The following is a 55,816-nucleotide window of genomic DNA, read 5'->3' as shown; positions in this document are numbered from 1 at the left end:
AAGGTAAACGGAAGAGTTCGCTCACCGTTCATGTTGCGGTCAATCCAAGTCGATTGTTCGCCGGTATACAGCCGGTACCCTCGAAACGGGAATGGAAAATACGGGCGACTAGGAGCGTGGCTGTGCAGTCCTCGGTGGGAATACGCGAGCGCATCGACCACGTGTATCCGTCGCTGCGTCCGGCGGAGCGCGCCGTGGCCCAGTATATTCGGGATCATATCGAGGAGGCGGCCGACCTGACCGTCGGTCAGATGGCCGACATCGCCCACGTCAGCCAGCCGACGGTGATTCGGTTCGCCCGCAAGCTCGGCTTCGGCGGTTACCGTGAACTGCGGTACGTGTTGCGCCATCCGGCCGCCGAGCACAAAGTGACCTTCAATCCGTTGGATGGATTCGATCTGAATCCGTGGGATGGCGAGGATGAGATTCCCAGCAAAGCGGCCGATGGTGCGAAGGCGCTGATCGATGAGCTGCACAGTGCGTTGGACCCCAAGGCCTATCGCAAGGCGGTCGCCCTACTCGCCGAATCGGAGTTCATCGACATTTTCGGCGTGGAGAACTCGTTGACACCGGCGATGGATCTGTTCACCAAGCTCGGCTACCTGGGACTGACGTGCCGTCTCAATACTGACGCTTACCTGCAGCAGATCGGTGCCGGGCACCTGACCCACGGCGCTGTGGCCGTTGCCTTCTCTCATTCGGGCAGTTCGGCGGATACTGTCAAAGCGTTGCGATTGGCGAAATCGCATGGTGCGAAAACCATCGCCATTACCAATGCCATCGGCGCACCGCTGGCCAGCTGGGCCGACGTGACGTTGTTGACGGGTCGTGACTCGCATACGATTTATGGCAATGCGATTTTTTCGTGCGTGGCCGATACCGTGCTCGTGGACATGCTGTACATGGGCGTGATTCTGTCCGACTACGGCCGGTTCTCCACCGCGCTCGACGAATCCGGTCGCATGATTCGCGATCGCGTATTCGAGAACTGAGCTGCTGCTTTATCGAGCCTTGGGCTGTATTGCTCTGGTCGTTGCTGCTTGGGTTGTTGACGATTTGGTCGTTGTCGCCCTGGTCGCTACCGTCCTGAGGCATGTGCCAGCGAATACGTAGTGGACTTGGCGTGTGTATGACGTTCGATCTTGCCGCTCAACTCCAGCTGGTCCAAGAGCTGCGTCATCTGATCCTTGTTCAGACCAAGCGCTTTCTGCATGGTTTTACGGCTGAGCTTCACGCCGCGGAACGCGAGGAAATTGAGCGTGAACTGCTCCAACGTTTGAGGCGACGGTTCCAGCGTTGCCGTATCGAGCGGGCGGGTACTGACCTGATCGTCACCGTCCGGGCGCTCGCCGAATCCGCTGCCGAGAATCAGTGTCTGCAATGGCGCGCAGCCGATGATGCGTGCGCCGGCCAAAGCATCTGCGGCGTTATCCGTCATGCGCTGAATCGTGGGGAATGAGTACATTTTGGCGCGCTGCGCCTCGTCAGTGGTGCTGGGCGCGGCGGAAGCATCGGTATCGGTTCGATGCGAGGATGTGGCCTCGGCCGATACCGGGATGGGCAGCACCATTGCCACCGAAGTGGGGCCCACTCGCAGTTGCGGACTGACCGCGCTCTGCGCGTAGGCGTCCATAATGCGTTGAATGCCGGTACCGCAGTTCTCGCAGAGGCCCAGATCGGCGAACAATTCAGCCAAACGCGGGGTGCGTGGCTGGCATACGCCGTTGAGCAGATCGTTGATCTCCAAACCATCGGTCAGGCCGCCGAGCGACACGATCTCCAAGCGGGAATCGAAGATATTGATCAGTGTGGGGCCGGAGTACGTGTAATCGCGATGTTCCAGTGCGTTGACCAATGCTTCGCGCAGTGCTATGGCCGGGTGTTGGCCGGATTCGTTGATGCCGTTCAGCAGGGCGCTGGCTTGGTCGAGCTGGCGCAGCACCGAGCCGGTGAATGTGTGACGTTCGCGAATGGCGTTTTTGCCATTGCCCTCGAAAATGGTGGCCTTGATAACGAACGGGCATTGGTCGGACAGCAGGGTGGCAAGCGACGATTCGGTGGTGCTGGTGAAAGTGTTGTTGGAGCCGGTGTTGATGATGCTGCCGGCGAGGGCATTACCGGCATCGGCAGAGACGGATGCAGTCATGTTGGTCACAACCGGGCTTTCCCAATCCCTGCCTTCACTGGCAAAACGACCCTGTGCGTATGTGAAAGTGAGCTCACCACTATCGCCTGCGACGGTCTGGCCCGATGCGGCGTGATCTATGTTGCTCTCCGTTGTCCCCATATCGCCGATGGTACCGGTGCAAGCCGACGTTACGCCGAGGTGTTTTACACCCCTACGGCTAGACTTACATGAGTTTGGCCCCGTAGCTCAGCTGGATAGAGCATGTGACTTCTAATCTCAAGGTCGACGGTTCGAGCCCGTCCGGGGTCACGATGTAATAAGCCCTTGGTTCCTCATCGTTTGTGGGGGCCAGGGGCTTTTGGGCATTATGCCGGTCTGGGTCCGTCTGGAGCCTGAACCGTCGACCTCGAGATCAGCGGTTATATGCTTATCACTGCCATCCGGGAACACCCTTAAGGGGTGCGGCTCCTGCATAACGGCTATACTCTGATTTGAGATGTGCTGGATAATAACCAGCTATCGCGCGTCCGCCAATGGCGACGAACGAAGGAAGAAGGGCCCGTGCCGCGAGCAATCATCGAGGTAAGAAACCTACGCAAGGAATACCCCGTCGAGGATGAGACGGTGGTGGCGCTTGACCGTGTCAATCTCAGTATCCCGCAAGGCCAGATCTGCTGCATTTTCGGCGAATCCGGCTCCGGCAAATCCACGCTGCTCAACCAGTTGGCCGGCATGGAAAGACCGACGCGCGGCGGCGTGAGAATCGGCGGCGTACCCGTCAGCAAACTCGATGAGCGTGAGCTGGCGGCCTTCCGCCAGAAGCATCTCGGCTTCGTATTCCAGTCGTACAACCTGCTACCCAATCTGACCGCGCTCGAAAACGTGGCAATGCCGCTGATGTTCCGCGGCGTGCCTAAGGAACAGCGCGAACGTGCGGCGCGTGGCGTACTCAAACGAGTCGGGCTCGGCCATCGTCTCAGCCATTACCCGCGCCAGATGTCGGGCGGCCAACAGCAGCGCGTCGGCATCGCCCGGGCGTTTGTGACCAAGCCCGAGGTGGTGTTCGCCGATGAGCCGACCGGCAACCTCGACTCCAAAACCAAAACCGAGGTCATGACGATGATCTGCGCATTCGCCCGCGACTTCAACCAGACCATCGTGCTGGTCACCCATGATCCGCAGATGGCCTCATACGCCGATCGCATCGTCACCCTGCTCGATGGGCGCATCATCGGCGACCGGCTCCTCGGCGCCGGATCCCCTACTCCCCGCCCATCCGCATCATCCACACCATCCAGCCAAGGCATGCAAGGAGCAGACCGATGAAGCATCTCACCCGCCGCACCATCGCCATCATCGTGGCGTTGCTGTCCTCACTCGCGCTGACGCTCACCGTCGTCTCCCTGCCGCGCCAGGCGTATGCGGTCGATGGCGCGGACGCGGGAGGCGCCGCGCAGGGAAGCGACGGCGGCGCCACGCCGCTCGCCGGACCGGTGCCCAACATCATCATCACCAACTTCGCGTATGGCGGTGATTCCGTGGCCGCCGGATCCAAATTCAACCTCGACTTCACCTTCCAGAACAAGGGACAGGTGGCGGTGACGAACATGGTCGTCACCGTGGACGGCGCGGAGGGATTCGCCATCGCGGGCGGCACGAACACGTTCTACGTCGACGCGCTGTGGGCCGGGTACGCGATGACGCAGAGCGTGCCCATGCAGGCGCTCGCCTCCGCGAAAAGCGGCGCGCAGCCCGTGACCGTGAACTTCCGATACGAGTATGTGGACGCCGGCGCCCGCTCCTCAAGCCAGTCCGACGTCAAGATTTCCGTGCCGATCAGTCAGCCTGACCGGTTCGAAATCAGTGATCCCGTAGTGCCCGACCAGGTGATCGCCGGCCAGGAAAACACGGTCACGATGGAATATGTGAACAAGGGCAAAGGCGATATCGCCAACGTCGAGGCCACGATGGAGGGCGAAGGTTTCGATGCCACGATGAAAACCCAGTACGTGGGCAATGTGGCTTCCGGCGCCACCGGCACGATCGGGTACGCCTTCACGCCGCACGCGTCAGGCGAGCTGAAGACCACGCTCAAAGTCACGTACGAGGATTCCGACGGACAGACCAAAACCAAGGAATTCCCGCTCACCATGTCCGTGGCCGACGCGCCAGCGGCGGACCAGCCCGGCGCGTCCGATTCGGTCGAAGGCCGCGGCGGCGATCGGGGTCTGCCGGTGCCGGCGTATGTGGCCATCGCCGTGGGCGTCGTGGCGGTGATCGCGGCGATCGTGCTGCTCGTGCGTCGCAGACGCAAGCAGAAGGCCAAGAAGAACGATATTGATGAGGACTGGGATGATTGGTCCGAAGGCAAGGATGATAAGACAGATACCGGCGTGACGGATGGTGCTGCGGCAGACACCGCTCCTATCGCACCAGTCTCACCGGCCTCACCGGCCGGCCCGTCCCACAAGGCCTGAAAGGCCCGACCATGCGATTCGGCGACATACTGCGGCTTTGCAGACAAAACCTATGGCGGCGTAAATCCCGTACGATTCTGACCGTGCTGGGCGTTATCGTCGGCTGCTGCTCGATTGTGCTCATGGTCTCTTTGGGTCAGGGCATTAACGAGCAGAACGAGAAGATGCTCAAATCGATGGGCGATCTGTCCATCGTCACCGTGTACACCAACGGTTATGCCGGTCCGATGGGCGGTGGCGGTTCGTCCGAGATGGGCGATACCAAGCTCGACGACAAGGCCGTGGAATCCTTCCGCGCGATGAGCGGCGTATCCGGCGTGACGCCGATGATGAACTTCCCTTATAACGTGACGGCCAGAGCAGGCGCGGGCGGCCGTTACATCTATGATTACGTGCAGATCATGGGCATCGACATGACCCAGCTCGACCAGATGGGCTACAAGCTCGTCGGTGGCGAGAAACCGGTCAAAAAAGACCAGGTGCTTGCCGGCGAATGGTTCGCCTATGGTTTCATGGACACCCTGAAGAACGGCGAACAACGCACCAGCACACGTGGCGGTCAGTATTCCTCATGCACGTTTAACCAGGCCACCGGCCAGTGCGAGGAAGATCAGGACGAAGATCCGTTCTTCGACCCGCTCGCCACGCAAATCAGTCTGACCACCGGCACCAATTATCAGGGCGACCAGTACACCATGAACATGCCCGGCGGCGGTGGCGGCACAGGCGGTGCGGGCGGCAGCGCCGCGGGTCAGTCGGAAAACGTCACCCTCGATGTGCGGGCTTCCGGCATTGTGGCGGGCGACTACAACAAGGGCTATGCCACCTCCGACGGTCTGGTCATGGATTTGCAGGCGTTGAAGGAACTGGCCGCCAAAGTCGATCCAGCCGCCGCCAAAAAAGCCACCGCCTATGATCAAGTGCTGGTCAAGGCCGCCGACCTCAAGTCCGTGCCCGAAGTCGAATCACAGATCAAAGCGTTGGGCTACGAGACCTCCTCCTATGAAGACATGCGTAAGTCGTTGGAAGAACAGTCGCGCGCGATTCAGCTGATTCTGGGCGGTATCGGTGCGGTTTCGCTGTTGGTTGCGGCCATCGGCATCGCCAACACAATGGTTATGTCCGTAACCGAGCGCACGCGCGAGATCGGCATTATGAAGGCGCTTGGCTGCTACGTTCGTGACATTCGCGTCATGTTTCTTGCGGAGGCCGGCGCGATCGGATTCTTCGGCGGATTGATCGGCTGCGTGCTGAGCGGACTGATATCGCTGGGCATCAACGTTGTCGGCGCGTTGTATGCGGGCGGCATGAGCGGCGGCATGTCTGGCGGTATGGTCAGCGGTGCAGGCGGGGGCTCCGGCGACGGTACCGGTGGCGGAACATCTATCTGGACCATACTCTGGCAGGCGATAGTTGGTGGCGAGAATGTGACCCGTTATTCGGTGATTCCGTGGTGGCTGTTCCTGTTCGCCGTACTGTTTTCCACGCTGATCGGCTTGCTGTTCGGCTTCGGCCCGGCCAATAAAGCCGTTAAAATCCCGGCCCTAGACGCCATCAAAAACAACGAGTGACCGATTCGACCACCTGATGTACCGTCAGGCCATACCGCTCGTCCAAGACGTCCAGCGGCACGCGGTCGGTGAATTCCTTGTCCGCGCCGAAGTTCAGCACGCGCGGATTGCGATCGTGGCCGGCCGCACCGCATTCGGACACGTGATGATTCGCGTAGTATGCGGTCACCTTCTCGCCCCAGCCGCCTTCGCGCTGACCGTCCTCGAGGGTGACGACCAGCGCGTGGCCGTCACGCAATGATTCCAGGGTGGCGCAGTCCAGTGATGAGCATTGGCGCGGGTCGATGACCGTCGCCGTGATGCCGTGGTCCGCGCACAGCGCGGCGGCCGTTTGCTCGGCCAGCGGATAGGCGTTGCCCAGGCCTATGAGCGCGACCGCCGACCCGGCCTGGTTGACGCGCCAGTCCAGCACGCGGTCTCCGTCGTCGCCGTGGGACCTTGCGGCCGGCCGGGGGTGCGCCGCGAACCGACCGCCGGTCAGCGGCAGCAGACTCGGGTCTCGCTCGGCCGACAGCAGCGGCTCTCCGGGCACGCGGATCACCACCGGCCCGTCGGGGGCGTGCGTGGCGCCGGAAGGCGCGGTGGCCCACGCGAGATCGGCCAGATACTCGTCGGCCGAGGTCGGCGCCAGCATCGTGACCCCGGGGATGTTGGCGAACATCGCCACGTCATATGCGCCCGAATGCGTATTGTCCGAGGCAGACACGCCGCCCAGGAAATCAAGCACCGTGACCCGCGAACGATTCAGGCTCATCTCCTGGAAGAACTGGTCGTAGGCGCGTTGGAAGAAGGACGCCGTGGTGGCCACCACGGGGGTGCCGCCCGCCCGCGCGATGCCGGCGGCATACGCCACGGCATGCGATTCGGTGATGCCCGTGTCCACGTAATGCGAGCCCGCGCGTTCGCGGAATTCATGGGTGATGCCGTTGGAGCCCGGCGTGGCGGGGGAGATGACCACCAGCCCCGGTTCGTCGGCGAATCGGGGCTCGAGGGCCGCCATCGCCATCTTGCCGTAATGCTTGCGCGGATTGTCCGCCTTGCCGATGGCCGAATCCGGGTTCTGCCAGTGCGAGGCCTCGCACTGGCCCTCATGCGGTTCGTGATCGGACAGGTTGCAGTGATCCGAATGCCACGGTTCGCTGTGCAGCACGTTGCTCGTGGGGCGCACGCCGGTGTCGGAGACTGCCGGATCCGGCTCATGGACGTTCCCGACCGAGGCCGAGGATGCGCCGGCCACGTGACCGGCGCCGTCATATCCCGCGCCCTTCAGCGTGTGGATATGGACCACCACCGGATGATCGATGCCGCGCACCTCTTCGAAGGCCGAGACCAGCGCGGCGACGTCGTTGCCGGATTCCACGTACCGGTAATCCAGGCCGAACGCGTTGAACAGGTTCGGCTGGGCGGTGCCGCCGGATGCGCGCAGACGGGCGAGCGGGCCGTACATGCCGCCGAAATCGCCGGCGATCGACATCTCGTTGTCGTTGAACACGATGATGAGGTTGCCGCCTTGCTCGGCCGCGTTGTTCAGTCCCTCGAACGCCACGCCCGAACTGAGCGAACCGTCCCCGATCACGGCGACCACATTGCCGATGCCGCTGCCCGGCCCCTCCATGTCGCGGGTCTTCGCCAGGCCGCAGGCCAAGGAGATCGAAGTGCCGGTGTGCCCGAGCACGAACTGGTCGTGTTCGCTTTCGTCGGGGTTGGTGAAGCCGGTCACCTCGCCGAAACGGTTCGGATCCATATACGCGCCGGCCCGCCCCGTGAGCATCTTATGGACGTAGCTTTGGTGGGACACGTCGAACACGATGCGGTCGCGCGGCGAGTCGAAGACGCGATGCAGGGCCACCGTGGCCTCCACCATGCCCAGATTGGAGCCGATATGGCCGCCGTGCCGATGGCCGTACGCCAACAGCGTGGCGCGAATCTCGCGGCATAGTTCGGCGAGCTCGTTTGGGGCAAGGGCCTTGACATCGGCCGGGCTGGCAATGCGGCTCAGCAGATGGGAGTCGTCGCCATGGGAAGGGGTAATGCTCGGGGGGATGTCGTGAAGGCGCGCGGTCCCCTCGGCGGCGCCGGAGACGGCGAAGGAATCGCTTGAATCAAATCCGTTTCCTGACGCGTTGCGCATACCCTCGAATCTCCCTTCGCTAATCTTTCCGAAGTTGAATGCTAACGCCCGGCATTGTCCGAGGTCCACATGACGAAGCAATGCCCCCAACATCTCCGTAAATGGGTGATTCGTTCGCTGCGCGATGTGGGACAATGAATGCGGTAATTCCCTTGATACCAAGGAGCGCGCAATGAAGGCCGTATACGCATCCACCGTCAACCATGCCGATCCGCTTGCCGCGTTGGCGGTGGGCGAGCAGCCCGAACCCCAGGCCCGCCCGTTCTGGTCGACCGTCTCGGTGCGTGCGGTGAGCGTGAACCATCACGACGTCTGGTCGTTACAGGGTGTGGGTCTCGCCGCCGAACAGACGCCGATGATCCTGGGCACCGATGCCGTGGGCATTCTGGACGAGGACATCCCCGGCAAGCATGGGCTCAAGGCCGGCAGCGAAGTGGTGCTGTACACGTTCGTCGGCACCGATGGCGCGGGCGTGGCCCCGGGCGAGCGCCGCACGATCCTCTCCGAGAAATACCCCGGCACGATGGCCGAGAAGACTGCCGTGCCGTCCGCCAACGTGTTCGCCAAGCCCGCAAACCTCACCACGGCTGAGGCGGCCGCACTCGGCACCAGCTGGCTGACCGCCTACTCGCTGTTGTTCGATGCCGCCGGCATCAAGCCGGGCGACTCCGTGCTCATTCAGGGCGCGGGCGGCGGCGTGTCCACTGCGGCCATCCAGCTCGCCCATGCCGCGGGTCTGGAGGTGTTCGTCACCTCGCGCGACGTGGACAAGCGCGCCAAAGCGCTGAAACTCGGCGCGCAGGCCGCGCTGGAGACCGGTGCGCGGTTGCCGCGCAAGGTCGATGCGGTGATCGAGTCCGTGGGGGCGGCCACATGGGGTCATTCGGTGCGGTCGGTGCGTCCCGGCGGCACCATCGCCATCTGCGGCGCCACCACCGGCGACCAGCCCGGTGCGGAGCTCACGCGACTGTTCTTCCAGGACATCCGCGTGCAGGGCTGCACCATGGGTTCGCGCGAGGATTTCGCCCGGCTGCTGCGCTTCGTGGAGCACGCCGACCTGCATCCGGTGATCGATTCCGTGGTCGACGGATTGGACTGCGCCCCCGAGGCGTTCGCCAGAATGATCGCCGGCGACATGTTCGGCAAGATCGTCATCGCATTGTAGGAGCCCGGCTTCACGGGCCGGGGGAGCGGGTCGGCGGGGCGGACCCGGGGAAAACCGCAAGGCGTTGCCGAAGTAAGCGCCCAAGCGTACAGTGGGCCTTATTCTCAATAACTAGGGAGTAAATGATAATGGCAAATGAATCCAAGCCCGAAGTCGCAGTGGTCATGGGATCGGCCAGCGACTGGGAGACCATGAAGCGCGCCTGCGATATTCTCGACCAGTTCGGCGTCGCCTACCACAAGCAGGTCATCTCCGCGCACCGCACGCCCGAGCTCATGGCCGAGTTCGCGCACAACGCCCGCGCCAATGGCCTGAAGGTCATTATCGCCGGTGCCGGCGGTGCCGCCCACCTGCCGGGCATGATCGCCGCGCAGACCACACTGCCCGTAATCGGCGTGCCCGTGCGCTCCCACGCCCTGTCCGGCTGGGATTCGCTGCTGTCCATCGTGCAGATGCCCGGCGGCATTCCGGTGGCCACCACCGCCGTCGGCAACTCCGGTGCCACCAACGCCGGCCTGCTCGCCGTGCAGATGCTCTCCGCCTTCGAGCCCGAACTGGCCGACAAGCTTGAGGATTACCGTAACGAACTGAAAGAAAAGGTGGCTGAATCCAATGCCCAGCTTGTCTGAGGAAACAGGCGGTCGTGTTTCGATGCTGATGCCGGGATCGACCATCGGCATCATCGGCGGCGGCCAGCTCGGCCGCATGATGGCTTTGTCCGCCCGCTACATGGGCTTCCGCGTCGGCGTGCTTGACCCGACGCCGAACTGCCCGACCGGTCAGGTGGCCGACTTCCAAATCACCGCCGAATACGATGACAAAACCGCCATCCATGATCTGGCCGTGCAGTCCGACGTGCTCACCTACGAGTTCGAGAACGTGGACGCCGACGCCATCGACGAGGTGCGCGGCATCACCGCCACCCCGCAGGGCACCGACTTGCTGCGCGTGACCCAGCACCGCGTGCACGAGAAGCAGTTCATCAACGACCACGGCACCGCCACCGCACCGTGGCGCGCTGTCAACAACTTCGATGAGCTTGACGCCGCATTGGATGATATTCATTATCCGGCCGTGCTGAAGACCGTGTCCGGCGGCTACGACGGCCACGGTCAGCTCGTGCTGCGTTCCGACGCCGACTTGGAGAAGATCCGCTCCCGTTCCGACCGTGGTGGCGGCTTCCCGCCGAGCATCCTGGAAGGCTTCGTCGACTTCGCATTCGAGGCTTCGATCCTGGTCTCCGGCAACGGCAAGGACTTCGTCACCTTCCCCATCGTGCGTAACGAGCACCGCAACAACATCCTGCACATGACCATCGCCCCCGCTGAAGTGTCCGAACATGTGGCTCGCGAAGCGCATGAACTGGCGATTCGCTTGGCCAAGGGCTTCGAACTGGCTGGCACGCTGGCCATCGAACTGTTCATCACCAAGGACGATCAGGTCATCGTCAACGAGCTCGCCCCGCGCCCGCACAACTCCGGCCACTACACCATCGAGGCCTGCTCGATGGACCAGTTCGACGCCCACATCCGCGGCATCGCCGGCTGGCCCATGCCCAAGCCCAAGCTGCTCTCGCCGGCCGTGATGGTCAACGTACTCGGCCAGCATGTGGAGCCGACGCGCGCGCTGATCGCCACCCACCCGGAGTGGAATGTGCACGACTACGGCAAGGCCGAAGTGCGCCACGACCGCAAGATGGGCCACATCACCGTGCTCACCGACAACCCTGATGCCACGGTTGCTGACCTTGAGGCCACCGGCTGCTGGGACGACCTGAAAAAGAAGGCGTGACCTTATCGATGGTTGAACATATCGAACGCCAGACCAAGCAGAAGGACGCGATTCGCGCCGCCTTGGCCGACTGTGAGGAGTTCATCTCCGCTCAGGACCTGCACCGCAGGCTGGAGGACGAAGGCTCGAAAATCGGCTTGGCCACCGTGTACCGCCAGCTCAACGCCTTGGCCGATGCCGGTGCCGCCGACACGATCCGCCTGGACGGCCAGCAGCTGTTCCGCCTATGCGGCGACGACGGACATCACCACCACTTGGTGTGCAAGCGGTGCGGCAAAACCGTGGAAATCGACCCGCCCAGCGAGGCTTGGCTGCGCAAAGTGGCCGACGGCCACGGCTTCACCGTCGAATCCCACACCCTGGAGGTCTTCGGACTATGCCCTGATTGCCAAAAGGAGCAGAAAGCGCAGAAGGCTCAGAAAGCAGTGAGCGAATAATTGGAATAACAAATGGGATCGGCTTCAAAGCCGATCCCATTTGTTATTCCGCTGCTATTCCACCGACTTCAGGGCGCCGAGCATGTCGACCGTCTTCAACCGCCGGTAGACCAGCACGCCGAGTCCGTCGAGCACCTTGATGGTCGGCAGTTCGCGGATGCGTTCGGAGACGTTGAGATTCGTCAGATTGTAGAGGATCACCACGGCCAGCAGCTCAGCCGCGAGAATCAGCACTTCCATGATCTGATCCGGCAAGTCGACGATTGTGGCCACCTGTTTCTTCGAAGTCGTGTTCTGCACAATGCCCTTCGCGCCGTCCAACTTTATGAGCTTGGCGCTACGCGACTCCACATTGGAGGTCTCATGGTTCTTTGAGCCTCACCATATAGGCGTTCGACTGGTACTGTTCGCCGAACACGTGCTTATAGCCACTCGAAGTCATGAACATGAAATGCCCGATATGCATTTCGGTGATGCCGTCCACGCGCACCTTGCGCTCGATGCCGCTCGAATCGGTGACGGTAATCGTGTCGCCTACCTTGGCGTCCATCATCTCCGCCATACGTTCGGAGATGATCGCACCACGGTCGGTGAGCACCTGCGGCTTGTGCCCGGTGCGCGAACGCAGGGTGATGTAGTCGCCGAAATTGTAGGCGTCATCAGTGGCGATCAGGGTAATCGACTGTTTGTCGTTCTCCGTGCCGGCCACTTTCGACATCTCCTCGTAGTAGATCGGCGCGGACTCGGAGACGGCCCCGCCCTTCATCGCCTTGGCCACTTCGGCGCGCTGCGAATAATGTTTTCGTCAGCTTTGGTCAGGCCATAATCGCTGATGACGGTTATGTCAGCGAGATTGTTCTGATTAAAGAAGTCGGTGCCGGTTATTTGCATGTCCGGGCCGGTGACGAACAGGCCTACGAGCGCAAAGGAGCCAAGCGTCATCAGGCTCACGATGGAGGCGAATCGACCCTTGGATTTGGCCATGGTGACGCGGGTGTCTTTCCATAGCATGCGCTTATGGAATGACCCGTTGCGTCGGCGGTTGCGCTTGGCCTTGTGCGCGTGGGGCGTTCTGCCGGGCGCGGTATAGGAGTCGTTTGCTGAATTTGCGGCGGAATCGGCTGCGGAGTCGGTCGCGGGCGTAAGGTTGGTCGTTTCGGTGAAATCGTTGAGATCGGTCATACTGCTTACCACTCCAGATCCTTGATATCCATCGGGTGCTCGTTCACTTCGATCGATTTGACGCGCGCGTCATGCATGTGGATCACGCGGTCGGCAATCGGCGCGATGGCGGAATTGTGCGTCACAATGACCACGGTCGCACCCTTCTTACGGCTCTGATCCTGCAGAATCTGCAGCACCTGCTTGCCGGTGTTGTAGTCCAGAGCGCCAGTCGGCTCGTCGCACAGCAGAATCTTCGGGTTCGTGGCCACCGCTCGGGCGATGGCCGCGCGCCGCTGTCCGCCGCCCGAAAGCTGCGCGGGGAAGTTGTTGATACGGTCCTGAAGCCCCACGTCGATAAGCGCTTGGGTCGGTTCCTGCGCGTCTTTCATGATTTCGGAGGCGGGCTCCACGTTCTCCTTGGCCGTGAGGTTGGCCACCAGATTGTAGAACTGGAACACGAAGCCGAGGCGTTGCGCTATGTCAAGCGTGAGTATGCGTTCTTCGACGCACTGTCCCGTTCGGGCAACGATATGCAGATGTATGACCGGGTCAAGGATGTGTTGAAGCAGATGCTGCTTGGGCAGGCGGCCCGTGTGGGTGCCGAGCTGAGCTACAGCGGCATTCCATGCGACTATGCGCTGGAAATTTTGGTCTCCGCCGTCTCATCGATTATCTGGCTATGGATCCGGCGCGGCTGCAAGGAGGCGCCCGAGCAAATCTGCGCCATCATCGAGAAAAACAAAACCACCGCGCCCGTAGACATCATACGGTAAGCGCGGTGGTTCGTGTCGGAATTTGGCTCCCCTCCCTGAGAGGAGCCAATCCGCAGGAGAAATCGGAAACCTAAAACTCAGACAGCCAGCTCGGCCTTGAGTTCCTTGAGGTCGGCCAGGATCTCATCGTGGCACTTCTCGTTGGTGTCGAAGGCAAGGTGGCAGAAGGCGCACTCGTGGCCTTCGCGGTTCTCGTGGCAAGCGTGCAGGCAAGCCTTGCCCCCGCACTCTTCGGTGTGGTTGTGCTCGCAGCCGGTGTCGTCGCAGCAGTCGCCGGTGAAGCAGCAGCCGCAGCGGCCACAGGCGGCCACGCCGTGCTCGTGCTTGGTGGCGTCGAACTTGGCCAGCGTGTCCTTGCAGACGGCGAAGGTGCCCTCTTCGGTAACGATCTCGTAAGCATGCTCATCGATGGTCTTGATAGTCATTGTTGTTCCTTTCAGCGTTTGTTCGTCTGCGACTGTAGGGCGGCAGACGGCAGCGGCGAAAGTTGGTGAAAGTGATTATCAGGCCCATTGCTGCTATTAAGAGCAATGAGACCTCATGCAGTTTTGTGTCGGTAACGGGTCGATTGTTGGCCGAGTGCCGACGCCTGGTATAGGTGGTGGCGGTACCAATCCAAATATTGGTGGAACGACGACGATGAGCGTGTCTGGCGTCGGTGCTGCGCCAAGCGTTGGCAATCTAACGATGCGAGTGGAGCTTATATCGTCGCTATTGCGCCAAGGATTGGAAGGGCACCGATGCTGAAGGCCAGTAGCGTCGGGACTGCGCCATTATTTGTTCGAGCGCCGACGGCCAGTATCGTCTGGCGTCGTCAGTGGTCCATCCTTTGGTGAGGTGCCGACGCTGAGAGGCGGTTCGATGGCATGCTTCGCCGCACACTTGGGGCACAGGTCGAAAATCTCCAGTTCGTGGGCGATGGTCTGGTACTTCAACTGCTTGGCGGCTTTGTCGATCCACTGCTCAAGTCCGGGAATCTCGATTTCGATGGTCCGCCCGCATCCGTGGCATACGATGTGATGGTGGTGATGCTGGTCCGAGCACTCGCGGTAGAGGGCCTCGCCGTTGACGTGGATTACGTCGAGCTCGCCTTGGGAGGCCATCATCTGCACATTGCGGTAGGCGGTGGCCGTGCCGATGCGCGTGCCGCGCTCGCGCAGGATGTCGGTGATTTCCTGGGCCGCGGCGAATCGGGATAGTTCCGCCAGGACCTGGGTGATGAGGAGTCGGGGTCACGTCACGCGCCGAGTGGTCGCGGTTTGCTCGATGCTCATGACGTTCTGCCCCTTTCTGTTAACAAATGATATTCATTATCGTTATTAAAGCAAATCAGATGCCCGGCATGTTGTCACATGATTTGAATCAACTGGCAGAAATCCCGCGTTTCAACGAGGCCTGCGCGGGATTTCTGCCAGTTTTGAGCCCTATAAAGGCAGAGCCCCCGCGTACCTTTCGTTGTAACGCGGGATTTCTGCCGATATGGGGCGAGTCATGGCGCATCGCAGTGCTTTCCATTTCGGGAGACGCGTCATTTACTGCCAGTAGAAGTAGCCGGTCGGGGCGGCTGCGGCTTTGCTGGCCGACCGGACCTGCAGTATCAGGCCTTGGCGCTCGTGGCCGGCGGAGCCGTAGGTGCCCTGCTTGATGACGGCGTCGACGGTGACCCAGTCGTGATTGTGCGGGGTGCCGGCGTTGCCGGAGCTGGCTATGAACCCGAATGGGGTCATGTCGAGAATGCAGCAGGACATGAACTGGCGGGACAGCTCGAACTCGTCCGCGTCGAACGTACGCGACTTGCTCACAAACCCGGTGACCTGCACATGGTAACCGACGTAACGCTGCGGATTATGGTCGATCTGCTCGAACCATGAGCCGAATTCGTCGTCGCTGATGGTCAGGGTCTTGTTCGTCGTGTCGAGTCCGTGCAGCTGCGAGGAGCCATCAGGCTTGTGCGAGCTGCGGGGAATGACAATAGCGCGGCCGCCGGCGTACTCGTCGAAGCCGCCGCTGTCGCTGCTGGGCTGGAACGGCACGGCGATCAGCAGCGCCGGAATAATCAAGGCGATCAGGAACCGTAAAACCGAACGCTCCGTGGCGTGGAACAGTCCGAGCCATGCTGCGGTCGCCAGCACGAACAGCAGTACCGCACCGATGATGAGATACGGCAGCGAACGCGGCGTGGTCAGCGTGGTGTATGATCCGCCCACCGCTGCATAGGCGATGGCCGCGCCCAGCGCCGCGAAACACAGCGCCTCCACGCGGTCGGGGAGTGTGACTTTGCGCTTCATGGCTACGCTCCCATCACCAGATGGGCGGCAATCGCGGCGAGGAAGCAGGCTGCCGCCACGGTCGCGATGAACCGGATGATGAACCGTGGCCGGCATTCCGTGGCCAGCATCAGCGTGTTCTTGAGGTCGAGCATCGGGCCGAAGACCAGGAAGGCAAGCATGGCGGAGACCGGCAGCGCGCCAATCATGCTGGCGGCAATCACCGCATCGGACGTAGAGCACAGCGAACACAGGAACGCCAGTCCCATCGCCGCCAGAATCAGTACGATGGCACCAGCGTCATCGAGCGTGCTTGAACCGTTGGTCAACGACGACAATGCGGTGCGCATGATGGAGGCAATGATCGTGCCGAGCAGCAGAATCGGCATCATCCGCATAAAGTCGTCATGCGTATGCCGAATGAAATGCGTGAACCGCTCCAATCCACGCCCCGTGCCCCGCCGGCGGGGCTGTCGACAAAGCCCGACTGGGGGGTGGCTCTCAGGCAAATCACCCGTCGCCCCTGCACAATCCTCGCAAACCAACGACCGCCCAATCTTCAGCGGCCTCTCGCGCACCGCAGGGGAGCGGAGCGGCCACACCGCGAACGACACCCCCGCGACTATCGCCACTACCATGCCCAACCCCGCGCGGGCCGCCACCATTCCTGGTTTGTCGGTGAATGCGAACCATGTGGACCATATCGCCATCGGGTTCATCACCGGCACCGCGCACAGAAACGTCACCGCACACGGCAGCGGCAGGCGTTTGCGCATCAGATTCGCGAACGTGGGCACCACCATGCAATCGCACACCGGTAGGCACAGACCGGCCACCAATGCCGCGGCCAGTCCGCCGGCCAACGATTTCGGTATGTGGCGGGCCAGAAAATCGGCGCTGACGAACGTGCTGACCGCGGCCGACATCATCGCGCCCAGCAGCATGAACGGAATCGCCTGCAGGATAAGCCCCGCGGCACCGGTGCCGATACGCACCAGCGGAACCGGAAACCCACGCGACTCGAGCATCGCGGAAGCCGCAATCAGGAACGCCACCAGCGGCGTGCCGATAATCAGAAACAGATAGTTCGCCGAATGGTCCTGTTGCGCGGTGTTCACCTGTTCCGTGCGCTGCGTGCGAGGTTCTTTCATGCGAGTATCACCTGCCATATCGCCGTCATATTAGCACCGTACGCATGATAGTGGTCGAGATAATATGCGAGTTCCCCGCATACCGATGGTACACATCGATATGCGGGGAACTTTGCACATGGTTGCCTGGGCCGATGGCGAATCGGTGGGCCAGCATCTCGGTGGCCACTTCCTCCTTGCTCATGGACACCGGGTAATACGTGGGCCAGTTGTCCATTTCCTTGAGGGTTTCTTCCTGTCGTTGAAGTGACGTTGCGCGGTGGCGGCGGTGGCAGAACCGGCCCCGGCCTTGTCCGCGTAGGCGGCGTTGATGGCTTCGGTGGCCTTCTTCGCCCTCGGCGTGGTCGTGGGAATGCTCGTGCTCGTCGGTGGCGGTGACGCCCATGAGGCCGCCCACGTTCACGATGGTCTGGCGTTTCTTGTCAAGCTGCGCCTTTTCCGCCCAGCCGTCGTAGCCGGCGCCGTTGAGCACCGCGATGTCTGCCTTGGCGAGCTTGGCCAGATCGGATGCGGTGGCCTCATAAAACGGCGGTTCGCCCCGGCAGGTGACGGCATACGGAAGGAAATGGGAGAAAGAACGTACGCCGCCGGCCTATGGAGCGGACCGTCGAGTTGTTGTTACGAGACTTGATGGATTGCGGAATCCACGATGTTGGTTATGGCTTCATATACCCCTTTCGTACGGCTGCGGCCAGATTCTGCGGAACCTGAACCACTTCGCCTTCAGGCGTTCTGACCGTGGCCAGCTGAGGCACCTTGGCCTTCCAGTTGGCTCGGCGCGAATGCGTGTTTGCTCGGGACGCCTTGTACTTGGGCAGTGCCATCAGCCTTGCCTCGCCTTCCAGTGGGGGTTCTTCTTGTTGATTACATACAGATGGCCGCGCCGGCGGACGACATAGGAGCCATCCTTGCGGGCCAATGAGCGGACCGATGCCTTGACCTTCATGTCCGTTCCTTTCTTCTTGTCTTACGGTCTTTGCGGAATGTGCGGCGAATCACTTGCGCCCGTAACGAGCGTTGAACTTCTGCGCCTGACCGGCGGCGTCGATCACCACATTCTTGCCGGTGTAGAACGGGTGGCTGTAGCTGGACACCTCCACATTGACGAGCGGGTAGGTGTTGCCGTCCTCCCAGTCGATGGTCGGCAGGTTTACGGCCTTGGCCACCAGTGTGGACTTGGTGAGGAAGTACTTGTCGGCGGAGCGGTCATAGAAGACCACGGGGCCGTATTCGGGGTGGATGCCCTCTTGCATGGTTATGGACCTTTGGTTGTGTGGTGTTGTGTGGTGATATGGATGAGAATGGCGTCGGACGCGCGGGTGGAATCCGGTGAATTGAGATGGCCTGAGACGGCCTGACGGCCGGTTGTGCCGGCCCGATCACCAGCTGGATTTCACCACGCCGGGCAGTTTGCCCTTGTGTGCCTTCTCACGCAGATTGATACGTGACAGGCCGAACTTGCGGTTGTAGGCGCGCGGGCGGCCGTCGATGGAATCGCGGTTGCGCAGACGGGTGGGGCTGGCGTCGCGGGGGAGGGCCTGCAGCTTGCGCATCGCCTCGGCGCGTTCTTCGGCGGTCAGATGAGGGTTGACGCTGTCGCGCTTGTATTCGGCGCGGCGTTCGGCATACTTGGCGACCATGCGTTCGCGCTGCAATTGTCGGTTGATCTTACTGGTTTTGGCCATGTCCGGCTCCTTGATAAGGCTCCGGGGCGCGGGAATCGCGCCGGCCGGAGCTGGGACGAGTGCATTCGTTCATTGGGCGCATGCCGCAAGGTTCGGAAGATGAGTTCATGAAATGGTGATAGAGGAAACCGCCGGAATGCCAACAAGGAAACGATTTCGGCGGGTGCTTAAGCCTCTTCCTCGCCTCGCGACTGGTGTCCAATGAACGAACAGATGGATTAGCGGGTCTCTCGGAAGAGCACCCGTTTGCGGACTACCGGATCGAACTTGGTGAGCTCAAGACGGTCCGGCGTATTACGACGATTCTTGGTGGTGGTGTAGGTGAATCCGGTGCCGGCCGTGGACTTCAGGGTGATGACCGGGCGGATTGCGGAGGATTTGCTTGCCATGAGTGGTGCTTTCTATGTGTGGGTGTCACGCTGTTATGTCACGTATGTCGCGTACGTCGCGGTGCCATGTGGGTGATGCAGCTCGTTAGCGCGGTTTGTTGCGCGGTTACGCGCCGGCACAGTGGCGGGCCTACTGACTGCCCGAGCATGGGGGGGTGATGCCGTGGCCGGTTCAGTTGACATTCTGATCGCGGCGGATGCGGGCGATCGCCGCCTCGATGCCGATGCGGTCGATGGTCTTGATGCCCTTGGCGCTCACGGTAAGCGTGACGTGCCGCTGCAAGGACGGCACCCAGTACCGCTTGGACTGCAGGTTCGGGGCGAAGGTTCGGCGTGTTTTCCTGTGCGAGTGGGAGACGCGGTTGCCGACCCCGGCGCGTGTTCCCAGAATTTGACATGTTTTGGACATGCCTGCAACTATATCATAATGATAACCATTATCAAATTAGAAAGGCTGTCATGATTCATCCGGCATTGCAATCACAGGGAAACGCGGAGGGGCGCACGCCCGTGGTGCTGCTCACCGGCGCCGACCGCCTGAGCCTGGACTCCGTGGCGTTCTCGTTGGTCGATTCCTTCCCGTCCGTATGCTCGATTGCTTATGACGTGCGCCCGAACGAAGCCGTGGAATCCGGTCTCGATATCGTGCGCAACGTCGCGAAGCCCCAGGCAAGCGGGGTGGTGTTCGGCGAGTCCGATTCGTTCGGGCTCGAGGGGTGCTGCATGAGCTGCACGGTCAAACATGACCTTGAACGGACGCTCGGATCGCTGCAAGGGCGGGCCGGCGCGTTTCTGGTCTCGCTGCCTGTGGGCCTTGAGGCCACGCCGGTCGCGCAGTATCTGGCCGATTCCTTCCGTCTCAACGAGTGGGGTGAGTCGATGTTCGTGGGTGCGGTGGCCAATGCCGTAGGCCTTGACGAATTCGAAGAGCGATTCTTTGACGACGACCGTTTGTGCCTGTACGGCATGGGCGAGGAGAACGGCGTCTATGACGAGCGTTCGACCGGCGTAGTGGTCTCCCGCCTGATCCGTGAGGCCTCGTGCGTGCTCGAATTGCCGGTCATTGGTGCCGGTTGCCTGGCACGCCATTTGGATACAGACGGGGAGTGCGCCTGCCGCGACATCATCCGTGCAATCGCCTTGCGTGATGCGCTGGTCTGTGAGGATGCCTGCACCGTGGGGCTCGTCGACCTGGTGCAGGCGTCGGTCTGTGCCGCGATGCCGTTGTGACATGTGCGGCAAACGGCAGAACCCCCGCGTCCGAACGAAGGTGGCGCGGGATTTCCGCCGGCGGCGCGGGTGTGCGCGTGCAACACGCCGACGTAAATGCAAATGATAATAATTCTCAATACATGTTATTCTGTCGTGTGGGTGGCCGGGCGATGATGCAGCAACAGCAACATCGCCCAGCCAAACAGCTGAATTAGAGAGGAAAATCCAATCATGTCCATCATGTCCAACGCCAAGCGCGCGCTCGCCATCGCGGCCGCCTCGGCGACCCTGTTCTCGATGGCCGCCTGCGGTTCCAGCAATGCCGCCGGCAGCAAGTCCGATTCCAGCAGCGCCGCGTCTTCCGGCAAGATCGAGGTCGTCGCCTCCATCAACCAGTGGGGTTCCGTGGCCGAAGACCTCGGCGGCAGCAACGTCGAAGTCACCAACATCATGGCCAAGACCAACGTCGAGGCGCACGATTACGAGCCCACCAGCCAGGATGTCGCCAAGTTCGGCACTGCCAAGGTAGCCGTAGTCAATGGCGCCGACTACGACCCGTGGGCCACCAAGGCCGCCAAGTCGACCAAGGCCACGCTGGTCACCGCCGCCGAGACCACCGGCATCAAGGAAGGCGACAACCCGCACGTCTGGTTCTCCGCCAAGGTGCGCTCCAGCACCGCCGACGCCATCACCGCCGCCTATCAGAAGGCCGACCCGAGCCACAAGGACGACTACGCCAAGCTCAACAAGGATTGGCACGCCAAGGAAGACCAGCTTGAGTCCAAGATCAAGGAGACTTCCGCCAAGACCGAGGGCCTGCCGTACGCCGCCACCGAATCTGTGGCCTGGTACCTGGCCGACGACCTCAAGATGACCGACGCCACCCCGAAGGGCTACGCCCAGGCCTCCGCCAACGAGAGCGAGCCGACCCCGGCCGACATCAAGGACTTTCAGGACACCCTGAAGGCTGGCTCCATCAAGATGCTCGTCTTCAACAGTCAGGAAGCCACCTCCACCACTGACCAGATCACCGGTGCCGCCAAGGACGCCAGCGTGCCGATCGTGGAGCTCACCGAGCAGATGCCGAAGCAGTACACCAACCTGCTCGACTGGATGAGCGCGCTGGTCGACCAGTTCGCCGCCGCCGTGAAGTAATGCGGCAGTAGCCGGCAATCCGCAACAGCGATAAGGGAAATAGCCAAGTCAGATAGCGAGGCGTTGTCTAGGGGAGAACAGAACACTTCGCTATCAGGGAAGGCTCCTTATATATCAGGGTGCTTCGGGGATGTCCCGAGGCACCCTTTGCGTTAGGGTGAATAGTTAGGAAACGGTAAGAAAATAGTGGAACTATGGATTTTCCAAAGTTCAGTGGCGACAATATGCACTTGAAAAGTCACATACGGAAACAGGCGAATGAGCGAGAACACTAGTAGTACCACCACCACAGTGAAACCCCATTTCAAGCTTTGGGCCAAAAAGGCCGAAGCCAATGAAGTCACGCCCCAGCACCCCCACAAGCCCTTCCCCGGCTGGGTGTACGGCGTGCTCTTCGTTATCTTCGACATCATCGTCGTGACGGCGCTCGAAGTGGGCGTTTCGTCTAGCTCCACCCGCGTGCAGCTGTCCAGCCCGACCGTCGGATTCGGCTTCGTGAGCAAGATGTGGACCGACGGCAATTTCGTGTTCGTGCTCAACGTGATACTTGTCGCGCTGCTGTACCTTATGCTCCTGATGCTGCTCAACCGGTTCTGGGCGTCGAGCATCGTGATGCTCGCGGCCGGGATCATCGTGGCCGTCATCGAGCATTTCAAAATCGAGATCCGCTACGAGGCCATCCTGCCCGCCGATCTCGGGTTCCTCGGCTCCAATACCGGCAACATGCTCACCTTCGCCCCGGCCGGCGCGCACGTGACCATCCTCATCGCGCTCGCCGTGTTCGCCGTGCTGCTCGTCCCGGTATTGGCGCTGCGGTACGCCGACGGGCGCAAAGGCCGCATGATTCAAACGGATGATCGCCGCCTGAACCTCACGTCCCGTCTGATCCTGTTGCTGCTGCCGATTCTGGTGTTCGCGTTGTACTGCATGCATGTGAGCACCACCGCTTCGCTGGCCAACAAGTTCTCCCGCGCCTTGGGAGACACGCCATCCATGTGGGATTCCGTGTATGACGCGCAGCGCAACGGTCCGCTCGTAGCCTTTACCCGCCAGCTCAACCCGAAGATCATGGACGAGCCGAGCAACTACTCCGAGGAGACCATGAAGAAGGTCGCCGCTCGCTACCAGAAGAAAACGGAGATGATCAACGCCTCCCGCACCAATAATCTTACTGATTCGACAGTGGTGTACGTGCTGTCCGAATCCTTCTCCGACCCGAGCCGCGTGCCGGGACTGAAGACCAGCAAGGATTCGATGCCCAACATCCGCAAGATCAAGGCGGGCACCACCTCCGGCCTGATGCTCTCCTCCGGCTACGGCGGCGGTACGGCCAACCTCGAATACATGGGACTTTCCGGCCTGAGCATGGCCAATTTCGATTCCTCCCTGTCCAGCCCGTACCAGCAGCTGGTCCCGAGCCAGCATTGGACCCCCACCATCAACCAGATGTGGGGCGCGCCCGCCAACTCGCTCGGCTATCATCCGTACGAATCCAGCATGTACTCGCGTGCCACGAACTACAAGAAGTTCGGCTTCTCGCACTTCTACACGTTGACCGGTCCGGACGTGATCAAGTATCAGGACAAGATCGACGAGTCGCCGTACGTTTCTGATAAGTCTTCCTATGATTCTGCGCTGGAAGGCATCAAGTCCGGCAAGACGAACAAATTTATCCAGATCATTACCATGCAGAATCACATGCCCTACCACGAGTGGTATGAGAATAACGACTACACCGCCGAATCCACCACGGGTACGCCGCTGGGTGATGATGAACAGCAGTCGATTGAGACCTATCAAAAGGGTGTGGAGATTACTGATCAGGCCACTCAGGAGTTCCTGAATGAACTGGATGCGCTGGATAAGCCCGTCACCGTGGTGTTCTATGGCGACCACTTGCCGGGCATCTACTCGTCCGCCAGCGAGGATGACAATAACTCCCTGGCCCTGCACCTGACCGATTACTTCATCTGGTCGAACAAGGTCTCTGGTTCCCAAGGCAATAAAGCAAGTGATGCAGCCTACTCCTCGCCGAACTTCTTCGTGGCGCAGGCCGCCGATCACATGAACGCCAAGGTCAGCCCGTATCTGGCGTTCCTGACCGAGATGCATTCCAAGATCGCCGCCATGGAACCGCCCGTGGTCAACAAGATCCAAGGCTGGGACCGCATCCCCGAAGGCCAGAACATCTACCTTGATCAGAACGGCAACCCGATGTCCACCGATGACTTCGACAAGGAAACCAAGCAGCTGCTTGCCGACTACAAGCTCATCCAATACGACATCACTGCCGGCAAAAACTACCTCAAAGACACTGATTTCATGACGTTGCCGTAAACCCGGGCGGCGCGCGCCGGCGCGACGGCGGGACGCGGGCGCGATGACGTACGATGGGTAGGTCGGCACCCGGGAAGACCATTCCGGGGGTGTGTGGGAAGGAAGCGTCATGGTCAATGTGGAATTCACCCGGCTACGTCACGCCTATGAATCAGGCCGCACGAGACCGTTGGCCTGGCGGCGGGCGCAGCTGGACGCATTATGCCGGCTGGTGACCGACAACCGCGACGCCTTCGCATCCGCGGCCATGGCCGATTTGGGCAAACCCGCGGCGGAAACCATACTGATGGAGCTCAATCTGGTGGCCAGCGAGGCGAAGTTCGTCCGTAATCGGCTCGGTTTATGGGCCGCTCGCCATCCCAAGGCAATGCATTGGATGCTGCAGCCCGCCGCCGGCTGGACGATCGCCGAACCCAAAGGCGTGGTACTCATCATCTCGCCATGGAACTACTCGGTGCTGTTGGCTCTGGAGCCCATGGCCGACGCGCTAGCCGCAGGCAATGCCATCTGTCTGAAACCCTCCGAGCTTTCGCCGAATACCTCGCGTCTTATCGCCGAACTCGTGCCGCAGTACCTTGACCCCGAGGCCGTGCGCGTGGTCGAAGGCGGGCCCAAGGAAACCGGCGAACTGCTGAAGTGCCAGTTTAACCATATCTTCTACACCGGCGGCGGCCACGTCGGCAAAATCGTCATGCGGGCGGCGGCCAAGCACCTGACGCCGGTCACGCTGGAACTTGGCGGCAAATCACCGTGTTTCGTAGACCGTACGGCGGATATCAATGTAGCTGCACGACGTATCGCATGGGGCAAGTTCACCAATGCCGGACAGACCTGTGTGGCACCCGACTATGTGCTTGCCACGCCGGATGTGGCCGAGGCTCTGGCCGAACGTATCGCCGTAGCCATCACCGAATTCTATGGTGAAGATCCGAAAGCCTCGCCTGATTTTGGTCGTATTATCAACGATCGTCATTTTGAACGACTGTGCAAGCTATTGCCCGTCGGCACCGTGCCGCCTGAGGAGCCGAGCTCGCCGCTGGTGCAGGTGGCATCGGCGGTAGGCGCGGCCATGGATATGGTCGGGCGGCGCTTCAATGTCGTGGCTGCCGGACGCGGAAGCGCGGGGGAGACTGCCGGTGGCGGTGCCGGTAGCGCGAACAATGCGGCGAAGCCGGCGGCCGGTTCGAATACGGCAGCCGCTGATAGTGATGCGACTGCCTCGGCCGCTGTCGAGCCGAGCGAGATTCACAAGGTGCCCGGCGTGTTCGACCCGGCCGGTCGAATCGTTTGCGGCGGCAAGGTCGATCGCGCCGCCCGATATATCGCGCCCACCGTACTGTACGGCACGTCGCCAGATGCGCCGGTAATGAAGGAGGAGATTTTCGGGCCGATTCTGCCGATTCTGGTGGTCGAGGATGCCGAGTCCGCAATCCGATTCATCAACAAGCGCTCTCGACCGTTGGCTGCGTACGTGTTCTCGCGCGATCACGAGGTGCGGCTGACTTTCGAACGTCAGACCAGTTCCGGTGCTCTTGGATACTCGCTGCCGTTGGGCCATCTGCTTTCCAGCCGACTGCCGTTCGGCGGTGTGGGCGATTCCGGTATCGGCGCCTACCGCGGCAAAGCAGGCTTCCTCACCTTCAGCCACGTCAAAACCGTGGTTACCAAGCCGCAGTTCCCCGACACTCTGCGCCTCGTGTACCCGCCCTTCAATGAAGCCAAGGCCAAACTGTTCAACATCATCGCCAAATTCAGCTAGCGTGATATCGCTCGCTGATATTGGGTGATGGCGTTGTCATAGTGACGTTCGCTGTCCCGGCAGCCACGTCAATCGATTGATTCGTGTACCGGGCCAGATTTTTCTGTCCTGGTATTTGATTTCGAGTCATTTTCTGCTTACCGGGACAAAACTGACGCCGAAAGTATCGTCCGCGTATTACGAAAATGGCGGAATAGTGCGGTTTTGCATGGAAGGGAATTCCAAATATTCCTATATTCGAGGTGTTCAACTGTCCTGGTTTGCGAAAAAGAGCCGAAATCGGCTACCGGGACAGAAAAATCTGGCCCGGTAGCCACGTCAATCGATTGACATGGCCACCGGGACAAAAATATGCGGCAGATGCGCCGCTTCTGTTACTTCAGGGCTTTGAAGCCGATGTCGTGGCGGTAGAACAGTCCGCGCAGCTCGAGCTTGTCGATGATCGCGTAGACCTTGTCTTGGGCGGACTTGATGTCCGGGGCGGAGGTTTCGACGAGCAGGACGCGGCCGGAGTTGGCAATCAGACCACCCTTGTCGTCGGAGGTGACGCCGGCATAGTAGACATGCGAATTCTCGTCGACCTCGATTTCGGGCACACGGGCACCCTTGATGACATTCTCCGGGTAGCCGTTGGAGGCGATGACCACGCCGAGGGTGGCGTTGGACTCATTCCACGTGAATTCGGGGGTTTCGCCGTTGAGCATGGCGGAGATGCCGGCACCGAGGTCGGAGGTGAGCTTCGGGAGCACGACTTCGGTTTCCGGGTCGCCGAAACGGGCGTTGAATTCGATGACCTTCGGGCCGTCGGCGGTGGCGATCAGGCCGGCGTACAGGATGCCGGTGAACGGCGTGCCTTCCTCGGCCATGCCTTCGACGGTGGGGCGCACGATTTTCTCGATGGCCTCGTCGATCACGGACTGCGGAATCTGCGGCACCGGGCTGTAGGCACCCATGCCGCCGGTGTTCGGGCCCTCGTCGCCGTCATGGGCGCGCTTGTGATCCTGCGAGATCGGCATCGGCCAGAAATCGGTGCCGTTGACGAAACTCATCAGGGAGAACTCCTGACCTTCCAGGAAATCCTCGATGACGACCTTGGCGCCGGCGGCGCCAAAGCGGTGGTCGATGAAGATGTCCTCGAGCGCGCGCTGGGCGGTGTGCTCGTCCATGGCCACGGTCACGCCCTTGCCGGCGGCCAGACCGTCGGCCTTGATGACGATCGGGGTGCCATGCTCGTGCACGTACGCCTGCGCCATCTCCAGGTCGATGAAGGTCTGGTAGTGGGCGGTCGGGATGTCATGACGCTCCATGAGCTGCTTGGCGAAGTTCTTGGAGCCTTCGATCTGGGCGGCGGCCTTGGAGGGGCCGAACGCCTTGATGCCCGCGGCGGCGAAATCGTCCACGATGCCTTCGATCAGCGGGACTTCCGGACCTACGAACACCCAGTCATAGCCATTATTCTTCACGAATTCGATAAGTGCGGCGTGGTTCGACTGGCTCAGCTGCGTGATGTGGATGCCGTCCCTGACCATGCCCGGATTGCCGGGCGCCACGGTGACCTCATCGACGCTCGGCGCTTTGAGCAGCGTGTAGGCAATGGTGTGCTCACGCGCACCGGAGCCGATAACCAATACTTTCTGACCCATGTTGTTCCTTTCCTGCGGAAAGCGAGTTACTTCAGTACGATTTGCGTGCCGGTGGTGTCGGCAGTGATCTGGCCGAGCACGTAGGCGGGCTCGTTGTTGTCGGCGAGCAGCTTCAGCGCCTCGTCCTTGCGAGCGGGGTCGATGGCCAGCATCATGCCGATGCCCATGTTGAAGATGTTGTACATCTCCTTGTGATCGATGTTGCCAGCCTTCTCCAGCACGTCGAAGATCGGGAGCACAGGCCAGGTGCCGAGCTCGATCTCGGCGGCCAGGCCGTCCGGGATCATGCGCGGGATGTTCTCGATGAAGCCGCCGCCAGTGATGTGGGCCACGCCCTTGACCACGCCCGCCTTGAACAGCGGGGAGAGGGCCTTGACGTAGATCTTGGTGGGGGTGAGCAACACGTCGCCGAGCTTTTCGCCGCCCAGCTCGTCGAGCTTGGTGTCCACGGTGTAGCCAGCCTGCTCGAACAGGGCCTTGCGCACCAGGGAGAAGCCGTTGGAGTGTACGCCAGTGGAGGGCAGGCCGATGAGCACGTCGCCTTCAACGATGGTGGAACCGTCCACGATGGCGGACTTTTCGGCAACGCCGACCGAGAATCCGGCGAGATCGTACTCGTCCACGTCGTACATGCCCGGCATTTCGGCGGTTTCGCCGCCGACCAGCGCGGAACCGGCCTGTACACAGCCGTCGGCCACACCGGCCACGACCTGCTCAAGCAGTGCCGGGTCGTTCTTGCCGCAGGCGATGTAGTCAAGGAAGAACAACGGCTCGGCTCCCTGGGCGGCGATGTCGTTGACGCACATGGCCACGCAGTCGATGCCGATGGTGTTGTGCTTGTTGGCCAGCTTGGCGACCATGAGCTTGGTGCCCACGCCGTCGGTGCCGGAGATGAGAACCGGCTCCTTGTATCCCAGGGAGGCCAGGTCGAACAGACCGCCGAAACCGCCGATACCGCCAACTACGCCAGGGCGGTTCGTGCGGGCCACGTGCGACTTGATACGCTTGACGACTTCGTACCCGGCTTCGACGCTCACGCCGGCGTTCTCATATGCTTTTGGCATTTGGTTGGCCTTTCTACTTATTTTGGCTCCCCTCTGGAGGGGGGCTATCGGCAAAGCCGACTGAGGGGAGGCAAGCGCCTCTGGTTCAAAGAATTGTTATTGAGTGGATTGGTGGTGAGCTATTCGGCTTCCGGCTGCACGGTGTTGTATTCGTTGCCGATGTACTTGCTCTTGTACAGCGCGAATTCGGGCAGGCGCACGCGGTCTTCGGGCGTGAGGGATTTCAGGAAGTCGGTCTCATAGTCGTCGAGCGCGGTGGGGTAGTCGCCGTTGAAGTAGGCGACGCACAGGCCTCCGTAAGGGGCGTCGGCGTTCAGGCCGATCGATTCGACCAGACCGTCCAGCGACAGGTAGGCCAGCGAGTCGGCACCGATGTATTCGCGGATCTCCTCGACGCTTTTCTCGGCGGCGATGAGTTCCTTGGTGGTGGAGATGTCGATGCCGTAGAAGCACGGGTATTTGAGCGGCGGTGAGCTGATGCGCATGTGCACTTCGGCGGCGCCGGCCTCGCGCAGCAACTGGACGATGCGCTTGGAGGTGGTGCCGCGCACGATCGAATCGTCGATGACGACCACCCGCTTGCCTTTGACCACGCCGCGCACGGCGGACAGCTTCATGCGCACGCCCTGCTCGCGCAATTCCTGTGTGGGCTGGATGAACGTACGGGCCACGTACTGGTTCTTGATCAGGCCCATCTCGTTGGGCAGCCCGGCGGCCTCCGCGTAGCCGGATGCGGCGGACAGGGAGGAGTTCGGCACGCCGATGACCATATCGGCCTCGACCGGGGACTCCTGCGCCAGACGCGCGCCCATGCGCTTGCGGGCGGAGTGCACGTTGACGCCGTAGATGTCGGAATCCGGACGGGCGAAGTAGATGTATTCCATCGAGCAGATGGCCAGCTGCGTGTTGTTGGTGTACTGCACGATCCTGTAGCCGTGGTCGTTGACCACCACGATTTCGCCGGGGCGAATGTTGCGCACCAGTTCGGCGCCGACCACGTCGAGGGCGCAGGTCTCGGAGGCGAGCACGTAGGCGCCGTTCTTCATCTTGCCGAGGGAGAGCGGACGGAAGCCGTTCGGATCGAGCGCGCCGATCATCGCGTCCTCGGTCATGAGCAGGTAGGCGAAGCCGCCGTGCACGGTGTTGAGCGCTTCCTTGAGCTTGTCCATGAAGGTGCGCTGCAGGGAACGGCGGATGAGGTGCATGAGCACTTCGGTATCGGAGTTCGAATGGAAGATCGCGCCCTCGTCCTCCAGCTTGCGGCGCAGCGACGGGCAGTTCGTCAGGTTGCCGTTGTGGCACAGGGCCACGTCGCCGTCGTGGAAGCGGAAGATGAACGGTTGGATGTTGTCCGTGGTGCCCGAGCCGGCCGTGGCGTAGCGCACGTGACCGATGGCCCGGTCTCCCTTGAGTCGTTCGATTTCGCGCTCGTCGCTGAACACCTGGGTGAGCAGGCCGAGTCCGCGATGGCCGGTCAGATGGCCGTTATCGTTGGAGACGATACCGGCGCCCTCCTGACCGCGATGCTGCAGCGCGTGCAGGCCGAAATAGGTGAGTCGGGCGGCGTCAGGGTGGCCCCACACGCCGAAGATGCCACATTCCTCGTGAATGTCTTCGAGTTCAGCCGACAAGCCAAAGCTCCTTTTTCAAACAGGGGATTAACTATCCGTCAACCCTACCAATCGGCGGCTACATCGCGTGTTGTGGGGTGGTGGTGAAACTTGTTGGGGTTCGCGGACGCGGTTTAAGCACCAGATCAGTGGAGTGTGAATAGTGGTTTAGTATTTTGGCCTTTCGGCGTATGAATCCGGTGCTTGTTCTTCGGCTTCGTCTCAGTGCCTGAAATGGCTGAAAAACTCGATGGTCTCGGGATCCTGCGACTCGTCCATCACCTCGGCGGGTGTGCCGTTCTCGGCGATGACGCCGTGACGGAGCAGTACGATGCGGTCGGCCGCGTCGTGGGCGAAGCTCATTTCGTGCGTGGCCATGAGGATTGTGGTGCCTTGGGCCTTTAACTCGGCAACCATGTTGAGCACTTCGCCGACCAGCATCGGATCAAGAGCAGATGTGATCTCGTCAAGCAGCAGCAGTTCCGGGTCGGTCATCAGTGCGCGCGCAATCGCCACGCGCTGCTGCTGGCCGCCAGAGAGCTGATCAGGGTAGGCGCTGGCTTTATCGCGCATGCCGATGCGTTCAAGCAGTTCCATAGCGCGGGTTTCGGCGCGATCCTTGCTCCAGTGGTGAACCTTGATTGCGGCAAGGGTCACGTTCCTGAGCACCGACATGTGGGGGAAGAGGTTGAACTGCTGGAACACCACGCCGATACGTGCGCGAATCTTGTCCTGGTCGGCACGCGGGTCGGTGATATCGGTATTGCCCAGCCAAATCTGGCCGTCATCGACCTGTTCAAGCAGGTTGACGCATTTCATCAATGTGGATTTGCCCGAACCGGAAGGCCCCAGCAAAGCCACCACCTCATGTTGGTGAATGTCAAAGGAAATGCCACGCAGCACCTGCGTGTTTCCAAAGGATTTGCGCACGTCATCAAGACGCAGCACCGTCTTGTTGCTCACGGGGGAGTCACTCGCCTCGGTGTTGATATTGGTCATTTCGCTCATACCGTTCCTCCGCTGAGTTCGCGTTTACGCAGGCGTTCCGTGTACCAGTCGTTCAGCAGGATGAACGGCACGCTCATCAGGATGAACAGCAGGCTGGCGACCACATACGGCGTGAAGTTGTAGGTGCTGGCCACGTCGATCTGTGCGGCGCGCACGGCATCCACCGCACCCAGCACGGAAATCAGGCCGACGTCCTTTTGCATGGAGATGAAGTCATTCATCAGTGCGGGCGCGACTTTGCGCAATGCCTGAGGAATGACGATCAGTCGGGTCGTCTGGCCGGAGGTCAGGCCCAACGAGCGGGCCGAGGCTCGCTGAGAAGGATGTACGTCGTTAAAACCGGCACGCAGCACCTCGGAGACGTAGGCGCTGTATCCCATTACCACTGCAATGGTGCCGAGTACCGAGGGATCGATACGGCCGAACAAGCCTAGGCCGGGAATGCCGAAACCGATTAGATACAGCACGACGATAATAGGCACGCCGCGCATCACAGTCGTGTAGATCAATGCCAGGATACGCAGCGGGAACAGAATAGGGGAGCGGCTGGTGCGCACCAATGCGATCAGCGTGCTGAGAATCGCCACGCCGACCACTGCGACGAGCAGAACGCGGATGTTGAGCCATAGGCCGTCAAGCACATGGGGAAACGATTTGACGAAGTATTCGCCGGAGAAGAAGGTCTCCTTGACTCGTGGCCAGCCGGGGGAGAGCTTCAGGCCGATGACGATGACCACAACGAACACAATGGTGCTGATCAGACTGGTAATCGTCGATTGAATTTGCTGATGAACACGATATTGGTGTCGTTTGAGCTCGACCTGACTTACCTCGTGTCCGTCAGGGGCATTGTGCTGCCTGGTTTCGGTTGGTGCTGCGGTCATGTGATGAATGTCGCTCGCTTCCTGAATGCCGGAATGGCCGGGTGTCACAGGACAATTTCCGCAGCGCCCGGCCAAGGTGTTGTGACCTTATGATGTGAGCCTACTCCACTTACTTCTTCAGTTCGGTCAGGTCGGTGGTGTACTCGGCCAGCCACTTGTCCTGAAGCTTCTTGATGGTGCCGTCGGCGTTCAGGTCATCCACTGCCTTGGTCACGGCTGCAGTTAGCTTGGAATCCTTCGGCAGCACGATGCCCATGCCGCTCTTGTCTTCGGAGTCAGGCAGACGGCCGAGCACCTTGGCGTCCTTGACCTGCTCGGACTGCACCATGTACACGCATTCCACGGTGCTGGTGACCAGTGCGTCGATTTGACCGGCGTCAAGTGCCTGAGCCAGTGCGGCATCATCATTGAACGTCTGGATGTCGTCCTTGATGTTCGCCTTGGCGTAGTCGTAGGCAAGGGTGCCGACCATGACGCCCACGGTCGCATTCTTCAGATCGGATACCTTGGTGGCGTTGGCGAACTTGCTATCTTTCTTGACCACGACGGACTGGCTGTCGTTGTAGTAGCTGGACGAGAAGTCAACGGCCTTCTTGCGCTCGTCGGTGATGCCGAACTGCTGGATGTTGAGATCCCAGTCCTTGGCGCCGGGAGCGATGGCGGTGTCGAATGCGGTGCGGGTCCACACCACGTCGCTCTTCTTGAAACCGAGCTTGTCGGCCACTGCGTAGGCGACGGCCGCCTCGTAGCCCTCACCGCTTTCCGGCTTGTCGTTCATAACCCACGGTTCGTAGGCCGGCTGTCCGGTGGCGATGGTCAGCTTGCCCGGCTTGTACGTCTGCTGGGTGATGTCGTTCGAATCGGCGGAATTGGATGCGGTGGACTGGCCGGAACCGCAGGCTGCGGTGAACGACAGAGCCAGGATGCTGGCGGTGGACGCAATGGTACGGACGATGTGTTGCTTATTGAACATGGGCTTCCTCTCCTCAAGTGTTCGTCATGCACACGGTTCAAAGTCGTGCTTGATGCATGCGCGCCAATTGTATGGCTATTGGGTTACTGCAAAACAGCGATATTCTCGGATGCTGGTTATCTCCATTGCTTATGGCCGGCTAGAGCCGCGCAATCTGGCGCGTAAGCGAACGATATCTCATATTGGCGCAGAGCGAAATGGCGTTCACTGTTCGAGTGTGAAGCCGTCGAATACGAATCCCGGACTGACCACACAGGAGACCAGCGCATCGCCCTGGCCAGGCACTGTGCGCTGCCAGACGCCAGCCGGTACGACCGCATGTCCCGATACGGTTACGTCGGCCTGATCGGTGGTGATGCCGGAACCCAGGGTGATTACGGTTCGCTTGGATTCGTCGGATTCCGGAGTCTCGCCGCTGCCGCCGAGTTCCAGCTTGACCGATGCCGGGCCATGCCACAGCCAGACCTCATCCGCATCGACCTTATGCCAGGTGCTGGCATCTCCCTCGGGCAGCAGGAAGTAAATCAGTGACGATAGCGGTCGGCCTGAAGCCTCATCTGTGTGCGGGGATTGCCAGTCACGCGTGTACCAGCCGCCTTCGGGGTGGGCTTCCAGTCCAAGGCGTTCCACTATGGACCGGGCGTATGGACTCATGTCTTGCAAAGCGACGCTCATAATGAGATCTCCTGTTCTTGGCGGGTTTGCTGGTTTTGGCTTCTTGATATCAGGTCGGGTCAGCGGTGTCACCAGACGTTGTTGTAGGCTTCGCGCCCGGATATCACCGTGGCTCGGTTCGTGCCTGCGCCGTGCTTCACCAGTGTTTCCAGTGTTTCTTCGATGCCGGCCGGAGATGATGTGTCGACGGGGATGTCGAAGAACGCGAAATCAGCCAATGCGCCCGCGTTGATCTGTCCAATGCGGTTTCGGCCCACGTGCATACCCATGGAGGCGGCACCGCCCAGCGTCATCATACGAATCAGGCGATGTGTCAGATCGTCGCTGGCATAGCCTTGTTCGCGGGCCAGGTCGTAAAGCATCGACACGTCATCAAGCAGATCGAGGGTCGGCGTGCTGGAGAGCGAATCGGTGCCCACGCTTACCAGATTACCTTCCTCGAGGTATTCGCGCACCGGTGCATCTTTGCCGGTGTTGGTAATGCGATTCGATCGGGGGCACAAGGCCACGCCCACGCCGCGCTGACGTAGAATACGCCGATCCTCGCCATTGGCCCACACGCCGTGTGCAATGTGCACATCCGGGCCAAGCGAGCCAAGCTGATCGACGAACTGGATGGCGGAGGCACCTTTGCCCACGTCCTTGAGCTGCCGGTAGCTTTCCCAATCGTGGTCACGCCAGTCGGACGCCGAATAAGTGGTGAGCACCGGCGGATAAGTGCCGGCCTCGAGCGGGGTCTCCGCCAGATGGATATGCAGTCGCATGTTCAGCTGACGAGCAATGTCTGGAAGATCAACGAACGGTTCGGACTCCAGCGTATACGGAGCATGCGGGCTGATGCCGAGGTTCGGCAGCTGCTCCTCGTTCATCCGGCGCAACTGCCGGATGAGCTCGGTGCGGCCCTTTTCCATCCATTCGTCGTTGTGCCAGCCCATTACCTCCCAATAAGCGATGCCGTGCATGCCCTGCGAAGCCAGCGCGCCGGCGGCGTCCAAATCGGTGACGATGTCTGCGGCGGCCGTCGTTCCCGATTCGACCATCTGGCGAGCACCGTCCTCGGCCCACTGCTTCCATGGCTGGGTCTTCTGCGCCTCGGCGTACACCTCGTTGAATGCCAGTTCCCAGGCGCGGAACCGATCGTAGGTGCCTTGCCCGACCTGCACCATGCCGCTGTACTGCAGATGAGTGTGCGCGTTGACCAATCCGGGGGTGAGCACCCCATCCCAATGCCGTTCACGGATGGTGCCGTGAGACGTCATTTCCTGCTTCAGCGCCTCCAGCACCCAGCGGCGTTTACCTACATGAACCACGCGGTCGCCATGTATGGCAACTGCGCCATCGATGATGACGGGGCCCGTCACGGGGATGATGAGTTTGGCGGAATACAGTGTCACATCATCGATAAGCTCGGTATCGACGGTCGGCCAGGTGTTGTCGGTCATATTCTCCTCGCTGCGTTGTGTTCGGTGCCGTGTCTATGGCTATCGGTCGGCGTTCTCTCGGTCGTTTTCCGCGAATCTGGTCAGTCGCCAATCGTAGCCGTTGTCCTCCACGGCATGGCTGGCTCGGTATCCGCGCGCCTTGAGCGCGCTGGCGGCGATGCGCTGGTCGGTCGCTGCGTCAAGTCTGATAAGCGTGTGATCCAGTGTGCCTCGATGTTCCAGAAGATATGCGACGGCGCTGGCCTGTACGGCGAAGCTCAGATCCATGATCTCGATTGGATTGCCGCCTCCCACCGTGTAGTTCACGCCATCGCCGTCGGCGATTAGCGTGAGCGTTGGCCCGTCGGGAACAATGAGTTGCGCGGTGTCCCTGTTGACCTGTGGGGTGAAGTCGCTTACCTCGTCCAAGGCGATTTCGTTGGCGATGCCGCCGATCACTGCGAGCGCCGCGCCCTCGTGCATTGCGCGCATGTGCTCAAGTGTGACTGTATGTCTCACGCCAGTGGCGGACACCACCATATCCGCGCAAGGGAGTGCCTCGTCAATGTCTTGTGCGGCGAAGCCGTCGAACACCGCTTTGAGTGAAGCCACTGGATCGATATCGCAGATGGTGACTTCGGCTCCAAGCGCGCGAATACGCCGTGCGAAGCCTTGGCCGACCGGGCCGTAGCCGATGACGGTGACGTTCTTACCGTCGAATGCATGCTCGCCGAGAATGCGCTGCATGGTGGTCACGCATGTCTCCCCAGTGCCGTGGGCGTTGTCGAATCCGGTTTTCAGCACACTGTCGTTAACGGCTACGACCGGGTAGGTGAGGGCTCCCGCTTCCTGCATCTGCTGGAACGCGCGTACGCCACTGGTCGTTTCCTCGGCCACTCCAATGAGATTCGCCGTGAGCTCGGGGCGTTCGAGCGAGGCGAGACGGGCGAAGCTGGCACCATCGTCGATGATGATGTTCGGCTGTATCTTGTCCAGCAGGCGCAGGGCTGCCTCGTGCGCCTGTTCCGCGGTCCAGGCTCGGCTGGATTCGACCGTGATTCCTTCTCGGCGCAGCTGTTCCGCCACTCGGGGATCCGTGGAATCCGGGCCGCAATATACGCCGACGATTGCGCCGGCGGCCTTAAGCTTGCGTAGCAGAATCGCGGTTTTTGGCTCCAGTATCAGGCAGACGGCAATACGAATGCCTGAGAAATCGACGCGGGTGGTGAGGTCATCCATGGTGTCGCGTAATACCGGCATGTGCTGTTCCGCGTACTCCATTGCCTCCAGCCCACTTGCCGTGCGCATGTCGGCAATGGAATCAATGCTTTGTGTGCCGTCACAGAGGAATTCCTCGCTGTGGCCGTCGGTCATCGTGGCATCTTCGACGGTCATGCCCCATTGCTGGGCCTGAGACTTGATTTCGGCATGCTTCTGCGGCTCCGGAATCGCGAGGCGGGCTCCTGCCAGTGATCGATTCGTTTTCTGGGATCGGGCTGCCGCCCACGCCGCAAAATCGCTGTCTGCCGTAATGCTTTTCTTCATATTCCCATGGTACGCATGCATGCCGCTGCTCTGCCGCTGCGCGTGTGGTGTGGGTGAAGAGCGTGCTTGGGCGCGTTGCGTGCGTCGACTTTGGCAGCTTCGAACAGGCATGTTGTATCGAACAAATGTTCGACCGTATTGATATGCTGGTCGGGCCGGCGGTGGTAAGGAGGTGATGGCGATGGACAGCGGAACGGTATCGACGCAACGCGAGCATACCTATATTGCCATTGATCTCAAGTCCTTCTATGCTTCGGTGGAGTGCGCGGCGCGCGGACTCGACCCGTTGACCACGCATCTGGTGGTGGCCGATGAAACCCGCACCGATAAGACAATATGTTTGGCGGTCTCACCCTCGCTGAAGAACTATGGCATTCCCGGTCGTGCGCGGCTATTCGAGGTAAAACAGCGCCTGAATGGAGTCAACATCGAGCGCGCGGTCCATGCTCCCGGCGGCCGATTAATCGGGGAGTCCTGCGATGCGCGCGACCTGGAACGCTCGCCGAGACTCAAAGCCTCGATGGTCATCGCCAAGCCGCGCATGGCGCACTATTTGGAGGTCAGCGGGCAGGTATATGGCATCTACCTCAAATACGCCGCACCCGAGCACATCCATGTCTACTCGATTGACGAGGTGTTCATCGACGTCACGCCATATCTGCGCTCGCTGGGTATGGGGCCGCATGCCATGGCGCGAACCATCGTGCGCGAAATTCTCGATGAAACCGGCATCACCGCCACTGCCGGCATTGGCTCCAACATGTATCTGGCCAAAGTCGCCATGGATATCGTCGCCAAGCACATGCCCGCCGACAAGGACGGCGTGCGCGTGGCCGAACTGAATGAAATGTCATATCGTCGGCTGCTTTGGGATCATCGTCCGCTCACCGATTTTTGGCGGGTTGGGCGCGGCTATGCCAGAAAACTCGAGCACGCCGGTCTGATGACCATGGGCGATATCGCCCGATGCTCGGTGGGTCGTGCTTCGGATTACTACAACGAAGACCTGCTGTATCGCATGTTCGGTGTCAATGCCGAACTGCTCATCGACCATGCGTGGGGCTGGGAGCCGTGCGAAATCGCGGATATCCGATCCTATGAGCCGGATGCGCACAGCATCAGCAGCGGTCAGGTGCTCACCGGTCCCGCCGACTATGCCACGGCCCGGCTGATCACCAAGGAGATGGCCGATGCGCTGGCCCTCGATCTGGTCGATAAGGGGGTGATGACGAATCGGCTGACACTGGCGGTCGGCTATGACATTGGCAGTCTCGATGCTTCGAAGCTTGATTCATGCGCAGACCGGGCGATGAGGCGTGCCGCCGAACGCGCGGCAAAGACCTATCAAGGGCCGGTGACCGTTGACCGTTTCGGTCGTCGGGTGCCTAAGTCGGCCGTGGGGTCGATTGGATTGGGCGATTTTACGTCGTCTGCCGCACGTATTCGCGAGGCGATGACCATGCTGTACGAGCGTATTGTGGATGCGCGGTTGCTGGTGCGTCGACTCACAGTTGTTGCCGATGATGTGGCCACGCCCAAAGAACTGGCGGCGGGCAAACGCTATGAGCAGCTTGATTTGTTCGGTGATGATGGCGATATGCGATATGACTGTGATAGCACGGAATCCGGTGGCGACGGAAGCGGGCGTATGCCGGCTTGTGGGGACGATGCCGCCGCACAGACGTTGGCTCGAGAGCATGATATCCAGCGTGCGCTGCTGGATGTGAAACGTAAATTCGGCCGCAACGCCGTCATCAAAGCCATGGATATGGAAGACGGTGCCACCGGTCAGGCTCGCAACCGTCAGATCGGAGGCCATCGCGCATGACCCTGCAAGAAACCCATGCATACGACGACATCATCAACCTGCCACACCACCAATCACGCAAGCATCCGCATATGTCTCGTCACCAGCGGGCCGCCCAGTTCATGCCGTTCGCGGCCTTGACCGGATACAACCAGGTCATTGAGCAAACAGCAAAAAACGCCGAAACCGCCATCGCCCAGGCCGAGGCCCAAGGCGATACCGATTTCGGCGCTTAACAATCGCTCCCGTTGGAGGAAGTCTCAGATTCGTCAGCCCACGTGACGCGAGAACCGGCCGGCAGCGGCTGGCCCTTGCGATACTTGCCGGTCAGCAGACCCTGCGCGAGTGGGGAGAACGTGGTGATACCAATGCCGAGCTTGCGGCAGGTGCCCATGATCTCATGCTCGATATAGCGATCCTGCAGGTTGTACTGCGGCTGAACCACGGTGATTGGGTACAGGTTGTAGCGGTCGATAATGCGCGGGGCTTCCTCGAGGCGGGCCGAACCCCACTCTTCGGAAACGCCGTAATACAGCACCTTGCCCTGGGCGACCAGGTCTCTCATACTGCTTCAGCGTCTCGCCGAGGAATCGTTCGGCGGCGCCGCCCGAGTAAGCGTCCGCGCAGTCGAAGAAGTTGACGCCGGAATCGTAGGCGAGCTTCGCGGTCTCCTTGGTCACGTTCTCGGCCGCTGTGCCCTTGAGATCCGTGACCCAGCTGCCCAGCGCGACCTCGCTGATCTTCAGTCCCGACTTGCCGACGCTGCGATACTTCATGTGTACTCCTTGATGATTAATCGTCACCGCCGTCTCTTCATGGCCGGCCGTGAACGCTAACAATTCGATTAAAACAGTTCAACCCCACTTGAATGCAAGTTGGTGGCTACCGCGACACGCCGGTTGTAGTCCCGTGACCAATTTGCCGCAATCAGTAACTGCTAATATATGAGTAATTATTGGCTTTTTAGGCATAAATTGCTAATATATTAGTATGTTTTCTTTGTTAGATGAGCCTATGCCTGGGGATGTTTCGGCTGCGATTGCCGAACGCATGGTTGCCAGGCGCAAAGAGCATAAGTTATCGCAAACGGCTCTGGCTAGAAAATCCGGTGTGAGTCTTGGCTCAATCAGACGGTTCGAGCAGCAGCACGAAATTTCGTTGACGGCGCTCATCAATATCGCGTTTGTGCTGAGTTGCGAGCAGGATTTTGAGACACTGTTTTCACAGCCGTACTATGCAACTATCGATGATGTCATTGCTGCGCGGGAGAGGGAAGCGCGATGAGCGAGACAGTGCCGTTGGATTTATCGGTTGATCGGGTACGGGTGTTTTTGGATGGTGAAATTGTTGGCTCGCTGACGCTGTCGCCGGCAAAAACAGTGGCGTTCTCGTACGAAAGCTCGTGGTTGTCCAGTGGATTCAGCATAAGTCCGCTGAGTCTGCCATTACGTGAGGGGGTCTTTGTCGCCAAAAGAGATCCACTGCATGGTTTGTTTGGGGTGTTCGATGACAGTATGCCAGACGGGTGGGGGCGTTTGCTCACGGATCGTCTTCTGCGCCAGAGAGGAATAGACCCTTACTCTATCGGAACCTTGACGAGGCTGTCCATTGTGGGATCAAGCGGCATGGGAGCCTTGGAATATGAACCAGCAGCGGTTATTGAAAATAGCGTTGCAGCTACCGACTTGGACGATATAGCGAGAGAGTGCGCGAATCTTCTGGAAACTGATTTTTCTGAGGATTTGGATCAGCTTTTTGCACTTGGTGGCTCGTCCGGTGGCGCGCGGCCGAAAATTCTGACTGAGGTTGATGGAGAAGAATGGATTATCAAATTCCCCTCATCCGTAGACTCGGCGAATATCGGAGAACAGGAGTATCAAATTTCTGTACTTGCGCGCGAGTGCGGCATTGATATGCCGGAAACTCGTTTGTTCGCATCAGCGCAATGTTCTGGATATTTCGGTGTCCGGCGGTTTGACCGTACGCGGGATGACGATGGCACCGAACATAAGGTGCATATGATTTCCGCCGGCGGATTGCTGGAAACGTCGCATCGTATTCCCAATTTGGATTACGGACTATTGATGCGGCTGACTATGCGTGTGTGCAACAGCGCAGAGGAGTGCGAGCGGTTGTACCGTCTCATGTGCTTTAACGTGTTCATCGGAAACCGCGACGATCATGCGAAGAATTTCTCTTATCTCTATGATCGTTCTCGCCAAGCGTGGAGATTGTCGCCTGGATATGATTTGACAGAGAATCCCGGGATAAACGGCGAGCACACCACTTCGGTTAATGGTAAGGGGAAGAACATCACTATTGCGGATTTGGCTAGTGTCGGTGTGAAGGCTGGTATTTCGCGGGCGCGCTGTATTGCTATTGCCAATGAAATGCAAGATAGGATTCGTGATACTGGGTTTGCCGTCCGAGATTGATGGTTTCGCCATGCTTAGTTTTTCCAATACGCATTCTCTAGCACGTTTGCCTTTTGAAAAGCTTCGCGATAGGCGGTGATAAGGTCCGGCAAACGCATTGAGGCGTTGGCCGGACTGGTGGAGGGCAGTTGGGTCATGCCGATGGCGATACCGGCTTCGGTCAGGCGCGGCTCGATAAGTTTGCGGTAAAGTTGCGCTGATTTCGCGCCGGTTGTGAAGATGTGGGCGATTGGAGCGCCGCGCAAGATTGGTGCCAAGTCGTTGGGCGCGGCATTGCGGATGCTGGCATCGCTGGCTCCGGTGATATCGCAAGAAGCAATGACATCCCATAACGCAATGTGGTGGCGCAGAGCAAACGCACGACGGGACTCAGGTAAATCGCCGACAGCGTCAGTAGGATCAGCGGAGTTGGCAAACAGCGCCTGCAACACCGGCCAAAACCGGTTCCGCGGATGCATATAGTAAAACGCCGCTTTTCGGGATTTCGGGCTCGGCATCGACCCCAGAATCAGCACCCGCGACTCGCCATCCCACACCGGCCCAAACCCATGCTCCACATGTTCGCTCATGGTTTCCATCCTAAATCGGGCGATTGAGCGCACGAGGCAATCAGGCCGAGAACTGTTTGCCGAATTCCGAGAAGAGCTGACGGCGGGCGAAGACGAGCAGGCCGAGCAGCACCAGCAGGGAGACCAGCCCGCTGACCATCACCAGCACATCCCACGGAGCCCAGCCGAGCGGAATGAACGTCAGAGGCAGCAGACCAGCGACGATGTCGAACGCCAGATACTTGGCGTACTGGTCAATGGCCTTGGTCCGCAGCACGATAAGCAGCACCACGTCAAAGACCAGCGAAACCAGACACGTGATCGGTATGACGAACATGGTGACGACATGATTCATCGTCGCGACAAACCAGACCAGCGCAATCGCCAGCATGATATAGAAATATCGAAACATGAGTCGAAGCGGCCGTGGCGCGTGCAGAATCGCACTGTTGATGAACAGCACACTGATGATCAGAGCGGCCGCCGAAGCGCCGACGATCGGCGCCGGCCACGACCACAGATAGGCGAAGAACCCGAGCAGCAACAGGATCGCACCGGCGACGAACGTGATGATCTCCACCGTCAGACGCCTCGGACGCAGATAGATCTGCTGCGCGGGGAATGCGGCGGGAGAGGCCTCGCCGTGCAATTCGTTCTGGCAGAGCGGGCAACGGGCCATATCGCCGGTGAAATCGACGCTGCAGGCATCGCAATGCTTCATGCCGACGCTCCTTTCTCCACATGCACGCCAGCGATGTTCATACGGCCGCTGATGCCCTGCGTGGCGAGAATCCGACACAGGTTCTTGATGACGTTCAGATCATGGTAGATGGTGGAGATGCCGATGCTCAGGTCGTCGCCGAACGAGCAGACCGTGAAATTCAGGCTGGCCGGTGTGGTGAGGAAGCTCACCGAACGCACATGGCGCGCGAGTCGTTCGTCCAAGGTGACTCGGCCAAGGTTCGAGACGGTGGTCGTGGTTTCGCGGTCGGTGATGAACCGGGCCAGCTCCAGCACCCAGTCCTTGGCAGGGGAGGGCGCGAGACGCAGCACCGGATTCTTTTCCAGCGCAATCATGCGGTTCATATGCGATTCGACGCGCTCGCGACTGGTGGCATGGCCGAGCTGCTCCTGCACATGGCGGGCGATGTCGGCCAACGGCTCATCGGTCAGCAACCCACCCATACCGTTGCCGTGCGCGGTGCGGGCGGCGGACTGCTGGCCGTTGCCGGTCACGTCTGGGCTCGTTGCGGAAGTTTTCGCGGAGTCCTCATCGGCTTCGATATCGGCCGGCGTGTACGCCACGTAAGTCATGCCGTAGAAGTTGCGCACGGTCTCCGACCTGAAGAAGGCGCGCAAGTCGACCGGAATATCCACGCGAATCGCGCGATTGCGGGCGCACGAGGGCATGACGTCGCGAATCGCGCACAGTATCGCGGCGATGAGGTAGGAGGTGAGGCTCACTCCGCACTGATGTGCTGCACCAAGCACCTTGCTGGCGCTGACGTGATATTCCATGAACGTGGGCGCGTCCCGGTCGATAGGGCCGGACAGCCGGTAGATCTTCGTGCCGGGCGCGGCGCCGGCCTTGTCTTTCTCGTAGTATTTGTCGAAGCTGTTTTCGGCTTTGTCGCTGTCCGAACCGTCGTAATCCGAAGGCACGCCCGGCACGTCGTACCGCTCGGCGATGTAGGCGTGCAGCAGTGACTTGAACAGGTTGATGGCGCCGCGACCGTCCGAAATGATGTGCGAGACCTCGAGATTGACACGATTGCGGAAATAGCTCACGCGGAACAGCATGCTTTTGGGCCCGTAATGCAGTCGCGAGCATATCGGCAGATGTTCCGGCTCCACCAGCGGCCGGCCGTCTGACTGTTCGAGGTAATGCCAGAACATGCCGTTGAGCAGGTGCACGTTGAAGCTCGGGAACTGGGCGATGGCATGGTCGAGCGCGTGCTGCAGGATGTCCGGGGCGATGTCGTCCTCCAGCTCAGCCGAATAGCGGAACACGGTCTGCGAGGAGCGGCCAGCCTGGGAGGAGTAGAACTTGCCGATGTTGTCTAGTCGGTACCAAGTACGTCTTGCCACGCGTCGCCTCCCTCCGGTGCGTTGGCGGTGGTGCCGGTGCCGGGAGCCGGTTCCACCGGTGTGCCGTCGAGGAAATGCTCGATGATTCGGTAGGTGGTGGCCACCAGTCCCACGGCCGACGTGTTGAGTAGGTAGCCGTGGATGCCATCGTGAATCCTGTAACAGGAGACGTTGTCGTTCACCAATTGCAGACGACGGGCGTACGCTTCGTCCTCGTCTCTGAGCGGGCAGTATTCGGCGGACAACACCAGCGTGCGCGGCTGATTGCTCAGGTCATGCGCGGTGAGCGGCGCGAAATACGGATTGGTCAGGTCGGCCACGGACGAACGGTACATGTCGATGTAGTCGGCCATGTCCTGTGCGGTGAGGATGTAGTCGGTGCCGTTGGTCCGCACCGATTCGAATGGGCTGGTCTCGGGATTGTAGTCGTTGCCGACCACCGGGTAAAGCAGCATCTGCGTGCGCGGCATGAACTCGCCGCGGTCGCGGGCCATCAGCGATACGGCGGCCACGATATTGCCGCCCGCGCTGTCGCCGAACAAGGTGATGCCGTCGGTGCCGGACGCGGATGACGACGACCGTTCGCGGCATAGACGCCGCGCCACCTCATAACATTCCTCGACCGCCACGGGGAACCGGTACTCGGGGGACAGACGGTACTCGACCGCGACCACTCGACGCTGCAGCCGAACCGCCATATGGGCGCACGCCTGCGCGTACAGGTCGATGCCTCCGGTGCACCAGCCACCGCCGTGGACGAACAGGATCGTGCCCCGTGGCGTGATGTTGCCGGCGTCATCGGCCGAAGCGCCGGCAACGATGGCACCGACGGCATCGGCGCCGGGGAAGGCCGTCCCATACGGGGCAATCGGCGTGAACGTGCGCAGCGGCACCTCGTGCCCGTCCGGCATGGGGACGGCGGCGTCTTCGATGCGGCATTTCGGGTTCGGCGGCGTCTGCTTGGCGACCAGCGCCTCGGCAGCGCGTTGGATCCTATAGGTTTTCCTCACGTTGGGTTTGATGAGGGTGGCGGCCTTCATCGCGGCGAGCGATGCTTCGTTAATCGGCATGACGGCAGGTCCTTTCAACGTCGGGTTCGCGGTGCATACGATTCGGCAACGACAGGGGGAGGAAGCCCGATCGGGCTTCCTCCCCCTGGCTGTCCATCGGACACGGTTCGGGCGTCCGGGCGATCAGGCGGCGAAGTATTCCACGCCGGCCTCGAAGATCGGCTGGTACTTGTTGCCGGGCACGTTGACGTACAGGCCGTTGCCGGAACGCTCCGAGTGACCCATCTTGCCAAACACGCGGCCGTCCGGGCTGGTGATGCCCTCGATGGCGAGCAGCGAGCCGTTCGGATTCACGTCCAGATCCATGCCGGGGGTGCCGGTCTCGTCCACGTACTGCGTGGCAATCTGGCCGTTGGCCCTGAGCTGGGCGAGCACCTCGTCGGAGGCCACGAAGCGGCCCTCGCCGTGGGAGATGGCCACGGTGTGGATGTCGCCGACCGAAGTCTTGGACAGCCACGGTGAGAGGTCGGAGGCCACGCGCGTGCGGACCAGTCGGCTCTGGTGGCGGCCGATGGTGTTGAAGGTCAGCGTCGGACAGGCGTCGGTCATCGGCACGATGTCGCCGTACGGCACCAGACCCAGCTTGACGAGCGCCTGGAAGCCATTGCAGATGCCGAGCATCAGACCATCGCGGTTCTTCAGCAGGTCACGCACGGCCTCGGTGACGGCCGGCGCGCGGAAGAACGCGGTGATGAACTTGGCGGAACCGTCCGGCTCGTCGCCGCCGGAGAAGCCGCCCGGGATCATCACGATCTGGCTCTTGTTGATCTCATCGACCAACGCCTGCGTGGATTCGGCGACGGCGGCCGGCGTCAGGTTGTTGACGATCAGCGTGGTCACATCGGCGCCGGCGCGCTCGAAGGCGGCGGCGGAATCGTACTCGCAGTTGTTGCCCGGGAACACCGGGATCACCACATGCGGCTTGGTCACGGAAGAGCCGACGTACACGGTCTTCTTCGGCGCGTGGAAGTCGATGGTCTCGACGGTCGCGCCCTTGTCCTCGCCCTTGGAACGGTACGGGAACACGGATTCGATGCCGGACTCCCAAGCTTCCTGCACAGCGTCCAGGTCCAGCGTCTCGCCGGCGGCCTTGAACACGTACTCGGAGGTGGTGGTGCCGATTTCGCCGATCTCGACCAAATTGGAGACGGCCGGAAGCTTGGCATCGTCCGCCAGCTCGACGATGAACGAACCGTATGCCGGGGTGAACAGGTCGTCCACGGCGATGCTGTTGTTCAGGGTCACGCCGATGCGGTTGCCGAGCGTCATCTTGAACAGGGCTTCGGCGGTGGCGCCATAGCCCGGCGTGGAGACGGCCAGGGCATCGTGGAAGTCGGTGAGCTCCTCGATCACGGAGAACGCCTCAAGCAGCGCATCCTTGTCCGGGGTCAGACCGTCGGCCAGGTAGCGCGGTGCGATGCGCACGATACGGTGATCGGCGTCCTTGAACTCGGGGGAGGTGGCGCGCTTCATGTTGCCCACGGCCACGGCGAAGGAGATCAGCGTCGGCGGCACGTCGAGATCCTCGAACGAACCGGACATGGAGTCCTTGCCGCCGATGGCGCCGGCGCCCAGGTCCACCTGGGCCATCAGCGCGCCGAGCACGGCGGCCGCCGGCTTGCCCCAGCGTTCCGGCTCGTCGCGCAGCTTCTCGAAGTACTCCTGGAAGCTCAGGTAGGCCTTCTCATGCTCGAAGCCGGCTGCGACCAGCTTGGCCAGCGACTCGACCACGGACAGGTAGGCGCCGGTGAACTGGTTCTTGGACATGATGTACGGGTTGAAGCCCCACGCCATCGCCGAGGCGGTGGTGGTCTCGCCGAACACCGGCAGCTTGGCGACCATGGCCATGTTCGGGGTGAGCTGACGCTTGCCGCCGAACGGCATGAGCACGGTGCCCGCGCCGATGGTGGAGTCGAAGCGCTCCGAAAGGCCCTTGTTGGAGGCCACGTTGATGTCGGTGACCAGCTCGTTCATGCGCTCGGCCAGCGTGCCCTCGCCCCACGGGGTCTCGTAGGACTGCTGTGCCTCGACATGCACGGTCTGGTGCTTGGAAGCGCCGTTGGAGGCCAGGAACTCACGGGACAGATTCACGATCTTGTCGCCGTTCCAGGTCATCACCATGCGCGGGTCCTCGGTCACGGTGGCGATCACCGTGGCTTCGAGGTTCTCTTCGCGGGCGTATGCCAGGAACTCGTCCACGTCCTCGGCGGCCACGTCCACGGCCATGCGCTCCTGGGATTCGGAGATGGCCAGCTCGGTGCCGTCCAGGCCCTCGTACTTTTTGGGCACGGTGTTGAGGTCCACGAACAGGCCGTCGGCCAACTCGCCGACCGCCACGGACACGCCACCCGCGCCGAAGTCGTTGCAGCGCTTGATCAGACGGCAGGCATCGCCGCGGCGGAACAGACGCTGCAGCTTGCGCTCCACCGGAGCGTTACCCTTCTGCACCTCGGCGCCGTCGAGTTCGAGCGATTCCACGTTATGCGCCTTGGACGAACCGGTGGCGCCACCGATGCCGTCACGGCCGGTGCGGCCGCCCAAGAGGATGATCTTGTCGCCGGGGGCCGGGGTTTCGCGGCGCACATGGTCGGCCGGGGTGGCGGCCACGACCGCACCCACCTCCATGCGCTTGGCCACGTAGCCGGGGTGGTAGATCTCGTCGACCTGACCGGTGGCCAGACCGATCTGGTTGCCGTAGGAGCTGTAGCCGGCTGCGGCGGTGGTCACGAGCTTGCGCTGGGGGAGCTTGCCTTCCAGCGTCTCGGAGACCGGCACGGTCGGGTCCGCGGCGCCGGTGACGCGCATCGCCTGATACACGTAGGAGCGGCCGGACAGAGGATCGCGGATGCAGCCGCCGATGCAGGTGGCCGCGCCGCCGAACGGTTCGATTTCGGTGGGGTGGTTGTGGGTCTCGTTCTTGAACAGGAACAGCCAGTCCTCGTCGTGGCCGTTCACGTCAACCTTGACCTTGACGGTGCAGGCGTTGATTTCCTCGGACTCGTCGAGGCCGGTCAGGACGCCGTTCTTCTTGAGCCACTTGGCGCCGATGGTGCCCATGTCCATGAGGCAGACGGGCTTGGCGTCCCGGCCGAGCTCGTGGCGCATCGCCAGATAACGCTCGAAGGCGGCCTTGACGGTGGCGTCATCGATGGTCACTTCGTCCAGCTCAGTGCCGAACGTGGTGTGACGGCAGTGGTCGGACCAGTAGGTGTCGATCACCTTGATCTCGGTGATGGTGGGTTCGCGGCCCTCCTCGCTGAAGTACTTCTGGCAGAATTCGAGGTCGGCCAGGTCCATGGCCAGACCGCGCTCGTCGATGAACCGCTGACCGGCCTCGGCGTCCATCTCGTTGAATCCCGTGAGCGTCTCGACCTTGCCCGGCACCGGCGCCTGCGCCTTCAGCGTCTCCTTGGTTTCCAGTCCGGCCTCGCGGGCCTCGACGGGGTTGATCACGTAACGCTTGATGGCGTCCACGTCGGCATCGGTCAGTTCGCCCTCCAGCGCGTACAGCTTGGCGGAGCGGACCGTCGGGCGCTCGCCCTGGGAGATGAGCTGGATGCATTCGGCGGCGGAGTCGGCGCGCTGGTCGAACTGGCCGGGCAGGAACTCGGTGGCGAAGACCTTGGCTCCGGCGAAGTCGGGCAGGTCGTAGGCCACATTGTCCACCTGGGGTTCGCTGAACACGGTGGGCACGGTCTGGTCGAACAGCTCCTGGGAGATGCCTTCGACGTCATAGCGGTTCACGATGCGCAGGGCCTTGAGGCCGTTCAGTCCGAGGATTGTGCGCAGTTCGCCCGCAAGCTGCTGGGCTTCGACATCAAAGCCGGGCTTCTTTTCCACGTACACGCGAAAAACCATGGAAATCCTTTCTTGAAATTATTGAAAAATTGAAGAAGTGCGGTAAAAGAACTTGGCTCCCCTCTCTGAGGGGAGCTGTCAGCGGAGCTGACTGAGGGGAGTTGTCATGGCGGTGAACGTCTTGACCTCCCCTCAGTCGCCTATCGGCGACAGCTCCCCTCAGAGAGGGGAGCCAGCTGTATGTTCTGCTACCTGCACCTAAACGACTTATTCGGCGACTTCGATGCCTTCGGACTTGGCGAGTTCGGCGAGGCGCTCCTCGATCTCTTCGTAGGCCGGGATGATGCTGCCGAGACCACGGCGGAACAGGTCCTTGTCAAGGTGCTCGACCTTACCGGAGTGGTCCTTCTGGTCCCACAGACGGCAGGAATCCGGGGTGATCTCGTCGGCCAACAGCAGCGTGCCGTCGGTGGCGCGGCCCATTTCGATCTTGAAGTCGACCAGCTTGACGTCGATCTTGGCGAAGATCTCGATCAGGGCCTCGTTGATCTTGCGGGCCAGCGGGGCGATCTCGGCGAGATCCTCGCGAGTGCATACGCCGAGGGCCACCAGGTCATCGTCGTTGACGAACGGATCGTGCAGATCATCGTTCTTCAGGAAGTACTCAAGCACCGGCTCCTTGAGCGGCAGGCCTTCCTCCACGCCCAGACGGGAGCAGAAGTGGCCGGCGGCCACGTTGCGCAGCACGATCTCCAACGGGAACATGTTCACCTTGCGCACCAGCTGGCCGGTGTCGTCCACTCGCTTGATGAGGTGGCTGTCGATACCGCGCTTCTTGAGCAGGTCGAAGATGATGGTGGTGATGAGGTTATTCAGGCGGCCCTTGCCGGTGAAGTCTTCCTTCTTTTCACCATCGCCAGCGGTGGCGGTGTTCTTGTATTCGACCCACAGAACCTCTGGATCGTCGGTTGCGTACAGTTGCTTGGCCTTGCCCTCGTAGAGCTTTTCCAGCTTCTCCATGACTCACCTTTCAGGAGTGGAATTTCTGGGTGAACTAACGGTAAAAGGGTACCAATCGAGGGCTACAACAACACTCAGCATGACGCTACGATGCGGCCAGCGCATCATACGTCGCTGCATCGAACGGCCATACGCTGTTGGGATGGCGGAGGCGGACGGTATTGGTCCGACAATCGACTCATTGCCGGTCGCATAGTCGTTCGGAGTAACAGTATCTACGCAAGCACGCGGACACTCAGATGTTCGTCAATAGACAAAACGTGAGTGTACGGCCGCGCACGCACGATAATGGGAGTGACGAAATGGTGCAAGGAGGTTCGTCATGATTGACCATATTGGTTTGTTTGTTTCCGACGCCGCACAGTACGCGGATTTCTACGAGAAGCTGCTGGCCCCGCTGGGTTACGTCAAGAAAGTGGCGTACCCGACCGCCGTGTGCTTTGCCAATGACGAGGATGGCGACAGCGTTTGGCTGGAGTCTCCGAAGGACGGCAACCCGGTGGTGCCGTCTCATGTGGCGTTCCGCGCCAAGGATGAGGCCGCCGTCAAGGCGTTCCATGAGGCCGGTCTCGCCTCTGGCGGTACCGACAACGGCGCTCCGGGCCCGCGCCCGAACTATGGCCCCACGTATTACGCCGCGTTCATCCACGACCCGGACGGCAATAATATTGAGGCCATGCTGAGCTGATCAGGCCGTGGACTACTCCACGGTAATCGTCAACGCATCGGCAACACGGCCGGCCTTGGCACGGGCGTCGGCTTCGGACTCGCCGACGGCCAGTGCCACGGCCATACGACGGTGGCCATGCACTTCGGGCTTGGCAAAAATGCGCAGGTCCGTGCCGGGTTCGGCCAGAGCAGCGGCCACATCGGTGAACTCGGCCTCACCGTCGCCGGCCACCACAATCGCATGGCTTGCCGCCACCGAGCCGGCCGGAATCGTGAGCGCCACATGCTCGGGGGTGATCGGCAGACCCAGGATCACGCGGGCGTGCAGCGCGAACTCGCTCAGACGCTGGGAGGTCATCGTCACCATACCGGTATCGTGCGGACGGGGGGAGACCTCGTTGAACAGAATCGAGCCGTCGGTGAGCACGAACAGCTCCACGCCGAATACGCCCCAACCGGTTTCGCCGGTCGCCTGAGCCTTGGCCACCAAGCCTTCAACGGCGGTACGTGCGATGTCGCGCGCCCGCTCGGCCTCACCATCGGGCTCGGTAGCCGGCTGCCAGGACTCGCGGTAATCGCCGGACTCCTGACGTTGGCCGATCGGCGCGCACGTCACAATGCCGGCGGACGAAGAAACGGTCAGTACCGTCAGTTCACGTTCCAACGGGGCAAGCGCCTCAACGATCACGCGCGACACATCGCCCTCATCGGCGGCGCGGCGGCCCTCCTGCGCTTCGGTCCAAGCGGCATCGATGGCGTCGGCGGAACGCACCACCGACTGGCCGTGACCAGACGAGCTCATCACGGGCTTGACCACGCACGGATAGCCGACTTCCGAAGCTCCGGCGCGCAGCTCTTCCAGCGAGCCGGCAAAACGATACGGTGTAGTCGGCAAGCCCAATTCTTCGTGGGCCAGTACGCGCAGGCGCTCGCGGTCCATGCAAATCGCGGCGATTTCGGCGCTCGGCACCACCTGGGCGCCCGCGGCCGCAGCACCGGCCAGCACATCGGTGGCGATGGCCTCTACCTCGGGCACGATGATGTCCGGCTTGATTTCATCGAACAATGCCTGCAATTCGGCGGCATTCGCCATATCCAACGCGCGGTATTCATGCGCCACCTGCTGGGCCGGAGCGCCGGCATAGGAGTCAGCAGCACACACCCATGCGCCCAGTCGCATGAGTTCAAGTGTGACCTCCTTGCCCAGCTCGCCAGCGCCCAAAAACAGCACACGGGTGGGGTGCTTGCCCAGCGGTGTGCCCAGCGGGTGGTTGGCTGCGCGAGTTGCGGGGGGGACGGCGGAAGTCTCGGCGGGAATTGCGGGAGAGGAGGCGGAAGTCACGGCAGTATTCACGGCGTTTTCAGTCATACCCACATTCTGCCATGACGCGATGATTTCGGTATGTCGCGTGAGCGGAGTGCCTCGCGCGGCCAAAATTACGGGCGGAATATCCGGCTTCATGGGGCGGTAATGAGTCCATGGGGCGGTAATGAGTCCATGGGGCGGTTTGTTGGTTTTGTGAAACCGCGGAATTAAGCCGTTTTGCCTTACCGCCCCATGGGAATTTCACCGCCCCATGGGGTAAATACCGCCCCATGGGCAGGTTACCGCCCCATGAAGATTCAGATGCCCGTAACCCGCCATAAATACTGCGTATAGACACGCCATTGCGTGTGTAACAGAGCCGTCGTACCTTAGCAATCACCGGCCGATGGAGTATGGGGCGGTCGGGCCAACATTTTTGGATGCGACATATAGCGAATAGCGGCGTGTCGGTTCCGGCGTTTCAGGCTACAAGCCGGCACGCTGGCAATAGTCGAAGGGGGAGGGCGACATGCCGACGTCGAACGCGGCTCTGATTTCTCGACGGGCGGCTAGTCTGCCCGGCAATCCTTTTGCTGAGGCGGACGCACGCGCTGCAGCAGCCGTCGCCGCTGGCAAGGATATCATCGACTTGAGCAAAGGGAATCCCGATGGCTGGCCGCCATCCTTTGTACAGGACGTGCTTTCTCACGCTTCCCACAATCCTTCCCTGTTCCGGTACCCGCCATTTGATGGGCTTCCGGAATATCTGAATGCGATTGCCGGCTGGTATTCGCGCCAGCACAACGTCACCGTGGACCCCGCCACCCAGCTGCTGGCGACTTCCGGCTCGTCCGTCGGCATCACCACCGTCATCCAGGCGCTGGTCGATCCGGGAGATACGGTGGTGGCGGTTGACCCGTATTACCCGCAGTACGAGGGCTCAACAGTAGTGGCCGGTGGCCAGTTCGAGACGATTCCCGCTGACCCGAGCCGCGGATTCCTGCCCGACTTGGATGCGGTGGACCCAGCGCTATGGACTCGCGCCAAACTGCTGATTCTGAACTATCCCAACAATCCGACCGGCGCGGCCGCAACACCCGAACTGTATGAGACGGCCATGCGCCTGGCCAAGCAATACGGATTCATCGTACTTAACGATTTCGCCTATGCGGGGCTCGAATTCGGCGACGTGCGCTCGCTGAGCCTGCTGGAGACTCCGGGCGCGCTGGACGTGGCGCTGGAACTTGGCTCGCTGTCCAAGATGTATATGGTGGCCGGCTGGCGCGGTGGATTCGTGGCGGGCAACGCCGAAGTCCTCTCTGCCGTCAAAGCCGTACACCGGCAGACTGCGGTGTTGGCTTCCAGCGTTATTCAGCAGGCCGGTGCGGTGGCGCTGGAATCCGATCAGAGCACGGTGAAGCTGCTGGCTGTGCAATATCAGCATCGTTTTGAAGTGGTGCGTGACGGGTTTACCCAGGCTGGTCTGCCGGTGGCCGAGGCCCAAGGCGGCCTGTTCGCGTGGGCGCGCGTGCCGGTGCGGTGGCATGGCGATTCCGCCGCATTCGTGGATTGGCTGCTCAACACGGCCGGCGTGGCGCTGATGCCGGGGGTCTGCTTCGGTCAGGCGGGCGAAGGCTGGGTGCGCATCAGTCTGCTCAAGCACACCGCCGAGTTGTTCCAGGCCGTGGCCCGCGCCGATCGTGCGCTGCGAAGCGCGTGATTCAATATTGGGCAAAATGCGGCAGCCCATACCATTTCACACGCGTTCAGGCAGCGCGGCCGACGCCATTGCCGCGCGGTGGTTTAGGATGAGGCAATGCGCGAAAACGGGATTGAAAAGAGCATTGATCGTCCGCTGACTATCGCTCTTGTGGTCGATACGGTGGGCAATCAGGGCAACGGCACCTCCAATTCGGCCTTGCAATGGGCTGCGGAATTGGAGCGGCAAGGCCATCATGTGAGGCTTGTCGGTATAGGGGCGCCCGAATATCCGGCGCGCGTGAATAAGGTGCCGCTTGTCTCGTGGGTGGCCGCCAAGCAGCTCATGCAATTCGCCGAACCCAGCGACACGTTGTTCCGCACCGCCTTCCAAGGCGTGGATGTGGTGCATATCTATATGCCGTTCAAATTCGGCCGTCGTGCCGCTAAAGTCGCCCACCAAATGGGCATTCCCGTGACTGCCGGATTCCACCTGCAGCCGGAGAACGTGCTGTATTCGGCCGGCCCGCTACGTCGCATTCCCGGTATTTCCAGCTTCCTGTACTGGCTGTTCAAGCACTGGCTGTACAAGCGCATTGACCACATCCATGTGCCCACCGAAATGACCGCGAGCCTGTTGCGCGCGCACGGGTATAAAGCCAAGTTGCACGTGATTTCCAATGGTTATTCACCGGTGTATTCGCCGAAGAAGCCGGCCGATCCGGATGCCTCGGCTCCCGTGCCGTTCCGTGTCGTCGCTTCCGGCCGACTGGCCAGCGAGAAAGATCAGATTACGCTGATCAAGGCGGTGTCGATGTCCCGCCACGCCGGCGATATTCAGCTGGTGATCGCCGGTACTGGGCCGCTCAAGCAGTATCTCAAGTTCCGCGCCGGGCGTTTGCTGGCGCGCAAGGCCGATATCGGATTCCACAAGCACGCCGATATGCCCGATTTGTTGCGTTCGGGCGATTTGTTCGTGCATTGTTCGATTGCCGACATCGAATCGGTGAGCGTGATCGAGGCGATGGCGTGCGGATTGGTGCCGGTGATCGCCGCGTCCGAATTGTCGGCGGCCGGCCAGTTCGCGCTGATCGACGAGTCGTTGTTCCCCGTGCGGGACGCGGCCCTGCTGGCCCGACGCATCGATTGGTGGATCGCACATCAGGCCGAGCGCGCCGAATGGGGCGAGAAATACGCCGAATACACCAAGGCGCATTATTCCGTGGAAGCCTCGGTCCACAAGTTCGTGGATATGGAACGCAAGGCGATAGGGGAGTAGGAGCCTTCTCGTTTGCGGAGAGGTCTTTCCCTCAGTCCGCCTGCGGCGGCCAGCTCCCTCATCGGCGGGAGCTACGAAAAAACCTCCCTCTGATGAGGGAGGTGGCATCGCGAAGCGATGACGGAGAGAGAGATTAGCGAAGGGTTTTACAACACCTCAATAAGCTGATCGACCTCTTCATGCGTGGTGGCCCAGCTGGTGCAGATGCGCATCACGGTATGCGTGTCGTCGGCCTTCTCGGTAAAGCCGAGCTTGACCTCGCGCTCCAGACGGTCGATGGTCGGCTGATCCATCGTCACGAAAATCTGGTTGGTGGGCGCTTCGAAAGTGAGCATGTAGCCCTTGGCGCGCAGGGCCTCGCGAATACGATCGGCCGCCTCATTGGCGCTGCGGGCAATCTTGAAATACAGGTTGTCGGTGAATAAGGCGTCAAACTGCGCGCCCAGCACGAAGCCCTTGGCCAGCAAGGCGCCGTGCTGCTTGATGCGGGTCAGGAAGTGCTTCGGCGTGTTGTGCTTGGTAAACACCACGGCCTCGCCGAACAGCGCACCCACCTTGGTGCCGCCGATGTAGAACACGTCGGCGATGGTCGCCAGATCCGTGAGCGTCATGTCGGAACCAGTGGCGGTCAGCGCGTAGCCGAGTCGCGCGCCATCCACGAACAGCGGCATATCGTACTTATGCGCCACATCGGCGATAGCCTGCAGTTCGGCTTTGGAGTAGATGGTGCCATATTCGGTGCTTTGCGAGACGTACACGGATCCAGGGAACACCATGTGCTCGTAGTTGCCGTCCGCATAGAAGGTCTTGCAGAACTCGTCCAGTTCGGTTGGATCCATTTTGCCGTTGTGCTGGGGAATCGTAAGCACCTTGTGGCCCGAGAACTCGATGGCGCCGGCCTCGTGCACGTTCGGATGGCCGGAGGCGACCGCGACCACGCCTGCATACGCCGGGGTGATGGTGTCGATGACGACCTGGTTGGTCTGCGTGCCGCCGACGAGGAACCACACATCCGCGTCCGGCTGGCCGCAGGCCTCGCGGATCTTGGCCTTGGCCTGATCGCTCAGTTCGTCGGACCCGTAGCCCGGATACAGATGGTTGTTGACTTCAGCCACGGCTTCAAGCACTGCGGGATGGGCGGCGCGGGAGTAATCGTTCTCAAAAGACAGCATGACGGACCTTTTGTCCTTATGTTCGGTGAATTGGATATGCCCGAGTGTACAACGCAGTGGTTCCGGGTTATAGGCCAAAATGTGTGTCCGTTTTGGCTTGTGTTCCTTTGTGGCGGTGGGCGTTCCTCCTGTTCGAGTTGTATGGGCGGGGAACTCGAGGTCGGCCAGAATGTGTGTCCGGAATGGCCGGTCAGGCCTTGCGGCACAACGGTTGAGTGACTTTCGAGTTGGCGTGGCAGATTGGGTGGATGAACACACCTTGTTGCGCCGTGTGCGGCGAGCCGATGAAGCGGAACGGAAGGACGAGCTCGGGACGGATCAGGTGGCGGTGCCGGAACGCCGGCTGCGGGAGCTCACGCACCCAGTCGCGCGACAACAGCGCCCGTGATCTGCGGTGCGGTCTGGATTGGCTGTTCTCGAAGCAGCGCAGGCCGAGCACCGGCTGCCGGCACGCACGCTGCGCCGCCGGTGCGAGCTCATGTGGGGCCTGTGGCCGCCCGTGCCCCTGGTG

General features: G+C 61.1%; 54 protein-coding genes, 1 tRNA gene and 3 pseudogenes (1 of these 58 running past the window's edge). 22 read left to right on the top strand and 36 right to left on the bottom strand.

Annotated features, from left to right (window positions below; all coding sequences use genetic code 11):
* The first annotated feature begins 122 nt into the window (after nt 1-122).
* Nucleotides 123-992 (top strand): MurR/RpiR family transcriptional regulator, encoded by an 870-nt coding sequence (locus tag FYJ31_RS04065; protein WP_326831172.1) that lies wholly within the window; start codon nt 123-125, stop codon nt 990-992.
* Between the two features lie 86 nt (nt 993-1,078).
* Here FYJ31_RS04065 and FYJ31_RS04060 read toward each other — a convergent pair whose 3' ends face one another.
* On the bottom strand, nt 1,079-2,287 hold the full coding sequence (locus tag FYJ31_RS04060) for an ATP-binding protein (protein WP_195839435.1): 1,209 nt from the start codon (nt 2,285-2,287) through the stop codon (nt 1,079-1,081).
* Between the two features lie 76 nt (nt 2,288-2,363).
* Here FYJ31_RS04060 and FYJ31_RS04055 point away from each other — a divergent pair.
* The 4 genes from FYJ31_RS04055 (at nt 2,364) to FYJ31_RS04040 (ending at nt 6,176) form a co-directional block, all read left to right on the top strand.
* Nucleotides 2,364-2,437: transfer RNA gene (locus tag FYJ31_RS04055), tRNA-Arg, on the top strand.
* A 252-nt stretch (nt 2,438-2,689) separates the two neighbouring features.
* Complete coding sequence (locus tag FYJ31_RS04050; protein ID WP_326831171.1) at nt 2,690-3,454, top strand: ABC transporter ATP-binding protein; 765 nt, start codon at nt 2,690-2,692, stop codon at nt 3,452-3,454.
* Nucleotides 3,451-4,605, top strand: coding sequence for a COG1361 S-layer family protein (locus tag FYJ31_RS04045; RefSeq protein ID WP_154536042.1), 1,155 nt, complete (start codon nt 3,451-3,453; stop codon nt 4,603-4,605). The genes FYJ31_RS04050 and FYJ31_RS04045 overlap by 4 nt, the downstream gene beginning before the upstream one ends.
* 11 nt (nt 4,606-4,616) lie before the next feature.
* Nucleotides 4,617-6,176: an ABC transporter permease gene (locus FYJ31_RS04040; RefSeq protein WP_154536041.1), complete on the top strand. Its 1,560-nt coding sequence runs from the start codon at nt 4,617-4,619 to the stop codon at nt 6,174-6,176.
* On the opposite strand, the gene FYJ31_RS04035 is transcribed toward FYJ31_RS04040, so the two are convergent.
* Nucleotides 6,160-8,307, bottom strand: a complete 2,148-nt coding sequence (locus tag FYJ31_RS04035; RefSeq protein WP_154536040.1) for a 1-deoxy-D-xylulose-5-phosphate synthase — start codon at nt 8,305-8,307, stop codon at nt 6,160-6,162. The genes FYJ31_RS04040 and FYJ31_RS04035 overlap by 17 nt on opposite strands.
* A 172-nt stretch (nt 8,308-8,479) precedes the next feature.
* Here FYJ31_RS04035 and FYJ31_RS04030 point away from each other — a divergent pair, with 172 nt between their 5' ends.
* The 4 genes from FYJ31_RS04030 to FYJ31_RS04015 all read left to right on the top strand — a co-directional run bounded on the left by FYJ31_RS04030 (nt 8,480) and on the right by FYJ31_RS04015 (nt 11,700).
* Nucleotides 8,480-9,472 carry a zinc-binding dehydrogenase gene (locus tag FYJ31_RS04030; protein ID WP_136500892.1) on the top strand — a complete coding sequence of 331 codons (993 nt, stop codon included), beginning with the start codon at nt 8,480-8,482 and terminating at the stop codon, nt 9,470-9,472.
* A gap of 128 nt (nt 9,473-9,600) precedes the next feature.
* Entirely contained in the window at nt 9,601-10,101 is a 501-nt protein-coding gene (gene purE, locus FYJ31_RS04025; RefSeq protein WP_010081100.1) for a 5-(carboxyamino)imidazole ribonucleotide mutase, read from the top strand.
* On the top strand, nt 10,085-11,263 hold the full coding sequence (gene purK, locus FYJ31_RS04020; protein ID WP_014484029.1) for a 5-(carboxyamino)imidazole ribonucleotide synthase: 1,179 nt from the start codon (nt 10,085-10,087) through the stop codon (nt 11,261-11,263). The genes purE and purK overlap by 17 nt, the downstream gene beginning before the upstream one ends.
* Nucleotides 11,264-11,271: 8 nt before the next feature.
* Nucleotides 11,272-11,700: a Fur family transcriptional regulator gene (locus FYJ31_RS04015; protein ID WP_003828581.1), complete on the top strand. Its 429-nt coding sequence runs from the start codon at nt 11,272-11,274 to the stop codon at nt 11,698-11,700.
* A 54-nt stretch (nt 11,701-11,754) separates the two neighbouring features.
* On the opposite strand, the gene FYJ31_RS12730 is transcribed toward FYJ31_RS04015, so the two are convergent.
* The 4 genes and pseudogenes from FYJ31_RS12730 to FYJ31_RS04000 all read right to left on the bottom strand — a co-directional run.
* Nucleotides 11,755-12,051, bottom strand: coding sequence for a hypothetical protein (locus FYJ31_RS12730; protein ID WP_229773838.1), 297 nt, complete (start codon nt 12,049-12,051; stop codon nt 11,755-11,757).
* Nucleotides 12,052-12,061: 10 nt separating this feature from the next.
* Complete coding sequence (locus tag FYJ31_RS12725) at nt 12,062-12,478, bottom strand: hypothetical protein (RefSeq protein WP_229773837.1); 417 nt, start codon at nt 12,476-12,478, stop codon at nt 12,062-12,064.
* Entirely contained in the window at nt 12,463-12,882 is a 420-nt protein-coding gene (locus FYJ31_RS04005) for a hypothetical protein (RefSeq protein ID WP_003831938.1), read from the bottom strand. Before FYJ31_RS04005 ends, FYJ31_RS12725 begins: the two co-directional genes overlap by 16 nt.
* Before the next feature lie 5 nt (nt 12,883-12,887).
* Nucleotides 12,888-13,331: pseudogene (locus FYJ31_RS04000) on the bottom strand (ABC transporter ATP-binding protein); the annotation flags it as partial.
* Between the two features lie 3 nt (nt 13,332-13,334).
* On the opposite strand from FYJ31_RS04000, the gene FYJ31_RS03995 reads away from it, so the two are divergent.
* A complete protein-coding gene (locus FYJ31_RS03995) occupies nt 13,335-13,637 on the top strand; it encodes a TetR-like C-terminal domain-containing protein (protein WP_154536039.1) in 303 nt (100 codons plus the stop codon).
* 77 nt (nt 13,638-13,714) lie between these two features.
* On the opposite strand, the gene FYJ31_RS03990 is transcribed toward FYJ31_RS03995, so the two are convergent.
* The 11 genes from FYJ31_RS03990 to rpmB all read right to left on the bottom strand — a co-directional run bounded on the left by FYJ31_RS03990 (nt 13,715) and on the right by rpmB (nt 19,538).
* Entirely contained in the window at nt 13,715-14,062 is a 348-nt protein-coding gene (locus FYJ31_RS03990) for a hypothetical protein (protein WP_015438554.1), read from the bottom strand.
* 348 nt (nt 14,063-14,410) lie between these two features.
* The gene (locus tag FYJ31_RS03985) at nt 14,411-14,809 is read right to left on the bottom strand and encodes a Fur family transcriptional regulator (protein WP_326831174.1); all 399 of its coding nucleotides are present in this window, start codon (nt 14,807-14,809) and stop codon (nt 14,411-14,413) included.
* A gap of 360 nt (nt 14,810-15,169) precedes the next feature.
* Nucleotides 15,170-15,925 (bottom strand): TIGR03943 family putative permease subunit, encoded by a 756-nt coding sequence (locus tag FYJ31_RS03980; RefSeq protein ID WP_154536038.1) that lies wholly within the window; start codon nt 15,923-15,925, stop codon nt 15,170-15,172.
* A 2-nt stretch (nt 15,926-15,927) separates the two neighbouring features.
* Nucleotides 15,928-17,055, bottom strand: a complete 1,128-nt coding sequence (locus tag FYJ31_RS03975; protein WP_442778608.1) for a permease — start codon at nt 17,053-17,055, stop codon at nt 15,928-15,930.
* Nucleotides 17,056-17,080: 25 nt separating this feature from the next.
* Nucleotides 17,081-17,533 carry a ZinT/AdcA family metal-binding protein gene (locus FYJ31_RS13160; RefSeq protein WP_326831173.1) on the bottom strand — a complete coding sequence of 151 codons (453 nt, stop codon included), beginning with the start codon at nt 17,531-17,533 and terminating at the stop codon, nt 17,081-17,083.
* A 178-nt stretch (nt 17,534-17,711) separates the two neighbouring features.
* Nucleotides 17,712-17,879: a 50S ribosomal protein L32 gene (gene rpmF, locus FYJ31_RS03965; protein ID WP_012578245.1), complete on the bottom strand. Its 168-nt coding sequence runs from the start codon at nt 17,877-17,879 to the stop codon at nt 17,712-17,714.
* Complete coding sequence (gene rpmJ / locus FYJ31_RS03960) at nt 17,879-18,001, bottom strand: 50S ribosomal protein L36 (protein WP_012578244.1); 123 nt, start codon at nt 17,999-18,001, stop codon at nt 17,879-17,881. Before rpmJ ends, rpmF begins: the two co-directional genes overlap by 1 nt.
* A 49-nt stretch (nt 18,002-18,050) precedes the next feature.
* Nucleotides 18,051-18,308, bottom strand: coding sequence for a type B 50S ribosomal protein L31 (locus tag FYJ31_RS03955; protein WP_154536035.1), 258 nt, complete (start codon nt 18,306-18,308; stop codon nt 18,051-18,053).
* A gap of 126 nt (nt 18,309-18,434) precedes the next feature.
* Complete coding sequence (gene rpsN, locus FYJ31_RS03950) at nt 18,435-18,740, bottom strand: 30S ribosomal protein S14 (RefSeq protein WP_012578242.1); 306 nt, start codon at nt 18,738-18,740, stop codon at nt 18,435-18,437.
* Nucleotides 18,741-18,958: 218 nt separating this feature from the next.
* Nucleotides 18,959-19,129: a 50S ribosomal protein L33 gene (gene rpmG / locus FYJ31_RS03945; RefSeq protein ID WP_012578241.1), complete on the bottom strand. Its 171-nt coding sequence runs from the start codon at nt 19,127-19,129 to the stop codon at nt 18,959-18,961.
* Nucleotides 19,130-19,301: 172 nt separating this feature from the next.
* On the bottom strand, nt 19,302-19,538 hold the full coding sequence (gene rpmB, locus FYJ31_RS03940; protein WP_012578240.1) for a 50S ribosomal protein L28: 237 nt from the start codon (nt 19,536-19,538) through the stop codon (nt 19,302-19,304).
* 50 nt (nt 19,539-19,588) lie between these two features.
* On the opposite strand from rpmB, the gene FYJ31_RS03935 reads away from it, so the two are divergent.
* From FYJ31_RS03935 to FYJ31_RS03920, 4 genes are all read left to right on the top strand, one after another.
* Nucleotides 19,589-20,359 carry a hypothetical protein gene (locus tag FYJ31_RS03935; RefSeq protein WP_154536034.1) on the top strand — a complete coding sequence of 257 codons (771 nt, stop codon included), beginning with the start codon at nt 19,589-19,591 and terminating at the stop codon, nt 20,357-20,359.
* Between the two features lie 213 nt (nt 20,360-20,572).
* Nucleotides 20,573-21,496, top strand: coding sequence for a metal ABC transporter solute-binding protein (locus FYJ31_RS03930; protein ID WP_071478212.1), 924 nt, complete (start codon nt 20,573-20,575; stop codon nt 21,494-21,496).
* A gap of 258 nt (nt 21,497-21,754) precedes the next feature.
* Nucleotides 21,755-23,833, top strand: a complete 2,079-nt coding sequence (locus tag FYJ31_RS03925; protein ID WP_154536033.1) for an LTA synthase family protein — start codon at nt 21,755-21,757, stop codon at nt 23,831-23,833.
* A 109-nt stretch (nt 23,834-23,942) separates the two neighbouring features.
* Nucleotides 23,943-25,592 (top strand): aldehyde dehydrogenase family protein, encoded by a 1,650-nt coding sequence (locus FYJ31_RS03920; RefSeq protein WP_154536032.1) that lies wholly within the window; start codon nt 23,943-23,945, stop codon nt 25,590-25,592.
* 374 nt (nt 25,593-25,966) lie between these two features.
* On the opposite strand, the gene purD is transcribed toward FYJ31_RS03920, so the two are convergent.
* From purD to FYJ31_RS03875, 9 genes are all read right to left on the bottom strand, one after another.
* Entirely contained in the window at nt 25,967-27,235 is a 1,269-nt protein-coding gene (purD, locus tag FYJ31_RS03915) for a phosphoribosylamine--glycine ligase (RefSeq protein ID WP_154536031.1), read from the bottom strand.
* Nucleotides 27,236-27,261: 26 nt separating this feature from the next.
* On the bottom strand, nt 27,262-28,299 hold the full coding sequence (gene purM, locus FYJ31_RS03910) for a phosphoribosylformylglycinamidine cyclo-ligase (RefSeq protein WP_154536030.1): 1,038 nt from the start codon (nt 28,297-28,299) through the stop codon (nt 27,262-27,264).
* A 119-nt stretch (nt 28,300-28,418) separates the two neighbouring features.
* Nucleotides 28,419-29,930, bottom strand: a complete 1,512-nt coding sequence (gene purF / locus FYJ31_RS03905) for an amidophosphoribosyltransferase (protein WP_077424194.1) — start codon at nt 29,928-29,930, stop codon at nt 28,419-28,421.
* A gap of 201 nt (nt 29,931-30,131) precedes the next feature.
* Complete coding sequence (locus FYJ31_RS03900) at nt 30,132-30,917, bottom strand: amino acid ABC transporter ATP-binding protein (protein ID WP_154536029.1); 786 nt, start codon at nt 30,915-30,917, stop codon at nt 30,132-30,134.
* Complete coding sequence (locus FYJ31_RS03895) at nt 30,914-31,801, bottom strand: amino acid ABC transporter permease (RefSeq protein WP_195839434.1); 888 nt, start codon at nt 31,799-31,801, stop codon at nt 30,914-30,916. Before FYJ31_RS03895 ends, FYJ31_RS03900 begins: the two co-directional genes overlap by 4 nt.
* A gap of 109 nt (nt 31,802-31,910) precedes the next feature.
* A complete protein-coding gene (locus tag FYJ31_RS03890; RefSeq protein WP_012578230.1) occupies nt 31,911-32,774 on the bottom strand; it encodes an ABC transporter substrate-binding protein in 864 nt (287 codons plus the stop codon).
* A gap of 204 nt (nt 32,775-32,978) precedes the next feature.
* The gene (locus tag FYJ31_RS03885; protein WP_032744452.1) at nt 32,979-33,449 is read right to left on the bottom strand and encodes a cupin domain-containing protein; all 471 of its coding nucleotides are present in this window, start codon (nt 33,447-33,449) and stop codon (nt 32,979-32,981) included.
* Between the two features lie 68 nt (nt 33,450-33,517).
* Complete coding sequence (locus FYJ31_RS03880) at nt 33,518-34,891, bottom strand: amidohydrolase family protein (RefSeq protein WP_012578228.1); 1,374 nt, start codon at nt 34,889-34,891, stop codon at nt 33,518-33,520.
* Nucleotides 34,892-34,930: 39 nt separating this feature from the next.
* Nucleotides 34,931-36,415, bottom strand: a complete 1,485-nt coding sequence (locus tag FYJ31_RS03875; protein ID WP_032744450.1) for an adenosylhomocysteinase — start codon at nt 36,413-36,415, stop codon at nt 34,931-34,933.
* A gap of 181 nt (nt 36,416-36,596) precedes the next feature.
* On the opposite strand from FYJ31_RS03875, the gene FYJ31_RS03870 reads away from it, so the two are divergent.
* The gene (locus FYJ31_RS03870) at nt 36,597-38,243 is read left to right on the top strand and encodes a Y-family DNA polymerase (protein WP_195839436.1); all 1,647 of its coding nucleotides are present in this window, start codon (nt 36,597-36,599) and stop codon (nt 38,241-38,243) included.
* Nucleotides 38,240-38,458, top strand: coding sequence for a hypothetical protein (locus FYJ31_RS03865; protein WP_007056345.1), 219 nt, complete (start codon nt 38,240-38,242; stop codon nt 38,456-38,458). Before FYJ31_RS03870 ends, FYJ31_RS03865 begins: the two co-directional genes overlap by 4 nt.
* Here the strand turns inward: FYJ31_RS03865 and FYJ31_RS12715 are convergent.
* Both FYJ31_RS12715 and FYJ31_RS12710 read right to left on the bottom strand, forming a co-directional pair.
* Complete coding sequence (locus FYJ31_RS12715; RefSeq protein WP_229773836.1) at nt 38,455-38,787, bottom strand: aldo/keto reductase; 333 nt, start codon at nt 38,785-38,787, stop codon at nt 38,455-38,457. The two genes, FYJ31_RS03865 and FYJ31_RS12715, sit on opposite strands and share 4 nt — an antisense overlap.
* Before the next feature lie 12 nt (nt 38,788-38,799).
* A pseudogene (locus FYJ31_RS12710) lies at nt 38,800-38,998 on the bottom strand (aldo/keto reductase); the annotation flags it as partial.
* 238 nt (nt 38,999-39,236) lie between these two features.
* Here FYJ31_RS12710 and FYJ31_RS03855 point away from each other — a divergent pair.
* On the top strand, nt 39,237-39,506 hold the full coding sequence (locus FYJ31_RS03855; protein ID WP_014485083.1) for a helix-turn-helix domain-containing protein: 270 nt from the start codon (nt 39,237-39,239) through the stop codon (nt 39,504-39,506).
* Nucleotides 39,503-40,657 (top strand): type II toxin-antitoxin system HipA family toxin, encoded by a 1,155-nt coding sequence (locus tag FYJ31_RS03850; RefSeq protein ID WP_154536026.1) that lies wholly within the window; start codon nt 39,503-39,505, stop codon nt 40,655-40,657. Before FYJ31_RS03855 ends, FYJ31_RS03850 begins: the two co-directional genes overlap by 4 nt.
* 14 nt (nt 40,658-40,671) lie before the next feature.
* On the opposite strand, the gene FYJ31_RS03845 is transcribed toward FYJ31_RS03850, so the two are convergent.
* The 6 genes from FYJ31_RS03845 to purC all read right to left on the bottom strand — a co-directional run bounded on the left by FYJ31_RS03845 (nt 40,672) and on the right by purC (nt 49,181).
* The gene (locus FYJ31_RS03845; protein ID WP_014485082.1) at nt 40,672-41,235 is read right to left on the bottom strand and encodes a DNA-deoxyinosine glycosylase; all 564 of its coding nucleotides are present in this window, start codon (nt 41,233-41,235) and stop codon (nt 40,672-40,674) included.
* Between the two features lie 31 nt (nt 41,236-41,266).
* A complete protein-coding gene (locus FYJ31_RS03840) occupies nt 41,267-41,926 on the bottom strand; it encodes a DUF6320 domain-containing protein (RefSeq protein WP_060619963.1) in 660 nt (219 codons plus the stop codon).
* Complete coding sequence (locus FYJ31_RS03835) at nt 41,923-43,293, bottom strand: alcohol acetyltransferase (RefSeq protein ID WP_326831170.1); 1,371 nt, start codon at nt 43,291-43,293, stop codon at nt 41,923-41,925. The genes FYJ31_RS03840 and FYJ31_RS03835 overlap by 4 nt, the downstream gene beginning before the upstream one ends.
* The gene (locus tag FYJ31_RS03830; RefSeq protein ID WP_154536025.1) at nt 43,266-44,363 is read right to left on the bottom strand and encodes an alpha/beta hydrolase; all 1,098 of its coding nucleotides are present in this window, start codon (nt 44,361-44,363) and stop codon (nt 43,266-43,268) included. Before FYJ31_RS03830 ends, FYJ31_RS03835 begins: the two co-directional genes overlap by 28 nt.
* 123 nt (nt 44,364-44,486) lie before the next feature.
* Nucleotides 44,487-48,221, bottom strand: coding sequence for a phosphoribosylformylglycinamidine synthase (locus FYJ31_RS03825; protein ID WP_154536024.1), 3,735 nt, complete (start codon nt 48,219-48,221; stop codon nt 44,487-44,489).
* Nucleotides 48,222-48,428: 207 nt separating this feature from the next.
* Nucleotides 48,429-49,181: a phosphoribosylaminoimidazolesuccinocarboxamide synthase gene (purC, locus tag FYJ31_RS03820; RefSeq protein WP_007051209.1), complete on the bottom strand. Its 753-nt coding sequence runs from the start codon at nt 49,179-49,181 to the stop codon at nt 48,429-48,431.
* A 322-nt stretch (nt 49,182-49,503) separates the two neighbouring features.
* Here purC and FYJ31_RS03815 point away from each other — a divergent pair, with 322 nt between their 5' ends.
* Nucleotides 49,504-49,869: a VOC family protein gene (locus FYJ31_RS03815; RefSeq protein WP_029679175.1), complete on the top strand. Its 366-nt coding sequence runs from the start codon at nt 49,504-49,506 to the stop codon at nt 49,867-49,869.
* A gap of 12 nt (nt 49,870-49,881) precedes the next feature.
* On the opposite strand, the gene purT is transcribed toward FYJ31_RS03815, so the two are convergent.
* On the bottom strand, nt 49,882-51,219 hold the full coding sequence (purT, locus tag FYJ31_RS03810) for a formate-dependent phosphoribosylglycinamide formyltransferase (RefSeq protein ID WP_154536023.1): 1,338 nt from the start codon (nt 51,217-51,219) through the stop codon (nt 49,882-49,884).
* A 466-nt stretch (nt 51,220-51,685) separates the two neighbouring features.
* Here purT and FYJ31_RS03805 point away from each other — a divergent pair, with 466 nt between their 5' ends.
* A complete protein-coding gene (locus FYJ31_RS03805) occupies nt 51,686-52,876 on the top strand; it encodes a pyridoxal phosphate-dependent aminotransferase (RefSeq protein ID WP_154536022.1) in 1,191 nt (396 codons plus the stop codon).
* Nucleotides 52,877-52,972: 96 nt separating this feature from the next.
* Nucleotides 52,973-54,133, top strand: coding sequence for a glycosyltransferase (locus FYJ31_RS03800; protein WP_154536021.1), 1,161 nt, complete (start codon nt 52,973-52,975; stop codon nt 54,131-54,133).
* A 146-nt stretch (nt 54,134-54,279) separates the two neighbouring features.
* On the opposite strand, the gene FYJ31_RS03795 is transcribed toward FYJ31_RS03800, so the two are convergent.
* The gene (locus FYJ31_RS03795) at nt 54,280-55,305 is read right to left on the bottom strand and encodes a threonine aldolase family protein (RefSeq protein WP_154536020.1); all 1,026 of its coding nucleotides are present in this window, start codon (nt 55,303-55,305) and stop codon (nt 54,280-54,282) included.
* A 248-nt stretch (nt 55,306-55,553) separates the two neighbouring features.
* Between FYJ31_RS03795 and FYJ31_RS03790 the strand changes: the two are divergent.
* A pseudogene (locus tag FYJ31_RS03790) lies at nt 55,554-55,816 on the top strand (IS256-like element ISBlo17 family transposase); its annotated part runs 483 nt beyond the window's last position; the annotation flags it as partial.

The organism is Bifidobacterium sp. WCA-178-WT-4B (genome assembly GCF_009696495.1).
In the GTDB taxonomy this organism is placed as follows: Bacteria; Actinomycetota; Actinomycetes; order Actinomycetales; family Bifidobacteriaceae; genus Bifidobacterium; species Bifidobacterium infantis.
This window is presented reverse-complemented; position numbering and strand designations above follow the sequence as displayed.

What these genes read in the sequence shown, in the direction of transcription:
- FYJ31_RS04060 (WP_195839435.1), bottom strand. Translation starts at nt 2,287, where the DNA reads ATGGGGACAACGGAGAGCAACATAGATCACGCCGCATCGGGCCAGACC.
- FYJ31_RS04045 (WP_154536042.1), top strand. Translation starts at nt 3,451, where the DNA reads ATGAAGCATCTCACCCGCCGCACCATCGCCATCATCGTGGCGTTGCTG.
- FYJ31_RS04040 (WP_154536041.1), top strand. Translation starts at nt 4,617, where the DNA reads ATGCGATTCGGCGACATACTGCGGCTTTGCAGACAAAACCTATGGCGG.
- FYJ31_RS04035 (WP_154536040.1), bottom strand. Translation starts at nt 8,307, where the DNA reads ATGCGCAACGCGTCAGGAAACGGATTTGATTCAAGCGATTCCTTCGCC.
- FYJ31_RS04030 (WP_136500892.1), top strand. Translation starts at nt 8,480, where the DNA reads ATGAAGGCCGTATACGCATCCACCGTCAACCATGCCGATCCGCTTGCC.
- purE (WP_010081100.1), top strand. Translation starts at nt 9,601, where the DNA reads ATGGCAAATGAATCCAAGCCCGAAGTCGCAGTGGTCATGGGATCGGCC.
- purK (WP_014484029.1), top strand. Translation starts at nt 10,085, where the DNA reads ATGCCCAGCTTGTCTGAGGAAACAGGCGGTCGTGTTTCGATGCTGATG.
- FYJ31_RS04015 (WP_003828581.1), top strand. Translation starts at nt 11,272, where the DNA reads ATGGTTGAACATATCGAACGCCAGACCAAGCAGAAGGACGCGATTCGC.
- FYJ31_RS04005 (WP_003831938.1), bottom strand. Translation starts at nt 12,882, where the DNA reads ATGACCGATCTCAACGATTTCACCGAAACGACCAACCTTACGCCCGCG.
- FYJ31_RS03990 (WP_015438554.1), bottom strand. Translation starts at nt 14,062, where the DNA reads ATGACTATCAAGACCATCGATGAGCATGCTTACGAGATCGTTACCGAA.
- FYJ31_RS03980 (WP_154536038.1), bottom strand. Translation starts at nt 15,925, where the DNA reads ATGAAGCGCAAAGTCACACTCCCCGACCGCGTGGAGGCGCTGTGTTTC.
- FYJ31_RS03975 (WP_442778608.1), bottom strand. Translation starts at nt 17,055, where the DNA reads ATGAAAGAACCTCGCACGCAGCGCACGGAACAGGTGAACACCGCGCAA.
- rpmF (WP_012578245.1), bottom strand. Translation starts at nt 17,879, where the DNA reads ATGGCACTGCCCAAGTACAAGGCGTCCCGAGCAAACACGCATTCGCGC.
- rpmJ (WP_012578244.1), bottom strand. Translation starts at nt 18,001, where the DNA reads ATGAAGGTCAAGGCATCGGTCCGCTCATTGGCCCGCAAGGATGGCTCC.
- FYJ31_RS03955 (WP_154536035.1), bottom strand. Translation starts at nt 18,308, where the DNA reads ATGCAAGAGGGCATCCACCCCGAATACGGCCCCGTGGTCTTCTATGAC.
- rpsN (WP_012578242.1), bottom strand. Translation starts at nt 18,740, where the DNA reads ATGGCCAAAACCAGTAAGATCAACCGACAATTGCAGCGCGAACGCATG.
- rpmG (WP_012578241.1), bottom strand. Translation starts at nt 19,129, where the DNA reads ATGGCAAGCAAATCCTCCGCAATCCGCCCGGTCATCACCCTGAAGTCC.
- rpmB (WP_012578240.1), bottom strand. Translation starts at nt 19,538, where the DNA reads ATGTCCAAAACATGTCAAATTCTGGGAACACGCGCCGGGGTCGGCAAC.
- FYJ31_RS03935 (WP_154536034.1), top strand. Translation starts at nt 19,589, where the DNA reads ATGATTCATCCGGCATTGCAATCACAGGGAAACGCGGAGGGGCGCACG.
- FYJ31_RS03930 (WP_071478212.1), top strand. Translation starts at nt 20,573, where the DNA reads ATGTCCATCATGTCCAACGCCAAGCGCGCGCTCGCCATCGCGGCCGCC.
- FYJ31_RS03925 (WP_154536033.1), top strand. Translation starts at nt 21,755, where the DNA reads ATGAGCGAGAACACTAGTAGTACCACCACCACAGTGAAACCCCATTTC.
- FYJ31_RS03920 (WP_154536032.1), top strand. Translation starts at nt 23,943, where the DNA reads ATGGTCAATGTGGAATTCACCCGGCTACGTCACGCCTATGAATCAGGC.
- purD (WP_154536031.1), bottom strand. Translation starts at nt 27,235, where the DNA reads ATGGGTCAGAAAGTATTGGTTATCGGCTCCGGTGCGCGTGAGCACACC.
- purM (WP_154536030.1), bottom strand. Translation starts at nt 28,299, where the DNA reads ATGCCAAAAGCATATGAGAACGCCGGCGTGAGCGTCGAAGCCGGGTAC.
- FYJ31_RS03900 (WP_154536029.1), bottom strand. Translation starts at nt 30,917, where the DNA reads ATGAGCGAAATGACCAATATCAACACCGAGGCGAGTGACTCCCCCGTG.
- FYJ31_RS03895 (WP_195839434.1), bottom strand. Translation starts at nt 31,801, where the DNA reads ATGACCGCAGCACCAACCGAAACCAGGCAGCACAATGCCCCTGACGGA.
- FYJ31_RS03890 (WP_012578230.1), bottom strand. Translation starts at nt 32,774, where the DNA reads ATGTTCAATAAGCAACACATCGTCCGTACCATTGCGTCCACCGCCAGC.
- FYJ31_RS03885 (WP_032744452.1), bottom strand. Translation starts at nt 33,449, where the DNA reads ATGAGCGTCGCTTTGCAAGACATGAGTCCATACGCCCGGTCCATAGTG.
- FYJ31_RS03880 (WP_012578228.1), bottom strand. Translation starts at nt 34,891, where the DNA reads ATGACCGACAACACCTGGCCGACCGTCGATACCGAGCTTATCGATGAT.
- FYJ31_RS03875 (WP_032744450.1), bottom strand. Translation starts at nt 36,415, where the DNA reads ATGAAGAAAAGCATTACGGCAGACAGCGATTTTGCGGCGTGGGCGGCA.
- FYJ31_RS03870 (WP_195839436.1), top strand. Translation starts at nt 36,597, where the DNA reads ATGGACAGCGGAACGGTATCGACGCAACGCGAGCATACCTATATTGCC.
- FYJ31_RS03865 (WP_007056345.1), top strand. Translation starts at nt 38,240, where the DNA reads ATGACCCTGCAAGAAACCCATGCATACGACGACATCATCAACCTGCCA.
- FYJ31_RS12715 (WP_229773836.1), bottom strand. Translation starts at nt 38,787, where the DNA reads ATGAGAGACCTGGTCGCCCAGGGCAAGGTGCTGTATTACGGCGTTTCC.
- FYJ31_RS03855 (WP_014485083.1), top strand. Translation starts at nt 39,237, where the DNA reads ATGCCTGGGGATGTTTCGGCTGCGATTGCCGAACGCATGGTTGCCAGG.
- FYJ31_RS03850 (WP_154536026.1), top strand. Translation starts at nt 39,503, where the DNA reads ATGAGCGAGACAGTGCCGTTGGATTTATCGGTTGATCGGGTACGGGTG.
- FYJ31_RS03845 (WP_014485082.1), bottom strand. Translation starts at nt 41,235, where the DNA reads ATGGAAACCATGAGCGAACATGTGGAGCATGGGTTTGGGCCGGTGTGG.
- FYJ31_RS03840 (WP_060619963.1), bottom strand. Translation starts at nt 41,926, where the DNA reads ATGAAGCATTGCGATGCCTGCAGCGTCGATTTCACCGGCGATATGGCC.
- FYJ31_RS03830 (WP_154536025.1), bottom strand. Translation starts at nt 44,363, where the DNA reads ATGCCGATTAACGAAGCATCGCTCGCCGCGATGAAGGCCGCCACCCTC.
- FYJ31_RS03825 (WP_154536024.1), bottom strand. Translation starts at nt 48,221, where the DNA reads ATGGTTTTTCGCGTGTACGTGGAAAAGAAGCCCGGCTTTGATGTCGAA.
- purC (WP_007051209.1), bottom strand. Translation starts at nt 49,181, where the DNA reads ATGGAGAAGCTGGAAAAGCTCTACGAGGGCAAGGCCAAGCAACTGTAC.
- FYJ31_RS03815 (WP_029679175.1), top strand. Translation starts at nt 49,504, where the DNA reads ATGATTGACCATATTGGTTTGTTTGTTTCCGACGCCGCACAGTACGCG.
- purT (WP_154536023.1), bottom strand. Translation starts at nt 51,219, where the DNA reads ATGACTGAAAACGCCGTGAATACTGCCGTGACTTCCGCCTCCTCTCCC.
- FYJ31_RS03805 (WP_154536022.1), top strand. Translation starts at nt 51,686, where the DNA reads ATGCCGACGTCGAACGCGGCTCTGATTTCTCGACGGGCGGCTAGTCTG.
- FYJ31_RS03800 (WP_154536021.1), top strand. Translation starts at nt 52,973, where the DNA reads ATGCGCGAAAACGGGATTGAAAAGAGCATTGATCGTCCGCTGACTATC.
- FYJ31_RS03795 (WP_154536020.1), bottom strand. Translation starts at nt 55,305, where the DNA reads ATGCTGTCTTTTGAGAACGATTACTCCCGCGCCGCCCATCCCGCAGTG.